Genomic DNA, 47,610 nt, shown 5'->3' with positions numbered 1-47,610 from the left:
CGCTGCCTGGCCGATGCGCCGGTCCTGCTTACCCTGCCGACCGACCGGCCGCGCCCGGCCACGCCCTCCCATGCCGGCGCCAGCGTGCCGATCGCACTCGATGCCACGCTGACCCGCGCACTCAAACGCCTCGGCCAGCAGCACCACACCACCCTGTTCATGACCCTGGCCGCCGCCTGGGCCGCCGTGCTGGCGCGCCTGGCCGGCCAGCACGAGGTGGTCATCGGCACTCCGTCGGCCAACCGCAGCCGGCAGGAGATCGAGCCGTTGGTCGGCTTCTTCGTCAACACCTTGCCGCTGCGCATCGACCTGTCCGGCGAGCCGACCGTCAGTGGCCTGCTCGAACGCGTGCGCGCCGCCGCCCTGGGCGCCCAGGACCACCAGGACGTTCCCTTCGAGCAGATCGTCGAGCGGATCAATCCGCCACGACAGCTGGAGCACGCCCCGCTGTTCCAGGTCCTGTTCGACTGGCAGAACAACGATCCCGGCACGCTCGACCTGCCCGGCCTGCTGGCCGAACCGCTGGCCACGCCCTTCGACCGGATCAAGTTCGACTTGGAGCTCAGCCTGGGCGAGGTCGGCGACGTCATCCAGGGCCACCTCCACTACGCCACCGACCTGTTCGATGCAGCCACCATCGCGCGCCAGGCCGGCTACCTGCTGACCCTGCTCGCAGCCATGGTCCAGGCCGACGACCAGCCCCTGTCCCGCATCGACCTGCTGGCGCCGCAGGAGCGCCAGCTGTTGCTGGAGACCTGGAACCAGACCGCGGCGCCCTATCCCGACGATCGCTGCCTGCACCAGTTGTTCGAGGCGCAGGTGCAGCGCAGCCCGCACGCCACCGCCCTGGTCCTGGACACGCACACGCTCAGCTACGCCGCGCTCAACGCGCAGGCCAACCAGCTCGCGCACCACCTCATCGCCCAGGGCCTGCGCCCCGATGGCCTGGTCGCCCTGTGCGTGCAGCGCTCCTTCGCCATGGTCGTGGGCCTGCTCGCCATCCTCAAGGCCGGCGGCGCCTACGTGCCGCTGGATCCGGACTATCCCGCCGCTCGCCTGCAGCAGATCCTCGACGATGCCGATCCGGCCCTGCTGCTGGTCGACGCCGCCGGCCGCGTCGCCCTCGGCGCCGAGGCGATGGCGAACCGCCAGGTGCTGGACCTGGACCAGCCGCATCCGGCCTGGCACCAGCAGCCGCACACCGATCCGGATCCGCACGCCCTCGGCCTGCACGCCCGCCATCTGGCCTACGTCATCTACACCTCCGGGTCCACCGGAACGCCCAAGGGGGTGATGATCGAACATGGCTCGGTCTGCAATCAGATCTGGGCACTGAAAAGCCTCTACGGGCTGACCGCGCACGATCGCCTCCTGCAGTTCTCGTCGCCATGCTTCGATGTCTCGGTAGAGGAAATCTTCGGCGCGCTTTGCAGCGGCGCCACCTTGGTCCTGCGGACCGACGCATGGCTTGCCTCCGCGTCCACGTTCAACGAGCTTTGCGCCGCCCACGGCATCACCGCGCTCAGCCTGCCCACCTCGCTCTGGTCGCAATGGGCCGACGCGTGGAGCGAAGCGCGCGCGCCGCGGACACTGCGCCACATCGTCATCGGCGGCGAAGCGACCAGCCGGCACGCCCTGCAGGCCTGGTTCGGTGACGGGGGCGTCAGGCCGACGCTGTTCAACTGCTACGGCCCGACCGAGACGACCGTCAACGCCACCAGCCAGGTAGTACGTGCGCAAGACCCTGCAACGCTCATCGGCCGCCCGGTCGCCAATACCCGCGTCTACATCCTCGACGCGCATGGTCAACTGGTGCCGCCAGGCGCGGTGGGAGAACTGTGTATCGGCGGCGTCGGCGTCGCCCGCGGCTACCTGAATCGTCCGGCGCTCAGCGCCGAACGCTTCCTGCCGGATCCCTTCGTCGCCGATCCCGCTGCCCGCCTGTACCGCTCCGGCGACCTGGCGCGCCACCTGCCCGACGGCAGCATCGAATTTCTCGGCCGCAACGACCACCAGGTCAAGCTGCGTGGCTTCCGCATCGAATTGGGCGAGATCGAGACCCGTCTGGCTGCGTACCCCAACGTGCGCGACAACGTCGTGCTTGCGCGTGGCGAGGGTACCGACAAGCGCCTTGTGGCCTACGTCGTCCCCCGCACGCACAGCGAAGCCGGCAGCAACGACGGCCCCTCCGGACTGATCGCGCAGCTGCGTACCCATCTGGCCGCCGGCCTACCCGACTACATGGTGCCAGCCGCGTTCGTCATCCTGGACACATTGCCGCTGACCCCTGGCGGCAAACTCGACCGCACCGCATTGCCGGCGCCGGACGACGGCGCCTTCTCGCGCCACGACTACGTCCCGCCCCGAAGTCAGGTCGAAACGCTGCTGGCCGGCATCTGGCAGGAACTGCTCACGCTCGATCGCGTCGGCATGTCCGACAACTTCTTCGATGTCGGCGGCACCTCGCTGCACATCATCGCGCTGCGGCAGAAGATCCACGACAACATCGGCATCGACGTCTCCATCACCGATCTGTTCGCGCATCCAACGATCGCCAGACTGTCCGAGCACCTGTCGGTGGGCACACAGCAACCGGCGGCAGCCGACCCGGCACCGGAACAGTCCGCCCCCGCCGACCCTGGATGCGCGATCGCGGTGATCGGCATGGCCGGCCGTTTTCCCGGCGCCAGCGACATCGCCACCCTGTGGGCCAACATCGCCAACGGCGTGGAATCGCTGCACCGCTTCAGCCGGGAAGAGCTGCTGGACGCCGCAGTGGAACCTGCCTTGCTCGACCATCCCGGCTTCGTGCCGGTGCGAAGCCTGCTGGACAACGTGACCGACTTCGACGCCGACTATTTCGGCTTCACGCCGCGCGAGGCGGAAGTGACCGATCCGCAGCAGCGCATCCTGCTGGAATGCGCGCATGACGCATTGGAGGCCGCAGGCTACGGCGATGCCAGAAGCGAACGGCCGGTGGGCGTCTTCGTCGGCGTCGGCGAAAACCAGTACGTGCTGCAACACCTGCTGCCGCAGTTGGATGCCTTTTCGGCGCTGGGCACCAGCATCGTGCACGCCAACAGCAAGGACTTCGCCGCCACGCGCATCTCCTACAAGCTGAACCTGTCGGGTCCTGCCGTCAACGTCAACACCGCCTGCTCGACCTCACTGGTGGCCGTGCATCTTGCCTGCCGCAGCGTGGCGCAGGGCGAGAGCCGGATGGCGCTCGCCGGTGCGGCCGGCATCGCCGAGTTCGGTCCTGGCGGCTATCGCTACGAGGAAGGCAACATCAACTCGCCGGATGGCCATTGCCGTGCGTTCGACCACGACGCTCGGGGAACGCGGGCCGGCAACGGGGCGGGCGTGGTACTGCTCAAGCGGCTGGACCATGCTGTGGCCGATGGCGACACCATCCACGCCGTGATCAAAGGGTCGGCGGTCAACAACGATGGCGCCGACAAGGTCGGCTACACCGCACCGAGCGTGGTCGGACAGGCACGGGTCATCCAGCAAGCGCAGCGCAATGCGGGCGTGTCGCCGGCGAGCATCGGCTATGTGGAAGCGCATGGGACCGGCACCGTGTTGGGCGATCCGATCGAAATTCGCGCGCTCAGCCACGCATTCGCGGGCGAGCCGGCGCAACGCTGCGCGATCGGCTCGGTCAAACCCAACATCGGCCACCTGGATACCGCGGCCGGCATGGCCGGGCTGATCAAGACGGTGGAGGCACTCAAACACGGGCAGTTGCCGCCGAACATCAACTACCTCCATCCCAACCCCGAGATCGACTTCGCAGCCAGCCCGTTCTATGTGAATACCGAACTGCGCCCCTGGCCCACGCAAGACGGGCCGCGCCGCGCCGGCGTCAGCGCGTTCGGTATCGGCGGCACCAACGCGCACGTCGTCCTGGAGGAAGCGCCGGCGGCGGCGAGCGGCCCGGCGACGCGGCCGGCGCAGTTGCTGCTGCTGTCGGCACGCAGCGAAGAAGCCCTGCAGACGGCAAGTATGCAGCTTGCGGACTATCTGCGTAGCGACCAGGCGGCGCCGCTGGCAGACGTGGCCTACACGCTGCAAACCGGCCGCACGACGCACGCCTGGCGCCGCGCGGTGGTCTGCACGACGGCCGCGGACGCCATGGCAGCGCTGACCTCGGCCAACGCCGAGGCGACCAAGTCGTCGGGTCTGCACGCTTCGCTGATCTGGATGTTCCCCGGCCAGGGAGCGCAGCACGTTGGCATGGCCGGCGCGTTGTACAAGACCGAACCGGTCTTCCGCGAACAACTGGATGCCTGTGCGGAAGGATTGCGCACCGCGCTCGGCTTGGACCTGCGCGCACTGCTGTATCCATCGCCTGACGCACGCGAAGATGCCAACCGGCAACTGGTCCAGACCAGGCTTGCACAGCCTGCACTGTTCGCCGTGGAGTACAGCATGGCCCGGCTGCTGCAGTCCTACGGGCTCGCTCCGGATGCGATGATCGGCCACAGCCTGGGCGAATACGTCGCCGCGTGTCTGGCGGGCGTGTTTTCCCTGGAAGATGGATTGATGCTTGTCGCGGCGCGTGGCCGGCTGATGCAGGCAATGGCACCGGGGCGGATGCTGTCCGTGCACGAGGACGAGGAGCGCCTGAGGGCGAGGCTGTCCGGCCACGCCGTGGACATCGCCGCAGTCAACGCGAAGGGCAAATGCACGGTTTCCGGTACACCCGCCGCCATTGCCGCGTTGCGCGAACAGTTGGTCGCAGAAGGCATCGACTGCCGGGAACTGGAAACATCCCATGCCTTCCATTCGGCGATGATGGAACCGATGCTCGCCGCATGGCGCGAGACGCTGAGCAGCGTGTCGCTGCATGCGCCGCGGCTCGCTTACGTGTCGAACCTGAGCGGCGATTTCATCTCCGCCGAGGAAGCGACCGACGTGGAGTACTGGGTGCGGCACCTGCGCGGCACGGTCCGCTTCGCCGAAGGCATGGACGCCCTGCTGTCGCCGACCTCGCCACTGAGGAGCCGATGCGTGTTCGTCGAGGTGGGCCCCGGGCAGGCACTGAGCGGTTTCGTTCGGCAGCGCGTGCATGCAAGCGCGCATGCCGTGCTGCCGGTCCTCGGCCACGCCACCACGTCGGATGATGACGCCCGATCGCTGCAGCGCTGCCTCGGCCAGCTCTGGGTGCATGGCGTCGGTGTCACCAACTGGGCCGCCTATCACGCTCCCGCGCACAGGCAACGCGTGCCGCTGCCGACCTATCCGTTCCAGCGCCGCCGGTTCTGGGTGGATGCCCCCCGTCACGTTGCGCAGTCAGCAGCGACCGCCGCCGCGCGCCTTCCGCATCAGCAAGACTGGTTCTATGCCCCGTTGTGGCGGTTGCGCGGCAGCAAGGCCAGGCCCAGTGGCGCTCACGCCATCCACCCGCTGACCTGGCTGGTGATGGCCGATCGCGGCGGAATCGGCGAGCGCCTGGCGCAACAACTGCGTCATGTCGGGCAGCGGACGATCGTGGTGCACACTGGCGATCTGTTCGCCCGTCTTGGCCCGGACGACTACACGATCGTTGCCGACGACGCGCGCCACTATGGCGAACTCGCCGACAACCTGGAACGCGATGGTCTGCGCATCGATCGCCTGGTACACCTCTGGTCGTTGGACCGGTGTCAGGCGCAGGACGAACTGCACGGATTCGATCTGTTCCTGGCGCAGCAGCGCAACGGCTACTGCAGCCTGGCGTTCGCCATCGCCATTCTGATGGCGCGGCTGCAGGCCGACGACGCGACGATGCACGTGGTGACTCACGATCTGTTCCGGGTGACCGGCGCAGAACTGCTGGCGCCACATCATGCGCCGGTCGTCGGCTTGTGCAAGGTGGCTCCGCAGGAATATCCGAACCTGCGCTCGCGGCTCATCGATCTCAGCGACCCGTACACGGAACACCGCGGCGAGGACGCCCTGTCCGCGGCAAGCGCCAGCCTCTTCGGCGAGCTGATGATCGAACGCAACGACGGCGTGGTCGCCTTTCGCAACGGAGCGCGCTGGACCCAGACATACGAGCACCGCAAGGTGCCGGACGAAGATCTGCAGCCGCGCATCAAACGCGGCGGCGTCTACGTGATCACCGGCGGTCTCGGCAAGGTCGGGTACGCGCTCGCCGACCATCTGGCGGCGATGTCGGCCAAGCTGGTGCTGATCGTGCGCGACGAACTGCCGCCGCGTTCGCTATGGGCCAACTGGATCGCCGAGCGCAGCCCGAGCGACCCTGTGGTTCCCAAGCTCGGACGGCTGCTCGCGCTCGAGTCCAGGGGCGCGCAGGTCCTCGTCTGCCAGGCCGACGTTGCCGATGAGGCACAGATGATCGATGCCTTCGAGCAGGCCGAGATCCGTTTCGGCGACATCGACGGCGTGATCCATTGTGCGGGCCAGGTCCGCGACTCGATGCACTCCTTAGCCGACACGACGCTCGAGCGCAGCCGCGCCCAATTTCTCCCCAAGGTCAAGGGCACGATGGTGCTGCAGCGCGTGCTGAAACACCGCCGGGTGGACTTCTGTGTCCTGATGTCATCGCTGTCGAGCGTACTGGGCGGCCTGGGCTTTTCGGCATACGCCGCCGCGAACGCCTACATGGACGCCGTTGCCAGCGCACGGCATGCGCAAGGCGACGAGGCGTGGCTCAGCATCAACTGGGACGGCTGGCATTTCGCCGGCGAGCCGGCCAAGGAAACCACCCATGGCGTCGATGGCACCGAAGGTGCGCACGCGTTGGCATACGCACTGTCCTGGTCGGATGTACCGCAGCTCGTGCATTCGACCGTGGATCTGCAGGCGCGTATGGAGAAGTGGATCGACAAGTCGCCACAGGATCCGGCGAGCATGCAGCTCTATGTCCGTGGCGGCGGCACGACCTGCGTCGCGCCGAGCACCACCATCGAGTTCCAGCTCCTGGAGATCTGGCAGCAACTACTGGGTATTGAGGACATCGGGGTGCGCGACGCGTTCTTCGACCTCGGCGGCGACTCGCTGCTCGCCACGTTGTTGGTGGCGCGGGTCAACAAGGCATTCAACGTGAATCTACCGATCCGCATCGTCTTCGAGGAGGAGACCATCGAACGCATCGCGCTGAAGATCGACGATCTCACCAAGCGCCCGCCGCAGGGCAAGCCGCTGGCACTCAAGCGCAGCGGTGAGCGTGCCCCGCTGTTCTGCATCCATCCCGGCAGCGGATTCGGGCGCCCGTACATGGCGCTGCTGCGACACCTTCCCGTGGATCTGCCTGTCTATGCGCTGGAGGCACGCGGGTTGAACGACGACGACACGTTGCCGGAGACGATCACCGACATGTGCGCCGACTACATCGAGCAGATCCAGGTCATCCAGCCCACGGGGCCCTATCACCTGCTCGGCTGGTCGTTCGGCGCCATCGTCGCCCACGCCATGTCCGCCGAAATGCAGAAGCGCGGCCTAGCGGTGGCCAAGCTGATCATGATCGATGGCGCACCGCTCTACGACGAGGAGTGGCCACAGCAGGCCGTCGAAGAACATCGCCTCGACCTCGAATCGCGCCTTTCCAGCTACAGGGACTACCAGACGGCGTCGGATGACCTGAAGCAGACCATGATCGCGCGGATGAGCGCCATCCAGAGCAACAACATCCGCCTGGCCTACTACCGCGATCCATCGCCCTTCCATGGACGCGTACTGATGATCATCGCCAAGGACTCCGATCGCCCCGAGAAATACGAATTCTTCAAGGAATACATCCGCGGGGACGTGACCGAACTGAAGGTTCCATATCACCACAACATCCTGCTGACCAGCGAAGCCCTGGAAAGCTACGCGCCGGACATCTGCAGATTCCTCGACGCCAACACACTGCGGCGCGAGACCCGGGTGGCGACAGAGGCATAGGACGACGGGACGAATTCCTGGCGCCCGCGAACGGCGCCTCGGTCGGCAATTCATGAAGGAGCGACGATGTTTGGCTACTACTTCCACCTTGGGTTGCGCAGCCTGATGCGCAATCCCGTATTGACCGGCTTGATGGTGCTGTCGATCGCCGTTGGCGTGGCCGCATCGATGACCACCTATGCAGTATTCCGCGCCACCTCGAGCAACCCGATTCCCGAGAAATCCGCACAGCTGTTCGTGGCGCAGATCGACAACTGGGGACCCACCGAAACCATCGAGAACGGTGGCGAACCACCGCGCGCCCTGAGCTACAAGGACACCATCGCCCTGATGCGCGACCGTCGCGCGACGCGGCAGACAGCGCTCTACCCGATCAAGGCATCGATCGTGCCTGCCGACATGGCGCTGCTGCCGTTCCAGGTAAACAGCTACGCGACGTACGCGGACGCCTTCCCGATGTTCGACGTTCCGTTCCTCTACGGCGGGGGATGGTCGGCGGCCGAGGACGAGTCGCGCGCGGCGGTGGCGGTGATCAGCCGCTCGCTCAACGATAGCCTCTTCAAGGGCGCCAACAGTGTCGGCAAGGAGATCAATATCGATGGCCGAAGCTATCGCATCCGCGGGGTGATGGACCGCTGGAATCCCCAGCCGCTGTTCTACGACGCGGCCAATACCGGAGGATTCGACAAACCCGCGCAGCTGTTCATCCCGTTCACCCATGCCATCGACCTACAGTTGCCGACCAATGGCAACCGCAGCTGCTACAAGACCCCCGGCGCGGGATGGGAGGCATGGCTGCAGTCCGAATGCGCATGGATCGCCTATTGGGTCCAACTGCCCGACAAGGCGAGCGCCGAGTCCTATCTGAACTACCTGCGCAACTATTCGGCGCAACAGCAGCAGTCCGGGCGCTTCAACTGGCCGCCCAACGCGCGCCTGCGCGATGTCGCGCAATGGCTCGACTACCTAAAGATCGTGCCACCGGAATCGAAGATCTCCGCGCTGCTGGGCCTGGGCTTCCTGTTGATCTGCCTGGTCAACACCATTGGTCTGTTGCTTGCCAAGTTCATGCGCCGCGCGGCGGAAATCGGCATACGCCGTGCGCTGGGCGCACCGCGCAGCGCCATCTACATGCAGTTCCTCGTGGAAGCCGGCACCGTCGGCCTGGCCGGCGGCGTGCTCGGCTTGCTGCTGACCGGCCTGGGAATGCTCGGCACCGACTTGGTATTCGAGCCGGAAATAGCGCGCTTGGCCGAGTTGAACGTATCCCTGGCAGTACTGACCCTGGTGGTGGCGACGCTCGCCACTGTCATCGCGGCCCTCTACCCGATCTGGCGTGCGGCGCAGGTGCAACCGGCCTGGCAACTGAAAGCGAACTGAGACGACAACCATGCGACAACTCGCTCCCATTCTTTCCGCGCTCAAGAAGCACAAGGCCGGCACCATCCTGATCGCCTTGCAGATCGCCCTTACGCTGGCGGTCGTCTGCAACGCGCTGTGTATCATCCAGCACCGGATCGAACGTATCTACCGGCCCACCGGCCTGGCGGAACACGAGCTGCTGACGATCCAGAGCGACCGGGTGGGCGTTGCGCCCAAGGACATCCCGCCGTTGATCGACGCTGATCTGATGGCGTTGCGCCGCCTGCCGGGTGTGGAGGACGCCACCGAAAGCAATTCGTTTCCCTTGGGCGGAGACAGCTGGCCAGAGGGCGTCCGTCTGGATCCGAATGCACGGGAGCGCATGGCCCGCACCGAGCTGTACTTCATCGACGACCACGGTCTGTCCACGATGGGCGCCAGGTTGATCGCCGGACGCAACTTCCACCCGAGCGAGATCCAGACCGGCGACGAGCACGATTTCGCCTGGCCCGGTCAGGTAATCATTACCAAGGCACTCGCCGACAAGGTCTTCCCGGACGGCGCTGCACTGGGCAAGGCGATTTACCTGGGCAACACGGATCCAACGCCGAGCACCGTGATCGGCATCGTCGATCATCTACAGGCCTCCTGGTCCGGCGCCGACAGCTATGGCTACATGGACAACGCCACGCTGCTACCGATGCGGCTGACGCGCAGCAACAGCACCTATCTGGTGCGCGCCAAACCGGGGCAGCTGGATGCGGTAATGCGTTCGGCGCCCGCGGCCTTGGTCAAGCTCGATCGCATGCGTGTCTTCCCGGCCGAGCGAGGTATTCGCACCTTCACGACCGTGCGCCAGCAGGTCTACAAAAGCGATCGCGGAACGGCTTACCTGATGGGGACCATCTCCCTGGTGCTGTTGGGCGTCACCGCGGCGGGGATCGTCGGGTTGACCAGCTTCTGGGTCGGCCAGCGACGGAAACAAATCGGCGTACGCCGCGCCCTGGGGGCGACGCAGCGCGACATCGTCAACTACTTTCTGACCGAAAACCTGTTGATCGGCACGATCGGCGTGGTGGTCGGCAGCGTGCTTGCGATCGGACTGAATGTCTGGCTGATGAGTTCCTTCGAACTGACCAGGCTCTCGCCGCTCTACATCCTCGTCGGCGTGGTCGTACTGCTGCTGCTCGGCCAGGGTGCGGTCCTCGCGCCTGCATTGCGCGCCGCGCGCGTACCGCCGGCAGAAGCAACCCGCTCGGCATGAAAGGCTTGCTTCAGCCATCCGGCAGCGCGTCTCGTCTCAGCGGCAATGCCCGTCCCCATTGCTGCAACAGCAGGGAGCTTATTACGACCATGAGCAACTCACGCATCCCCTCAAACGTCGCCGACTGGCGTCAGCGCATCGGTGCCGCACACAATGATCGCTGCGATCTCGACATCCTTCTGAAGGATGCATGGCGCCACAAGATCGTGGTCAGGGACGACGGCCGCGACTTCGGCTCGGCGCATCGCGTGTCTGCGGTGATAGGCCACGCCGACTATGCCGACCTGATGGATTTCATCACCGGCAATCCGGACACCTCGGTCGCGGCGATGGCGCTGGTGAGCCTGCACAGGGTGCTGGAAGCTTATGGCAACGGGACGCAGACGGTGGTTGGCTATGTCCGTGGCAGCCGAGACCCAAGCGGCGACGCGACTGCGCGATTGCAACCGTCCATCGTCGATCATCGGCTGCAATCGTCACTGCGTTGTCTGCAGGCAATCCAGGAGATCGAGCATGATCTGCGCCAGGATGCCGGGTTCGTCCCGGCGGAAGCGCTGCTCGGTCAGAGCTGCTTCGATGCCATCGTGGTCGACGCTGCCGATCGCCTTCCATTGTCCGCAATGACCTTGCCGCTCACGTTGCTCGTGCACGACGACCGGGCCGACCGCTGCCTGCAATTGCACATGAGCTACGCACCCGATCTGTTCGAAGAGCAGACCATGCGAGGCGTTCTCGACATCGTTGTGGAAGTGATGCACCAGATCGTGGCGCGACCGCACGGCACGATGATCGACCTGGAGCTGATATCCGAAGACCACAAGCAACAGCTGCAGCACTGGAACGCCACCGACGGCGACTTCCCGGAAGCTTCGCGCCTGGACGAGTTGTTCGAGCAAGCGGTCAGCGCGTCGCGCGAGCGCTGCGCGGTGGTGTGCGGCCAGGATCGTCTTTCCTACGGCGAGCTGAACGAGCGATGCAATCGGATGGCGCACTGGTTGCTGCGGGAGGGCGTGAAACCCGGCGAGATCGTCGGGCTGTATCTCGACAAGAACTACAGGATCGTCGTCGCGACACTTGCGCTGTGGAAGGCGGGCGCGGCCTACACGCCCTTCGATCCGAGCTACCCGCCCGAGCGCATCCGGTTCACGATGCAGGACACCGGTTCGCGGCGAATCCTGACGCATCGCCACTATTTCGATCGCCTTCAGGAGATGCTGTCCGACGCCGGCCTCGATGTCGAACTCGTCGACATCGAGCAGGCGTTGCAGGACGGCAGCGTCGCCGCTACAGATCCGAATCTCGGCCTCGGCTCCGACCAAGTCGCCTACGTCACCTACACCTCCGGGACCACTGGCATTCCCAAAGGGGTGGCCAAGCTTCATCGCAGCGTCGTCAACAGCATCACCGACCTCTCCGAACGCTACCAGATGCGTCATGCGGGCACCGAGCACGTCGCCTTGTTCGCTGCGCTGGTATTCGAGCCATTCATGCGACAGACCTTGATCGCCCTGATCAACTCGCACACCCTGGTCGTGGTTCCGGATGACGTAAGGCTGGATCCGCTGCGCTTTCCCCGCTTCGTCGCCGACCACCACATCAGCTACCTCAACGGGACGCGGTCTGTACTCCAGCATTTCGACCTCAGCCACTGCAGTTCGCTGAAGCGGCTGCTGCTGGTCGGTGAGGAACTGACGCCCTCCGGCCTGCGGACCCTGCGCGAGAAGTTCCAGGGCAGGATCATCAACGAATACGCATTCACCGAAACCGCATTCGTTACTGCCATCAAGGAGTACCCGCCGGGAGACGCCACCCGCACCGACCGCAGCATCGGCCGGCCGCTGCGCAACGTGAAGTGCTACATCCTCAGCCAGAACATGAAGCAGGTGCCGATCGGTGCCATCGGCGAGTTGTACATCGGCGGCGCCGGTGTGGCGAACGGGTATTTGAACCGGCCGGAGCTGACCGCCGAGCGCTTCCTGGCCAATCCTTTCCAGACCGGGCAGGAGCGGGTCTCTGGCCGCAACGCCCGCATCTACAAGACCGGTGACCTGGCGAAGTTCCTGCCCGATGGCCAGATCGAATTCATGGGGCGCAGCGATTTCCAGCTGAAGCTCAACGGGGTGCGTGTCGAACCCGGCGAAATCGAGGCGCGGGCGCTGGAATTTCCCGGCGTTCGCCAATGCGTGGTGGTCGCGCGCGGGGACTCGATCGAAACCGGGAACTGGCGTCTGATCGGCTACTACGTCGCCGACACCGATCGACCGGTCTCCGAAGCCGACCTGCTGGCCTTCCTCGAATCGCGCCTGATCCGCGTGATGGTCCCTGCGCGCATGGTGCGCATGGACGTCTTGCCGGTGAACGTCAATGGCAAGGTCGACCGGCATGCCCTGCCTGACGTCGGGTTGCATGCCCTGCCCACATCTGGCGTGGAACAGGACAGCGCCGCGTTGGCCGAAGATGGCATCGTTGGCGTGTTGAAGGCCGAGTGGGGCGAAGTGCTTGGCATCCGCGCCGGCGAGATTGGCGAAGAAGACGATTTCTTCCGCCAGGGCGGCCAGAGCATCCGTTGCCTGCAGCTGATCATGCGGATATGGCAGCGGCTGCGCATCGCAATCAGCGTCGAGGACGTATATCGGCTGAAGACGTTCGGTCAGTTGTCCCATCACCTGACCCTCAAAGTCGCACAGGAGGCCGAAGCGCCGGTTGTCCCGCGCAGCGACGACGGCGGCGGCGACTGCGTCTCGATGCTGGCCACCGGACTTCAGCAAGGCATGCTCTACCAGTGGATGAAGAGCGCGACCACCAATGACGCCTACGTCATGCAATCGCTTCACCACTACCACCGCGCCATCGATGCCGATGCCATGCGCCAGGCATGGCGTCTTGCGCAACGCAAGTATCCAAGCCTGTCCCTGCGCTTCGAATGGCGGGAAGAGGCCCTGCAGCGGATCGACCGCAACGATGCCTCACTGGCGTGGCGCTACATCGACCTGAGCCAGATGCACGACCGCGGCGAGCGCGACGCCTACCTGGCCGCCCTGCAGCGACACGACCGGATGGAACCTTACAAGCTCGATCAAGGCCAACTGTTCCGGGTCTATCTGATCAAGCAGGAAGAGCAGTTGTACTCGCTGCTGTTCAGCTGCCACCACATCATCCTGGACGGCTGGAGCCTTCCGCTACTGCACGACAACGTTCACCGGTTCTACATCCAGCTGCGGCGGGGCGAGTCGATCGAATTGCAGGAGGACGCCGCCTACATTGCCGCCCAACGCTACCTGGAATCGCATCGGCACGAGCACTTGCAGTACTGGCAGGAGCAGTTCGAACGGCTGAGCGACAGAGGCGATTTTGCCGGCATCGTCAATGCGCAGCACCGCTACAAAGCCGATTTCGGCGAATACGACAGGATCCTCGAACACCGCACAAAGACATTGTCCGTGGATGCGCGCTGCGTAGACGCCATCAAGGGCTGGTGCGCGCAGAACCGGGTGACCATGCATTCCGTACTGCAGTTCGCTTGGCACAAGGTGCTGTTCGCGCTCGGCGGCCACCCGATCACCGCAGTAGGCACGGTGGTCTCCGGTCGCGGCTTGCCGGTCGACGGCATCGAGGATTCGGTCGGCCTCTACATCAACACCCTCCCCGCGATCGTCGATCATGCCGAGCAGGCGAGCAAGACGATCGCCGCAGCATTGATCGACATCCAGGAAGCCATCAACCGAATGAACAGCCGCAGTGCGGTAGAGCTGTTCATGGTCCAGACCACAGGCAGCAAGCGGCGCCTGTTCGAGACCCTGCTGGTGCTGGAAAACTATCCGCGGCTGCTTGGCGAAGACGAGGCTGCGCTGCACCACGAATACCTGTGTTTCGAAAAGTCGTACGACGCAGACAAAGTCGACTACCCGATCGCCGTGGTTGCACGGGAACACGGCGACGCGCTCGAAGTCGATCTGTGGTATGCCGGCGAACTGTTTGAGGACGACACCATCGACAACTTGCTGGGAACGCTAAACGCCGTGTTCCAGCAGATTCCGAAGGACTTCGAATGCCCCGTACAGGCGCTGGAACTGGTCAGCGACGGCGATCGTCGCCGGTTCGAAGCGTGGAACCGGACTTGGACCGACTTTCCCGCCGAGCGCACCTTGCACGCGGCATTCGAAATCGCGGTGGAGCGCTGGCCGGACGCCATTGCAGTGGTGGCGGGCGAGCAGCAACTGAGCTACCGCGAACTGAACCGACGCGCAAATCAGCTCGCGCGCTTGCTGATCGCACACGTCGCGCTGAGGCCCGACGATCTGATCGGCTTGGTGGTCGACAAGAGCGAGTGGATGATCACGGCGATTCTCGCCGTGTGGAAGACCGGTGCCGCGTACGTCCCGATCGACCCGTCCTATCCGGACGAGCGCATCCGCTTCGTCCTCGAGGACACCAAGGCGCAACTGGTCCTGACCGACGTTCCACACGCAGCGCGGCTTGGCCAGCTCGTGGACGAGCTTGCCTGCCAGGTGCTTGGCCTCCAGGACCTGCCTCTGGATCGCCATGCAGCGGACAATCTGGAGATCTCCGTCGCCAGTATCGATCTGGCCTATGCGATCTACACGTCCGGCACGACCGGCCGGCCGAAGGCGGTACTGATCGAGCACCGGGGCGTGGTGAACCTGCATGCATCGCTCGAGCAGTTGTTCGGGCTGCGCAAGGATCAGGGCGACGAAGCCATTCTGTCCTTCTCCAACTATGTCTTCGACCATTTCGTCGAGCAGATGACCGATGCCCTGTTGTCCGGGCAGACCCTGGTGATGCTCGACGATGCGATGCGCAGCGACACGTCGCGGCTGTATGCCTACATGAACCTGCACAGGGTCACCTACCTGTCAGGCACCCCATCGGTGCTGTCGCTGTACGAGTACAGCAGCATTCCCTCGCTGAAGCGGATCGATGCCATCGGCGAGGACTTCACCACGCCGGTCTTCGACAAGATCCGCTCGACCTTCGATGGCCTGATCATCAATGGCTACGGACCGACCGAGATCTCCATCACCAGCCACAAGCGTCTATATCCCAGACACGTGCCGCGCCTGGACAAGAGCATCGGCCATCCGGTCGCCAATACCGCCTGCTACGTCCTGAACCCGAGCATGCAGCGCGTGCCGGTCGGCGGCATCGGCGAACTCTACATCGGCGGCATCGGCGTGGCGCGCGGGTATCTGAATCGCCCCGAGTTGACCGCAGAGCGCTTCGTCTCCAATCCGTTCCAGACGGCGGAAGAAGGGGCGCGGGGTGTCAATGCACGCCTCTACAAGACCGGCGACCTGGTGCGTTGGCTGCCTAACGGCGAGCTTGAGTATCTCGGCCGCAACGACATGCAGGTGAAGATCCGCGGCCAACGCGTGGAGCTGGGCGAGATCGAGGCGACCCTGTCGTCCTACCCGGGCATCGCACGCGCGATCGTGCTGGCGCGCGAGTATGCGGGCTCCACCGCCGGCGCTTCGCAGAAGTACCTGGTCGCCTTCTACCTCAGCGCCGGCGAGTTGCAGGAAACCGAGCTCCTGCAATGGATGAGGGCCAGGTTGCCGCAGGCCATCGTCCCGGTGCGCATCATCCGGATTCCCGAGATTCCAGTGACCGGCAGTGGCAAGCTGGATGTCAAGCGCCTGCCGCCCACCGAGTTCGCGATTGCCAGCGACACCGACTACGCTCCCCCCGCGAACGAAATGGAGCGGGAACTCTGCCGACTTTGGTCACATGTCATCGGCCTGGCCCCGGACCGGATCGGCAGCCGCGACGACTTCTTTGGCGTCGGCGGCGACAGCCTGCGCGCCATCAAGCTGGCGCAGGCCATTACCCAGCATTTCGCGCAGAACTTCAATGTCGCCGCGGTGTTCGCGCATCCGAACATCGCCGCGCAGGCCCGCTTCCTCAAAGCCAACGCAGATGCCACCGACTCCGATCGTGCCTCGCCCGCCGGTCTGGCCGAGGCGTACGGCGCAATGCCGCCGGCGTCCTTGGCACAGGAACGCCTGCTGTTCATCGACGACCTGGTCGATGGCACTGCCGCCTACAATATCCCCTTCGCCTTGGCGATCGATCTGGACCGCCCCACTGCGCAGGACGACGTCGCCGCAGCGCTTCGCGTCCTGCTGCGACGCCATGCGGCGCTACGTACCCTCCTGCAAGGCACGGACGTGGGCGGCCGTATCCAGCGCATTCTTCCTGCAGAGGAAGCGCTGCTGCGGTTCGAACTGCGACGTTCCGATGTCTCCGACCGCAATGGGCTCGATGCGCTGCTCGTGGCCGAAGCCGGTCATGTGTTCAGGCTGGACGAGGAACTTCCGATTCGCGCCCACCTTCTGACCATCGGCGGCATGCCCCGCCGGATCGTGGCCAGCCTCGTTTTTCATCACAGTTGTTTCGACGGCTGGTCGTGGCGAATCTTCCGCGAGGAGCTGCAGGCGCTCCTGCAAGGGACGGCCTACGACGCATTGCCGCCCCTGAAGGCGACCTATGCGGACTTCGCTCTCTGGCAGCACCAGCAGCTCACCGAGCAGCGCATGGAGGCACTGTTCCACTACTGGGAACGTTCGCTCGCCGACTGGCGGCCGCTCAACCTGCCACTCGATCATCCGCGCCCAGCGCAATTCGACTATCTCGGCCAAGAGATCGTCTTCGACATCGACATCGGCACCTCCGATCAACTGAAGGTCCTGGCGCAGACCACGCGTACCAGTTTCTTCAGCGTCCTGCTCGCTGCCTACTACCTCACGCTCAAGGTCTACAGCGGGCAGCACGATCTGATCGTCGGCACCCCATCGGCCAATCGCAGGCACGTCGATTTCGATGGCGTTGTGGGGTTCTTCGTCAACCTGCTGGTGCTGAGGACCAGCATCGACAGCGGTGACCGACTGCTGGACTACCTGCGGGACGTCGGCGGCGTCGTGCTGCAGGCGCAATTGCACGAGGACCTGCCGTTCGAACAACTGGTCAAGCGCCTGGAAGTCGCCAAGGACACGAGCCGCCACCCCGTCGTCCAGGCGGTCTTCAGCCTGTTGAACAGGGAGTCCGTGGAGGATGGCTGGTCGGCGATGCATGTGCACGTGCCGGAGGACGAAGGCAGAACCACGGCCAAGTTCGACCTATCCGTGACCGTTTCTGAAAAGGCCGACGGGCTTGCGGTCAACTTCACCTATGCCGCGTCGCTATTCGACGCCGCGAGCATCGACGGCATCATCGCCACGTACCGGCATATCCTTCAGGAATTCTGCCGTCTCGCGCCGATGTCCGAGTCCGCAGTGCTGTCCGACATCCGCTATGTCGGCACGGACTTGTGCGCACTGCCGGCGACGCCCCTGGTCCCACTGCGACCGGCCGATACCTTGCACGCCGCCTTCGAACGGATCGCCGCGGACATGGCGCACGATGTCGCCTTGGTGCATGGCGACACGCGGCTGACGTATGCCGACCTCAATGCACGCGCCAACCAACTTGCACACACCCTGTTGAACCGCGTATCGCTGGAACCCGACGATTTCGTCGCGCTAGTGCTGGACAAGACGGAGTGGTCCGTGATCGCCATTCTGGCCGCATGGAAAACCGGCGCGGCCTATGTGCCCATCGATCCCGGTTATCCCGACGAACGCGTCGCATTCATGCTGGAAGACACCCGCGCGCGCATCGTGGTGACGGAAGCCGCCCACGAACAGCGCGTCCAGCGACTGGTACGCCATCACGACATGCCCGTCGTGAGTGTGCAGACGCTGCCACCGGAGGAGGCCACGTTGCCGAACCCGGCAACGACTGCGGGCGGCGACCACCGCGCCTACGCGATCTACACGTCGGGCACCACCGGCAGGCCCAAGGCCGTACTGGTCAGGCACCGCAACGTGCTGAGCTTCCGCGAAGGCCTTGCGCGCCGCTACTTCGGCGATGCCGAGGTCGGATCACCGCGCCAGGGCGTGCTCTTCCTCGCCAACTACGTGTTCGACTTCTCGGTGGAGCAGTTGTTGTTGTCGATCCTGAGCAGCAACACCTTGATCATTCCCGAGTCCACGCTGGTCTTCGACGACGCATTCTATCGACGCATGAATCAGGAACACCTGAGCTACATCAGCGGTACCCCTACCCACCTACAGCTATTCGACCTGTCACGATTCGATCACCTAAACGCAGTGCTTGTCGCGGGCGAAACATTTCGACGCCACCACTTCGAAAAGATCCGCCAGGAGTACCGGGGGCCCTTGTACAACGCCTACGGAACCACCGAAACCAGCGTCTACAACACCATCAGGTACTTCGCGCCCGGCGCGTTGTACCGTAACGACATCGGTCAAACCATCCCGAACAGCGCATTGCTCATCCTTGACGACACACTGCGCGAACTGCCGGTGGGCGGCCTTGGCCAGATCTATCTGGGAGGCGATTGCGTCGGCGCAGGCTATCTCCATCGCGACGCGCTGACGCGCGAACGCTTCATCGCCAATCCCTTCCAGAGCGCAGAGGATCGACAACACGGGCGCAACGGCATCCTGTACAAGACCGGAGACCTAGCCCGCCGTCGCCACAGCGGCGAACTGGAGTTCTTCGGCCGCAACGACCAGCAGGTGAAAATCAACGGCATTCGCATCGAAACCGGCGAGGTCGAGGAGGTGGCCGCATCCTTCCCCGGCATGACGCAATGCGCCGTGATCGCCCACTGTGGCGACGAAGACAGCAACGACCGGCTGATCTGCTACTACGTCGCCGAACCAGGGCTCGACGAAACTGCCCTGTCCCGCCATCTGCGTTCGAAGCTGCCATCGGCAATGCTGCCGTCGAGCCTGATCAGGGTGGAGCATGCTCTGCCGTTGACCGTGAACGGCAAGCTCGATACAGGCGCGCTGGCGCGTCTGCGCCCAACGGAATCCGTCGCGCTCTACGCGGCACCTTCGCAACGGACCGAATCGCGCCTTTGTCGTATCTGGAGCGATGTGCTTCATGGCCGGGCGGTCGGAATCCACGACGACTTCTTCCAGATCGGCGGCGACAGCATCGCCGCCTTGCACCTGACCAGCCAGATCCGCAGAACGTTCGGCCACAAGGTCAGCGTGAAACACGTCTTCGACTTTCCCACCGTCTCCGCGTTCGCCGAACATGTCCTGAAGGATCCGGCAGACACGCTGCCTGCGCAGGTCCATACGGCACCTGCCGGCGAATGTCCGCTGCTGCCCATCCAGGCGTGGTTCTTCGCCAAGGACCTGCACGACCGCGGGCATTGGAACCAGTACCTGACCATCCGCACTCCTGCGCTGGACACGGGCCGACTCCACATCGCCCTCGGCAGGCTGGCACGACACCACGATGCATTCCGGCTCAGGTACAGGGCTACCACGACAACCCCCGCAGGCATCGCTCAGTTCTACGCTCAGGACAGCGACATTCCACTCCACGCCATCGATCTGCGCGTCTCGGGCGAAGACACACTGGCATGGCAACTGGCTGCACTGCAGGGCGGCTTCGACCTGGAACGCGGGCCGCTGTGCAGGGCCGCCGTGGTCCATGGATTCGCCGACGGTTCGGCGCGCATCTGGATGTCCCTGCATCACCTGATCGTGGATTCGGTGAGCTGGGAAATCCTGTGCCGCGATCTGGAAGCCCTCTACCATGGCGCCGAACTGGATCCACCGGCGGGCGACATCCGCCGTTGGTCCCAGGCGTTGCAAGCGTATGTCCCCGCAACCGGAGAAGTGCAGTATTGGCAGCAGATCGCGCAACAGGTCGCGGCGGAACGGTCGGCACTACGCGCGGATCCTTCCAACGTCGCCGGCCACCGCACGCGCTTTGCGCTCAGCGACGAAGACACGACGGTGTTGATGGGCCGGGGTCGTAGAGCCGGCGAGGCGCACACGCTCGACCTGATGTTGGCCGCGCTGGCGCGGGCGCTGCGCGGCATTACTGGCCGGACCCGCCATTTCGTCACCATGGAGAGCCATGGCCGGGAAGTACTGCAGGGTGCTCCGGACGTCCAGGACGTCGTGGGGTGGTTCACCGCCATGTACCCACTCGCCGTCGTCAGCGAGGACGACATGGGGCAAAGCCTGGCGGCGACACGCGCCAATCGCGATTGCGTTCCCTGCAATGGCATCGGCTACGGCGCGCTCCGCGGCGCCTACGGCAGCGGTGCTGCCCCGCTTCCCGAGGTCAGCTTCAACTACTTGGGCAGCTTCGCCGATCCGGGCGCCGCCGACGCAGGCGATGCGCATGATGTCACCGCGCGCTGGCAACTGGATCCGGCGATGTGCGGCATCAGCACGTCCAGCAGCGACCAACACGCGAACGACTGCGTGATAGATATCACCGCACGCTGCATCGGGACGCGGATGGTGGTGGATGTGGACAGCCGCCTGGTCGCCGAACAGGCCGGGCAATTCGCCAAATCGCTGGAGGCGGCACTGCAGGCGTTCTGCGCGCATGTCGGCAAGCACGCAACGCGACGCGCTGAACCTGCAAGGCCTTCTCCCGCGCGCCGCCACACCCTCGATTTCGAGCCCTACTTCGTCATCAACGAAGCCGCTGCGGGCCCCACCCTGTTCGTCCTTCCGCCGGGCGAAGGCGGGGCGGAAAGCTACCTCAACAACCTGGCGAAACAGCTCCCCACCCTACGCCTGGTGCTGTTCAACAACGTGCACCTGCACAGCCCCATGCAGTCCTTCGAGGAAATCGCCAAATACTACATGCACCACGTACGCCAGCTGCAGTCAAGCGGCGCCTACAACTTCTTCGGATGGAGCTTCGGCGGCGTCGTCTCCCTGGAGATGTCGCTGCAATTGCTGCGCGAAGGTGAAGCGGTTTCGAATCTGCTCATGGTCGATTCGTTCTTCAATGTGGAGAAGGCGGTAGACGACCTACGCCTGCCCAAGCATGGAAACTCGCTCGACCCGATCAATCACCGTTACAGACCAAACCAGAAGGCGCTGGCAACGCTGGCGGAAACCGCCGACAACATCGTGCTCTTCAAGGCCGTAGAGCCGATTTCCGACCACCGCAGCGACGAGCAGCGCAAGGTCTTCGAGTACTACGCGAGTTCACCCTTCAACAATCTCGATACGTTGCTGCCGCCTTCGTCCTTCACTCTGCAGACCCTCGGAGACAACAGCCACTTCTCCTGGATCCACGAGAAAGCGACCGTGGGCAAGGTGTGCTCGACGACGGCATCCCTGATCCAGGAAAGGGTCACCGTTTAGACCCGAGCGCACTACACATCCGCCTGACGCATCGACAACTTCCCTTAGCGACAGAGATGACCATGAACAGCCATGCAGACGTACCGGTGATCGACATTTCCAGGCTCGCGGGCAGGGACCCGGCCGCCAAGCGCGATGCCGCCGCCGAAATAGACCGCGCTTGCCGCAGTTCCGGATTCTTCTATGCAGCCAATCACGGCGTCGATCTGGCAGCGCTGCAGAAAGTAACCACGGACTGGCACATGGCCATGTCCGACGCGGAGAAATGGGCCTTGGCGATCAATGCCTACAATCCCGCCAATCCGAGGAACCGCAACGGCTACTACATGGCGGTGAAGGGCAGGAAAGCCAACGAATCGTTTTGCTATCTGAATCCATCATTCAACGCGGAACATGCGTTGATCAGGGAGGGGCTGCCTTCCCACGAAGTCAACATCTGGCCCGATGAGGAAAGGCATCCCGGCTTTCGCCCATTCTACGAGCGCTACTACACGGACGTGTTCGACGTCGCCTCCCTGATCTTGCGTGGATTCGCCATCGCCCTTGGAAAGAACGAAACGTTCTTCGATTCCCACTTCACTGCACAAGACACCTTGTCAGCGGTGTCACTGATCCGCTATCCGTACCTTGAAGACTATCCGCCAGTCAAAATCGCAGCCGACGGAACGAAACTCAGCTTCGAGCATCATCAGGACGTGTCGCTGATCACCGTCCTGTATCAGACAGCCGTTCCCAACCTGCAGGTCGAGACTGCAGAAGGCTATGTGGACATCCCCGCATCCGAAGAGCACTTCCTGGTCAATTGCGGGACTTACATGGCGCATATCACGCATGACTACTACCCAGCACCGGTGCACCGGGTCAAGTTCATCAACGCCGAGCGCCTTTCCATTCCCTTCTTTGCCAACCTCTCCTACAAAAGCACCATCGCCCCGTTCGCCCCTGCTCAACATCTTCCCGCCAGCACCAACCGAACTCTTTCCTATGGCGACTATCTGCAGCACGGGCTTCTCGATCTGATCAAGGCCAACGGCCAGACCTGACCCGCTTGACCTGAGCCGTACACGACATCTGCACATTCCCTTCCAGCGCCGAGGCGACAGAAATGACCGATACAGGAATCCATGTCTTTGAACTGGATGAGCTCAAGCAGCGCATTCACAACGATTCTTTACGCAAGTCGCTATTCGGTACCGGCGTTTTCTACATCCGGGAGGACGAAGACCTGAAACGGCAGCATCGGAACGCGATGGAGGCCGTCATGGACCTGTTCGAGAACGGCAGTGCGGAACAAAAGAACGCGCTACGCAATCTCACCCCCAACATCCGCCGGGGATTTTCCGACCTCGAAGCGGAAAGTACCGCAAAGATCACCAAGGGCGGCCAGTACACGGATTACTCGATGGTCTATTCGATCGGGGTTTCGCAAAACCTGTTCCCCTCCAAACCCTTCGAGGACACTTGGACCGCCTACTTCGATCGCTTTTACGGCGTAACCAAGGACATCGCGCGGTGCGTGCTGCAGGCTGCCGACGTGGACCCCGAGGAGGGACTGGATGCGTTCCTGGAGTGCGATCCATTGCTGCGTTTCCGCTACTTCCCAGAAGTTCCGGAAAACCGATGCGCGGAACAGGAACCACGCCGCATGGCCCCGCACTACGATCTCTCCATCATTACCACCATCCAGCAGACGCCCTGCGCCAACGGCTTCGTCAGCTTGCAGTGCGCCGTGGACGGCCGCTATGTCGATGTTCCACCCCTGCCCGGTTGCATGGTGGTGTTCTGCGGCGCAGTCGCCCCGCTCGTATCGAACGGAAAGATAAAGGCGCCGCGGCATCAGGTCGCTTCGCCGTCGATCAGCCAGCGCAGCGGCAGCGCGCGTACTTCCAGCGTGTTTTTCCTGCGTCCGAAGCTAGATTTTCGATTCCCGGTCGCGCTCGCCAAGGCTGTCGGCCTGGACGTCGATTTCACCGGCGACACCGCCACGTTCGGAGACTGGATCGGCGGAAATTACGTCAATCTCCGCTCCACGGCCACCGATTCTCGCGCCGCGACCATGGCCTGACCGCTGAAGCGGTCCATCATAGAAGGAGTGCAAGCGCATGAACGAACGGACCGTTCCGACTTTCGCGCTGGAAAACATCATGCGTGGCGAGCAGATGAGAGAACTGCGCCGCTGCGTGAGCGAGCTAGGCGTCTTCTATCTCGAGGTGAACGGCCCACTGAACGATGCGCACGTCCAGGCGGGAAACGCCGCGATGACGTTCTTCGCCAACGCCGACGACTCCGCGAAGCAGGCTGTCACCAACACTAGACCGAACATGCGCCGTGGTTTTTCTCCGCTAGGCTCCGAAAGCACTGCGCGCTGCACCAATACCGGCGAGTATTCCGATTACGCGATGGTCTACTCCATGGGAATCTCCGGCAACCTCTTTCCCACACAGGACTTCCAACGGCTGTGGAGCAATTACTTCGACATCTACTACGCCATTTCGCAGCAGACGGCGAACGCGGTGCTCCGAAGCATGGATGTCCATCTCCACACCGATATCGACGCCCTGCTCGATTGCGATCCAGTGCTGCGATTCCGCTACTTCCCCGACGTCCCCGAAGACCGTTGCGCCGAACAGCAGCCCAATCGCATGGCGCCTCACTACGACCTGTCAATCGTCTCCCTGATCTTGCAGACCCCATGCCCGAACGGATTCGTCAGCCTGCAGGTGGAAATCGACGGACACTTCATCGAGTTGGGGCCACGTCCAGGATGCGTGGTGGTCTTCTGCGGGTCCATCGCACCCCTGGTCTCTGATGGAAAGATCAAGGCACCGCAGCACCGGGTGGTTTCACCGAGCGTGACGCAACGGATCGGCAGCAACCGCACATCAAGCGTGCTTTTCCTGCGGCCCCGTTCGGAATTCACTTTCTCCGTGCCGCTCGCCAAGGCGCTCGGCATGGGCGACGACCTGAGCGGCGAGCACGCCACCTTCGGAGAGTGGTGCGGCGCCAATTACATGGAGATGCACGTCATGACGCCGCAATCCTAGAGCGTACAGCGCGCGCCACGCCGACGGTGCGCGCCAGCGCGCTCATCATCCCTGTGGGAAAATTTGTTCATGATTTCGCATATCGACGCGAAGAGCGTGCGTGAGCGCATGCTGTTGCCACCCCCCGTCGTCTATCTGAACGCGGGTTCATTCGGCCCGCTCCCCCGCACGGTGTTCGAGGCGACGGCGGCGCTTCGGCACCGGCTTGCGGAGGAACCCACGGACTTCCTGTTGCGTCAGGCGCCCGATCTGCTCTGGCGCGCACGCGAGGAGTTGGCCGAATTCCTGGGCTGCCCTCCCAACCGCCTTGTTTTCACCGCGAGCGTCAGTGCCGCGGTGAACCTCGTTGCTTCGTCGCTGACGCTTCCCGCTCCCGGCGAGATCCTGCTCAGCGACCAGGAATACCTGACCATGCGGTGGTGTTGGGAACGCGTGGCGGACCGGCACGGCCTGGCGATTCGTACCTTCCGGACCCCGCCCATGCCGTCGGACCCCGAGGAAATCGTGCAAATGGCCGTTCACGCCATGGGACCGCAGACTCGCCTGATCTTCTTCAGTCACATCGCCTCGGCCACCGGGCTGGTGCTGCCCGCCCGGCGAATCTGCGAAGAAGCGCGGCAGCGCGGCATCATCAGCGTGGTCGACGGCGCGCATGCCGTGGCAGCCAGCGCGCTGCGACTGCGGCAGATCCCCTGCGACTTCTACGTCGGCAGTTGCCACAAGTGGCTGCTTGCGCCCAGCGGTGCGAGCTTTCTCTATCTCGGGCGCGAACGGGAAGAGCGACTGCAACCACTGACGATCAGTTGGGGGCACCACAGCGCACAGGCCACCTCGGCGCCGGACGAACGCGATCGATTCGGCAGTACACCTCGGCTGCGGCGGCTCGAATGCGAGGGAACACGCGACATCTGCCCATGGCTCGCCCTGCCCGACGCCATCGCCTTCCACCGTTCCTTCGCACCGGACCGGGCCCGCGCCCACATGTGCATGCTGGCGGAGCATGCGCGCGTACGCCTCACAGCGCTGGGCCTGATCGCGGCGACGCCCTCCGATCCTTTGTTAAGCGGGCCAATGATCGCCTTCGAGTTGCCCACTGCAGCAATGCCGGCGCAACTGCAAGGCGTGCTTTGGGACCGGTTTCGTCTGGAGGTCTCCGTCGTCGAGCGCCAGGACCTGGCGCTGCTTCGGCTGTCGCCTCACGTCTACAACACCTCTTCGGACATCGACTATCTGGCCGAATGCCTGGCGACCCTCATGCGCAGACCATCGTCAAGCCCACGATCGGCGGCCATTTAGCCGGCAACGGAACGCCCGTGACCGAGCCGCTTCCTTCGCGTCGCCTTTTTGTCCATCCTGTCGAACGCGAAAGCGGCACGATCCGCGGAAAGCACGCGATCGCCACTCTCCTCGGCACTTAGAAAGAAGGAAGGGTAAAGACGATGAAGAGGCTTTTGGCCCTCTGTTTGCTTTTCGTTGCCGCCATCGGCAGCGCGAAGGACGCGCCCACTTCGCGGGCAGACGCGGAAAAGCAGCTACAGCGCACCGTGCAGGCGTTCATGACGCAGTACGACGTGCCCGGAGTGGCCATCGCCGTGACGGTCGATGGAACCGACTACTACGCCACCTATGGCGTCTCCTCGCGAACGACGCAGGCAAGGGTCGGCAAGGACACCTTGTTCGAGATCGGCTCGATCAGCAAGACGTTCACCGCCACCTTGGCCGCCTATGCGCAGGTCAACCACAAGCTGTCCCTGATGGATCACCCGAGCAAGTATCTGCCGGAGATGAAGGGTCACGACATCGACAAGGTCACCCTGCTCAACCTCGGAACGCACACGGCAGGCGGCTTCCCGATGCAGATGCCGGAGGACGTCAAAAGCGACGCCCAGGCAACTGCCTACTTCCAGGCATGGAAGCCTCAGTACCCGGCCGGCACGAAGCGCACCTACGCAAACCCGAGCATTGGCATGTTGGGGCTGATCACGGCAAAAAGCATGCATGTCCCGTTTCGCAAGGCGATGGAAGGCATTCTGCTTCCCAGGCTTGCGCTGCCCAGCACCTACCTTTACGTTCCGCCCGAAAAACAGGCGCTGTACGCACAGGGCTACGATGAGAACAATGTACCTGTGAGGATGAAGCCCGGCGCACTCTGGGAGCCGACCTATGGCATCAAGACCAGCGCCAAGGATCTGCTGCGGTTTGTCGAAATCAATCTCGGCCTGATCGAGGTACAGCCTGCGCTGAGGCAAGCCATCGAAGACACCCACACCGGTTACTTCAAGCTAGGCGACATGACCCAGGACCTGGTCTGGGAGCAGATTCCTTATCCCACCACCCAGAACGGGCTGTTGACGAACAGTTCCCAGAAAGTCATCTACGAAAGCAACGCCGTGGAAGCACTGACGCCCCCCTTGCAGCCACAGCAAAACGTCCTGATCAACAAGACCGGCTCGACCCGTGGCTTTGGCGCTTACGTCGCATTCAATCCATCGGACAGGATCGGCATCGTCTTGTTGATCAACCGGAACATCTCCATGGAAGCACGATTGCGTCTGGCCAGTGCCGTGCTGGACATCGCACGCGGACTGCCGAAGGCGCCGTCACGCTAAAGCGCGTTTTCCTTTTCCGCTCCGCAGAGTGCATGCTCGACACGACAGCGCCTGCGGGTTGGCCCCCATTCCAGCTCGCTCCGAAGGCCGACACGTCCTCAGGCACACGGATCTTCTGAAAGATGAACTGACGGACGCTCTTGCCATGTAGACACCTGTCGCGGACCGGCAAGGATCGGGTCAACGAGGCACGCTAGCTGAGCGGCTCGATGGACTCAGCGACCATACTGCGCATAACGGCACCGAGTGCCGCACAGTGCAGTTGTTGAAAGAGCGACGTGCCGCTTTCCTGATCTGCACCCGCCGCAATGAAGCGCCGCAAGCAGTCTCGTACACTTGTGGCGACGACCTACCCACCAAGCGCCCCTCAAGCGCTCTAGCCATCTGATCACCGGCTGCCGCTCCTAGTGGGCGGCGAAGGCGTGAGCGACGCGCTGTGACAGCAGCAAGCAGCAGCGCACCGCTAGGCGCGGCACGACCGCATGTCGTGCCAATGCAGCACTTGATGACTCTATGTCCGCAATGCCCTTGTAGGTCAGCAGGACCGGCAAACGAACATTATAGCGGCCGACCTCCCGCGCACGGGAGAGTGCGCGACGCGCATGAAAGTGCAAAGGTCGCCCGAAAAAAAACGCCCGCAAATCGTCGATTTGCGGGCGTTTCCTTGACACTGGCGGAGTGAGAGGGATTCGAACCCTCGATAGAGCTTTTGACCCTATACTCCCTTAGCAGGGGAGCCCCTTCAGCCACTCGGGCATCACTCCGGATTTCTGCGCTGCGGATATTTCCGCGACCGGGCGCGAAGAATACCGGGTTGTGGGGTCTCAGGTAAACCCTTTCGACGCATCAATCGGCAGATTGATCGCCGTGACCGCCGCCATGGGAGTTCGGCTCGTCGCCGCGCTGGATGCGCTGGTAGATCTCTTCGCGATGCACCGCCACGTCCTTGGGCGCGGTGATGCCGATACGCACTTGATTGCCCTTGACCCCAAGCACCGTCACGGTGACCGAATCGCCGATCATCAAGGTTTCGCCTACCCGGCGAGTCAGGATCAACATTTTTAAAATTCTCCAGGGAACCGGTGGGTCTCACCGGCACGGCGCCCGCGCTGCGGCACGCCCCATAATGAAAGTGAAAAGAGGGGTGATGTTACGGGAAGCCGCGCCCTGCCAGCAAGGCGCGCCGCTCGTATGTTCAGGGGAGATGTTGCTTGACCCAGGCGGGGACGCCGGCGAGTGCAGGGGCAAGGGCGGGCCCGTCCTCGCCACCACCCTGGGCGAGGTCCGGGCGGCCGCCGCCCTTGCCCGAGATCTGACCGGCGATGTGGCTCAACAGTTCCCCGGCCTTGACCCGTCCCATTGGGCTGCCGTTCACGCCAGCGACCAGGGCGACCTTGCCCTCGCTGGCACCGGCCAGCACGATCACGCTGTCGCCCAACTGCTGCTTCAGGCGATCCATCGCCTCGCGCAGGGCCTTGGCATCGAAGCCTTCCAGCCGCACGGCGAGGACCTTCACGCCGGCGACGTCGACGGCCGATCCGGCCAGGTCGGCGGTGGCGCCGGACGCCAGCTTGGCCTTCAGCGCTTCCAACTCGCGCTCCATGCGCTTGTAGCGCTCGCCGAGCTGGCGAATCTTGTCGACCACGTCATGGCTGTTGCCGCCGACCAGGTCGGCCGCCTCGCGCAGCCGGGCCTCCTCGGACGCAACATAGTCCAGCGCGCCCTGCCCGGTCACCGCCTCGATGCGGCGCACGCCGGCGGAGACGCCGCCTTCGCTGGTGATCTTGAACAGGCCGATGTCGCCGGTCCGGCCGACGTGCGTGCCGCCGCACAGTTCGGTGGAGTAGTCGCCCATCTTCAGCACGCGCACGCGCTCGCCGTACTTCTCGCCGAACAGCGCCATCGCACCGAAATCCAGCGCTTCCTGCATGCCCATCTGATGCACTTCGGCCGCGTTGTTGGCGCGGACCTGCTGGTTGACCTTGCGCTCGATCAGCGCCAGTTCCTCGGCCCCGATCGGCTGGAAGTGCGAGAAGTCGAAGCGCAGGCGGTCCGGCGCCACCAAGGAGCCCTTCTGCTGGACATGGGTGCCCAACACTTCGCGCAGGGCCGCGTGCAGGAGGTGTGTCGCGGAATGGTTGAGGATGGTGGCGCTGCGGCGCTCGACATCGACCTGGCCGGCGAGCACATCGCCAAGCTTCAGGCTGCCTTCTTCCAAGGTGCCGACGTGGCCATGGAACTGGCCGGCAAACTTCTGCGTGTCGGTGACCGTCAGGCGGGTACCCGCGGCGGTCAATATGCCGAGATCACCGACTTGGCCGCCGGATTCGGCATAGAACGGCGTTCTGTCGGTCAGCACGATCACCGCATCGCCGGCCTGGGCCGACTGCACCGGGCGGCCGTCCTTGAGCAGCGCGACCACGCGCAGGTCGTCGGCCTGCAGACTGTCGTAACCCAGGAACACGGTCGGGGCGAGGGTCGCCACCAGATCGGCCGGCAACTGCACGCCGCCACCGAACTTGCCGGCTTCACGCGCACGCCGGCGCTGCTCGTCCATCGCCGTCTCGAAGCCCTGCTCATCCACGCGCAGGTCGCGCTCGCGGGCGATGTCCTGGGTCAGGTCCAGCGGGAAACCGTAGGTGTCGTACAGGCGGAAAGCATCCTCGCCGGCGATCACCCCGCCCTGCGCCTTGGCGGCGACGTCCTCGAAGATCTTCATGCCGGCATCGAGCGTCTCGGCGAAGCGCTCCTCCTCGGCCTGCAGGGCACGCAGCACGGTGTCCTGGGCTGCGGCCAGTTCCGGATAGGCCTCGCCCATCAGCTCCACCAGGGTCGGCACCAGCTTGCTGAAGAACGGCTGGCGCACGCCGAGCATCCAGCCATGGCGCAGGGCGCGGCGGATGATCCGGCGCAGCACGTAGCCGCGGCCTTCGTTGGACGGCAGCACGCCGTCGACGATCAGGAACGCGCAGGCACGGATGTGATCGGCGATCACGCGCAGCGACTTGTTCTCGAGGTCGGCGGTGCCGGTCAGCTCGGACGCCTTGCGGATCAGCGTCTGGAACAGGTCGATCTCGTAGTTGGTGTGCACGTGCTGCAGGATCGCGGCCAGACGCTCCAGGCCCATGCCGGTGTCCACACAGGGGGCCGGCAGCGGCACCAGGGTGCCGTCGGGCTGGCGGTCGAACTGCATGAACACCAGATTCCAGATCTCGATGAAGCGGTCGCCATCCTCGTCGGGCGACCCCGGCGGACCGCCGGCGATGTGCGCGCCGTGGTCGTAGAAGATCTCGGTGCACGGGCCGCAGGGGCCGGTGTCGGCCATCTGCCAGAAGTTGTCGGAGGCATACGGCGCGCCCTTGTTGTCGCCGATGCGCACGATGCGCTCGGCAGGCACGCCGATCATGTCGCGCCACAGGCCGTAGGCCTCGTCGTCGGTGTGGTAGACGGTGACCAGCAGGCGCTCGGCCGGCAACTTCCAGACCTGGGTCAGCAGCTCCCAGGCCCAGGCGATGGCGTCCTTCTTGAAGTAGTCGCCGAACGACCAATTGCCGAGCATTTCGAAGAAGGTGTGATGGCGCGCGGTGTAGCCGACCGAATCGAGGTCGTTGTGCTTGCCGCCGGCGCGCAGGCAGCGCTGCACGTCCGCCGCGCGCACGTAGCTGCGCTTCTCGGCGCCCAGGAACACGTCCTTGAACTGCACCATGCCGGAATTGGTGAACAGCAGCGTCGGGTCGTTGCCGGGCACCAGCGGCGCGGACGGCACGATGGTGTGACCCTTGCCCTTGAAGAAGTCGAGGAAGTCGCTGCGGATCTGGGAGGTGGAGAATTTGGCGGGTGCGTTCATGGGCTGGCTATAGACGAGCGGACGGGCTTCCGGCAACTCCCTCCTAGATGAGGGCGCCACGGAAACCGGACAAGACAACTCGCCAAGGGTAGCAGGCCCGGCCCGCTCAGTCCTCCGCAGCGTCGCGCACGGCAGCGCGGATGCTGTCCCCATCGAAACCGCGCCGCGCCAGCAGATCGGCGGCCTTGCGTTGCTGCGGCAAGTCCATCGCCCCGGTAGCGCCGAAGCGGCGCCTGACCAGATCGCGGGCGTTTTCGGTCCAGTCGCCCTCGAAGACAGCCATCGCGGTGGCGACGGCCTCGCTGTCCAGGCCGTGGGTGCCAAGCTCGGCACGGATATGCAGCGGGCCATACCCTGCCCCGGCGCGGCTGCGCACCAGCAGCTCGGCGAAGCGGCCATCGTCCTGCCAGCCCTCGCCGCTCAGGCGTTCCACCGCTTCCGCGGCAGCGTCCGCTTCCACCCCACGCGCACGCAGCTTGCGGGTCAGCTCCTTGCGCGAATGCTCGCGCCGCACCAGCAGACTCAGCGCCTTCTGCAGCGGCGTCTGCTCCGGTTGCCGGCGACGCCGACGTGGTGCTTCGTGTGCCTGTTCGTCGCTCATGGGCGATGTCACCCCGATTCGAAATGCGCCGTCCCTGGCGCGCGCCCTCCTGGCTTGCTCAAGACTGCCGAGGGAGACGAGCGGCACTGACTCCACCGCTCCCCCGGCAGAAAACCATTACGCGTCGTCGTCTTCCGCCTCGGCCTCGCTCGGGGCGATTTCCGTGGGCTGGAACTTCTCGCGCAGCTCGCTTTCCAGCTTGGCCGCAACCTGCGGGTTGTCGCGCAGGTAACCGCGGGCGTTGTCCTTGCCCTGGCCGATGCGCTCGCTGCCGTAGCTGTACCAGGCGCCGGCCTTCTCGACCAGCTTGGCTTCCACGCCCATGTCGATCAGTTCGCCCTCGCGGCTGATGCCTTCGCCGTAGAGGATTTCGGTGATGACCTGCTTGAACGGAGGCGCCAGCTTGTTCTTGACGACCTTGATCTTGGTCTGGTTGCCGATGATCTCGTCGCCCTTCTTGATCGCGCCGATGCGGCGGATGTCCAGGCGCACCGAGGCGTAGAACTTCAGCGCATTGCCGCCGGTGGTGGTTTCCGGGCTCTGGCCCGGCATCATCACGCCGATCTTCATGCGCAACTGGTTGATGAACACCACCAGGGTGTTGGAGCGCTTGATGTTGCCGGTGAGCTTGCGCAGCGCCTGGCTCATCAGGCGAGCCTGCAGACCCGGCAGCTGATCGCCCATCTCGCCTTCGATTTCGGCCTTCGGGGTCAGCGCGGCGACCGAGTCGACCACCACGATGTCCACCGACCCCGAGCGCACCAGCATGTCGGCGATTTCCAGCGCCTGCTCGCCAGTATCCGGCTGCGACAGCAGCAGTTCGTCGACGTTGACGCCCAGCTTGGCGGCGTAGATCGGGTCCAGCGCGTGCTCGGCGTCGATGAACGCGGCGGTGCCGCCGTTCTTCTGGCACTGCGCGATGGCCTGCAGGGTCAGGGTGGTCTTGCCCGAGGATTCCGGACCGTAGATCTCGACCACGCGGCCCTTCGGCAGGCCGCCGATGCCCAGCGCGATGTCCAGCATCAGCGAACCGGTCGGAATCACTTCCACCGCTTCGATGACGCGATCGCCCATCCGCATCACCGAACCCTTGCCGAACTGCTTCTCGATCTGGCTCAGGGCGGCGGCGAGCGCGCGCTTTTTGTTCTCGTCCATTGTGGTGTCCTTGGAAGGTGAGGAGGATTTGCGGAGTGAGGTCAATGTAAGGGCCTGGTATCGCACGGACTGAGACAGTGCGTGGCGAGATGAAAATAATTCGTCCGGACCGGGTTGCGGCAGCGGCGAATGGCGATGTCTGGGGTCGGGAAAGTCCGGCCGGCGCTGTCGTACATGCCCTGCTCCCGACGCAGGATCAGCGGTTGGGGCGCAGCAGGCCGCAATACAGGCCTTCGATGGCGAACTCCTGGTCCGGCAGCACCTCGATCGGCGCGTAGTCCGGGTTGCGCGGCAGCAGGCGGATGCGGTCCTTGCCGATCTTGAGCAGCTTGACCGTGATCTCCTCGTCGATGCGCGCCACCACGATCTGCCCGGAGCGTGCATCGCGGGTGCGGTGCACGCCGATCAGGTCGCCGTCGAAGATGCCTTCGTCGCGCATGGAGTCGCCCTGCACCTTCAGCAGGTAGTCCGGCGCGGGCGAGAAGAACACCCGGTCCAGCACCACGAAGTCGTCGGAGCCGATGTCCGCGCCGATCGGCAGGCCGGCCGCGACGCGCCCCAGTACCGGCAGCCGCAGCACGTCGGCGCTGTCCACCTGCGGCGCGGGCGCCGGGGCGGCCGCCCCACCGAGGAGGCGGATGCCGCGCGCCTGCCCGGGCACGCGGCGGATCGCCCCGGCCTGTTCCAGTGCTTCCAGGTGGTACTGGGCCGCGCGTACGCCTTTGAAGCCGAAGGCGCGGGCAATCTCGGTCTGCGACGGCGGCACGCCGTCGTGTTCGATGCGCTCGGCGATCAGGTCGAGGATCGCCTGCTGGGTTTCGGTCAGGTCCATGGTTAGTAGTAATACTACTAAATCGATTGGCGAGCAACTGGCGCGTGCGATGCATGGGGCCGCCAAGCGCATCCGCGTCTGCCGCATTGGCTGGTCGGCACGACGGCTGTTGCGGGAATGCGGCCTATTGGCAGGCACGTCGCAGCCTCTACTTCTCGGGTCCTACGTCCCTCCCGACGTCAAGGCCATGTGCGCCGAGCGATCGGGTGCATCGCGTCGGGGCTGAAGCCCCTCCCACAAGGGGAGGACGTGCGCACCGGCAATCCTGTGGAAGCGGTTCGATTGGAAGCGGCGCGATGCTTGGCCAGCAGCCTCGACGCCTGCGGACCGTGCTCAAAAGCGCGCCGCGCTCAGCGCCCGCTGCGCCAGATCGAGAACAGGATCCACACGCCCGATAGCGCCGCGCCCACGAAGCCACAGACGCCGATCGCCAGAAGCCAGCGGCTGGAAATGCCGCCGACGCTGTTCATCACGATCGACGAGCCAATGATCAGCGCGGCGGTGACGATGCCCATGGTCAGGCGGTTGGCGGCACGGTTGACCTGGTCGCCGAAGCCCTTCAGCGAGCCGGTCTCCACGTTCAACTGCAGGCGCCCGCGCCGCGCCGCCTGCAGCAGCCGGCGGGTATCGCGCGGCAGGTCGCCGAGCAGTTCCAGCGCGCCCAGCACGGTGCGGCGGCCGCGCCTGGCCATCGCCCGCGGCGCGAACCGCTGCAGCATCACCCGCTCCAGGTACGGGGCGGCGGCGCCGGCCATGTCGAAGTCCGGATCGAGCTGGCGCCCCACCCCTTCCAGGGTCAGGAAGGTCTTGATCATCAATGCCAGGTCGGCAGGCAGTGCCAGCGCGTGCTGGCGCAGCAGCGCGGTGACGTCGCCGAGCATGGCGCCGACCCGCAGGTCCTTCAGCGGCACGCCGCGGTACTGGTCGACGAAGGCGGCGATCTCCAGCTGCAGGCGCGCCTCGTCGACCTCGACCTCGCCGTCGGTCCACTCCAACAGGATGTCGGCCACCGCCTCGGCGTCCTGCGTGACCAACCCGTGCAGCAGCTGCACGACCTGGTAGCGGCGCTGCTCGGAAATGCGCCCGACCATGCCGAAGTCGATCACCGCGATACGCTCGCCGGGCAGGTAGAAGATGTTGCCCGGATGCGGATCGGCGTGGAAACAGCCGTCCTCCAGCACCATCTTCAGCACGATGTCGGCGCCGGTGCGCGCCAGCCGGCGCCGGTCCAGGCCGGCGGCCTCGACGCCGGCCAGGTCGCGCCCGCCGATGCCGGCGACGAAGTCCTGCACGTTCAGCGTCTCGCAGGTCCACTGCCAGTGCACCCGCGGAATCACGATCTCGTCGTGTCCCTGGAAGTTGGCGGCGATGCGCTCGGCGTTGCGGCATTCGCCGGCGAAATCCAGCTCGCGGCGCAGCGACAGGGTGAACTGGTGCACCACCGCGGCCGGGTGGTAGCGCTTCAGGTCCGGCGCGCGCGCTTCGACGATCTCGGCCAGCCGCGCCAGCAGCCGCAGGTCGGCCTCGATCACCTCGCGGATGCCGGGACGGCGCACCTTGATCACCACCGCGGTGCCGTCGTGCAGCCACGCGCGATGGGTCTGCGCCAGCGAGGCGGCGGCCAGCGGGGTTTCCTCGAGCCTGGCAAAGATCGCCGTCGGTTCCTCGCCGAGCGCCTCGATCAGTTGCGGCAGGATCTGCACGTAGTCCAGCGCCGGCGCGGCGTTCTGCAGTTCGCCCAGTTCGTCGGTCCACTCCGGCGGCAGCAGGTCCACGCGCGTGGCCAGCACCTGGCCGAGCTTGACGAAGGTCGGGCCGAGGTCCTGCAGTGCGCGCCGTACCCGCTGCGGCGCCGACATGCGCAGCATCTCCTCGGCGTTGTGCCAGTGCAGCAGGCGCCCGGCACGTTCCAGCACGTCGGCCATGCCGATGCGCCGGACCACGTCGCCGAAGCCGTAACGGATCAGGACCGAGGCGATTTCCTGCAGGCGTCCCAGGTCGCGGACGGTGCTCAACGCCTCCCACATCGCGCTCATCCTCGGAGCAGGCGCGCGACCGCAGTCACAGCAGCGCGTCCAAACCGCGCAAGGCCGCCGCCACGGTCTGCCGGCGCACCGCGTCGCGGTCGCCCGGGAAGTGGAACAACTGCGCGCTGGCGTAGCCGCCGCGGCGCTTCCAGCCCAGCCACACGCTGCCGACCGGCTTGTCCGGGGAACCGCCGCCGGGGCCGGCGATGCCGGTCACCGCGACCGCGACGCTGGCGCCGGAATTGACCAGCGCGCCGGACACCATTTCGATCACCGTCTCGCGGCTGACCGCGCCGTGATGCTCCAGCGTCTGCGGGCGCACGCCCAGCAACGCCTGCTTGGCCTCGTAGCTGTAGGCGACGATGCCGCAGTCGAACCAGGCCGAGGAACCGGCCACGTCGGTCATCACCTTGGCGATCCAGCCGCCGCTGCAGCTTTCGGCGGTGACCAGGCGCTCGCGCGCGGTGCGCAAGCGGTCGCTGAGCGCGGTGGCCTGTTGCAACAACTCCGAATCGGTGGGAAGCGTCATGGCACAGCTCGGGAAACCAGTGCGCTTTGTAGCCCAATTCGCCGTGGCTGTCGCGCCTGCGCGCGCCGGCGGATGGCCGGCCGTCAGCCAACGTGGCGCATGTGTCGCTGCCACGCGGCCAGACAATCGGCATCGACCTTGTCGACGCCGAGGCGCTGCTCAGCGCTGTTGCCACTCCTCCTGCTCGCGCGGCGGCAGCAGCGCGCGGATCGGCGCGCCGTCGGCCGCGGCGGCCAGGCGCTCGGCCTCGGTGATCGGGATGTCCACCTGCAGCAGCCAGCCCTCCTCGTCGGCCTGCTCGCTGCGGATCACCTGCAACTGGTGCAGCTGTGAACGCAGGCGGCCGGCGCTCGGCGGCAGGCGCAGGCTGCCCTGCACGTGGCGCAGGCCCAGGCGCTGGCCGAGCACGTGCTGCAGCAGCTCCAGGCCGCGGCCGTCGCGCGCGGAGATCCACACCCGCTCGCGCCGCGCCGTGTCCGGCACCCCGTCCTGCGCGTCGTGGCGCACCTCGGCGCCGTCGATGCGGTCGATCTTGTTGAACACCAGCAACTGCGGCAGTTCGCCGGCACCGACCGCCTGTAGTACCTCGTCGACCTGGGCGATGCGCTCCTCGCGCAGCGGATCGGCGGCGTCGACCACGTGCAGCAGCAGATCGGCCTCGCGCGCCTCGGACAGGGTCGAGCGGAACGCCGCCACCAGTTCGTGCGGCAGGTTGCGCACGAAACCGACGGTGTCGGCCAGCATGGCGTTGCCGCCGGGCAGCGCGATGCGGCGCACGGTCGGGTCCAGGGTCGCGAACAACTGGTCGGCGGCGTAGGCCTCGGCCCCGGTCAGCGCGTTGAACAGGGTCGACTTGCCGGCGTTGGTGTAGCCCACCACCGCGATCCGCGGCAGTTCGCTGCGCACCCGCGCACGGCGCATCTGGGTGTGCTGCACCTCGACCTTCTCCAGCCGCTTCTGCAGCTGCTCCACCCGCTTCTGCAGCAGGCGGCGATCGGTTTCCAACTGGGTTTCGCCGGGCCCGCGCAGGCCGATCGAACCGCCGCGCTGGCGCTCCAGATGGGTCCAGCCGCGCACCAGCCGCGTGGCCATGTGCCGCAACTGGGCCAGTTCCACCTGCAGCTTGCCCTCGTGGCTGCGCGCACGCTGGGCGAAGATGTCCAGGATCAGCCCGGTGCGGTCGATCACCCGCCGCTCCAGGTACTTCTCCAGGTTGCGCTCCTGACCGGGGCTGAGCGCGTGGTTGACCAGGACCAGATCGGCGCCGCTGGCGTCGGCGGCGGCCTTGACCTCCTCCAGCTTGCCGCTGCCGATGAAGGTCGACGGACTCGGCTTGTCGATGCGCGCAGTGACGGTGGCGGCGATGCTGGCGCCGGCCGAGCGCGCCAGGTCGGCAAACTCCTCCAGCACATCGTCTTCCAATGGGCCGCCCGCGTAGGGCTGGATCAGCAGTGCGTGTTCGCCGCGGCGGGACCGATCAAACACCCGCCGCTCCGCTCTTGGCCACCGAACTACTCGATTTCATCATCACCCGCACTGCCACCTTCGTTCTGCTGCACATAGCCGCCGCCCGGCCCCACGCGCACGTTGCGCGCCGGCACCACGGTGGAAATGGCGTGTTTGTAGACCATCTGGCTGACGGTATTGCGCAGCAGGACCACGAACTGATCGAACGACTCGATCGTGCCCTGCAGCTTGATGCCGTTGACCAGATACACCGAGACAGGGACCCGTTCGCGACGCAACGCGTTGAGGAAAGGATCCTGCAAGGATTGCCCCTTGGACATGCTTGACTCCCAGATTATTGTTTTTATGGTCCGGAACGGCACTGCAGCTCCCCTGCCGTGGTCCGGAACGTCGATGGTACACAACCGCGGGCGCCAGCACAGCGCGGCCGCCGGCCGGATCAGCCGAGGAAGGCGTCCAGGGCCGTCTGCAGGCGCCCGGCGTCGCGCGCGGGGTCGAACCAGCGCGCATCCTGCTCGCCGCGCAGCCAGGTGAGCTGGCGCTTGGCCAGTTGCCGGGTGGCGGCGACGGCGCGGGCGCGGAAGTCGGCCGCATCGCCGACACCGTCCAGGTACTCCCAGGCCTGGCGGTAGCCGACCGCGCGCACCGCCGGCAACGCCAGCGGCTCCGCCACCGCCTGCATCTGCGGCAACGCGCGCAAGGCGCGCACTTCGTCGAGCAAGCCCTGCCCCAGCATCGCGTCGAAGCGGGCCTCGATGCGTCCGTGCAGCACGCTGCGCTCGGCCGGCGCCAGCACCAGTTTCAGCACCCGCAGCGGCAGCCGCGGCGGCCCCGGATCCGCCTGCCATGCACTGATCGGCCGGCCGCTGAGCCGGTACACCTCCAGCGCACGCTGGATGCGCTGCGCGTCGCCAGGCCGGATCCGCTGCGCGGCCAACGGATCGATCCGCTGCAGTTCCGCGTGCAACGCCGCCCAGCCCTCGGCCTGCGCCTGCGCCTGCGCGGCCAGCGCCGCACGCAGTTGCGGGTCGGCCGCCGGCATCGGCGCCAATCCTTCCAGCAGCGCCTGAAAGTACAGGCCGGTGCCGCCGGCCAGGATCGGCAGCCGGCCGCGGGCGACGATCGCCTCCAGCGCGACACGCGCGTCGGCGGCGAACTCGGCCGCCGAATACGTCTGCCAGGGATCGCGCAGGTCCAACAGATGGTGCGGCACCCGCGCGCGCTCGGCCGCATCGGGTTTGGCCGCGCCGATGTCCAGGCCACGGTAGACCAGCGCCGAATCGACGCTGACGATCTCGCCACCGCAGCGCTCGGCCAAGGCGATCGCCGCGGCAGTCTTGCCCGAGGCGGTCGGGCCCATCAGCGCGATCGCGCGCGGGCGCCGGTCGGCTGCCATCAGTCCTCGTCCGGCCAGCGGATCGTCGCCGCGGCCGACGATGTGGAAGCGCGCGGCAACGGCACAGCCTGCAGTGCCTGCCAGACCTTGAGCGCGTCGACGGTGGCGGCGACGTCGTGCACGCGCAGCAGCGTGGCACCGCGTTGCGCGGCCAGCAGGTGCGCGGCGACCGAGCCGGCCACCCGCTGCTCCGGCACCTCGCGCCCGGTCAGTTCGCCGATGCTGCGCTTGCGCGACAAGCCGGCCAGCACCGGCACGCCCAGCTCGACCAGACGCGCCAACTGCGCCAGCAACTGCAGGTTGTCGGCGGTGCTCTTGCCGAAGCCGAAGCCCGGATCGACCAGAATGCGCCGCTTGTCGATGCCGGCCATCTCCGCGGCGAAGATGCGCTCGGCCAGGAACCGGTGCACCTCGCCGACCACGTCGTCGTAGCCGGGCGCGCTGCCGGCGGCGTAGGCGTCGGCGGGCATGTGCATCAGCACCACCGGCACCCCCAGTTCCGCGGCGGCGTCCAGCGCGCCGGGCTGCCGCAGGGCCTGCACGTCGTTGATCATGCCAGCGCCCGCCGCGACGGCAGCGCGCATCACCTCCGGCTTGAAGGTATCCACGCTCAGCGGCAGCGCGGTCTGCGCGGCCAGCCGCTCGATCACCGGAATCACCCGCCGCAGTTCTTCCTCCACCGGCACCGGCGTCGCACCCGGGCGGGTGGACTCGCCGCCGATGTCCAGCACATCGGCGCCCTCCGCGGCCAGGCGCAGGCCGTGCGCCACCGCCGCGTCCACGCTGGCGTGCGCACCGCCGTCGGAGAACGAATCCGGGGTGACGTTGACGATCCCCATCACCCGCGGGCGATCGAGCACGAGCCGGTGGGCGCCGCACTGCAGGCTTGGCGAGGTGTCGAACATCGGTGAGTCTCCTGGTGGTGGCCGTGGCAGGCGCGGGACGGCGGCACGGCGCTGGGCAGCGCCATGCGGCATCCACCGCACGCGCATGGCGGCAGCGGCGTGCGCGACGTTTCCGCGACACATCGCATCGACGCGGCAACGTGCGGCCAGCGCAGTGCCATTGTCGCCCACGCGCGCGCAGGCGGCGAGTCGGCATCGAACGATGCGACCGGCCCCGCACCGCCGCCAACAAAAAAGCCAGGGATCGCTCCCTGGCTTTTCGGCGCCTGAAGGGCGCTCCTTCGCTTACACCTGCTCGGCAGGCCCGGCGATCGGCGGCAGCGGCCGCGAATTGCCCTTGTCGTTGCCGCCGTCCTTGCCGGACCGGTTCCAGCCCATCGGCGGCGGCGGATCGCGGCCCTCCATGATCGCGTCGATCTGCGGCGCGTCGATGGTCTCGTACTGCAGCAGCAACTGCGACATGGTATGCAGCTTGTCCAGATTCTCGGTGAGGATCTGGGTGGTCTTCGCATACGCCTTGTCGAGGATCGACCGCACGACTTCGTCGATGCGACGCGCGGTGTCGTCGGAGACGCTCTTGTGCTGGGTCACCGAACGGCCCAGGAACACCTCGTCGTCCTCCTCGCCATAGGCGATCGGGCCGAGCTCGTCGGACAGGCCCCACTTGGTGACCATGTTGCGCGCCATCTTGGTCGCGCGCTCGATGTCGTTGGACGCGCCGGTGGTGACCTTGTCGGTTCCGAAGATCAATTCCTCGGCGACGCGGCCGCCGTACAGCGAGCACAACTGCGACTCGATCGCCACGCGGTTCATCGAGTACTTGTCGCCTTCGGGCAGGTACATGGTCACGCCCAGCGCGCGGCCGCGCGGGATGATCGTGACCTTGTAGACCGGGTCGTGCTCGGGCACCAGGCGGCCGACGATGGCGTGGCCGGCCTCGTGGTAGGCGGTGAGCGTCTTCTCGTCCTCGCTCATCGCCATCGAGCGGCGTTCGGCGCCCATCAGGATCTTGTCGCGAGCGCGGTCGAAGTGATCCATGCGCACTTCCTTGACCGACTCGCGCGCGGCGAACAGCGCCGCTTCGTTGCACAGGTTGGCCAGGTCGGCACCGGAGAAACCCGGCGTGCCGCGCGCGATCACCATCGGCTCGATGTCGTCGGCCAGCGGCAGCTTGCGCATGTGCACCTTGAGGATCTGCTCGCGGCCGCGCACGTCCGGCAGGCCCACCACGACCTGGCGGTCGAAACGGCCCGGGCGCAACAGCGCCGGATCCAGCACGTCCGGCCGGTTGGTCGCGGCGATCACGATCACGCCCTCGCCACCCTCGAAGCCGTCCATCTCCACCAGCAGCTGGTTGAGGGTCTGCTCGCGCTCGTCATGACCGCCACCCAGGCCGGCGCCACGGTGACGGCCGACCGCATCGATTTCGTCGATGAAGATGATGCATGGCGCGTGCTTCTTGGCCTGCTCGAACATGTCGCGCACGCGGCTGGCGCCGACGCCCACGAACATTTCCACGAAGTCCGAACCGGAGATGCTGAAGAACGGCACCTTGGCCTCGCCGGCGATGGCCTTGGCCAGCAGGGTCTTGCCGGTGCCCGGCGGGCCGACCATCAGCACGCCGCGCGGGATCTTGCCGCCTAGCTTGGTGAACTTGGTGGGGTCGCGCAGGAAGTCGACCAGTTCGCCGACCTCCTCCTTGGCCTCGTCGCAGCCGGCGACGTCGGCGAAGGTGATCTTGATCTGGTCCTCGCCCTGCAGCTTGGCCCGCGACTTGCCGAAGGACATGGCGCCCTTGGCGCCACCGCCACCGCCCTGCATCTGGCGCATGATGAACAGCCAGAAGCCGATGATCAGGATGACCGGCAGGAAGTTCAGTACCAACGACCAGAAGCTCGGGCCGTTGTCGGGCTTCTGCCGGGTGATGTCCACGTTCTTGCTGTACAGCACATCGATCAGCTTGTCGTCGCTCGGGCCATAGACCGAACCCTCGCTGCCGTCGGCGCGCTTGAAGCGGATCGCGTTGACCGACAGGTTGGTGGCGTCGGTGAAATCGACCGACTTCACCCGTCCAGCATCCACGTCCTTCAGGAACTGGGAGTAGGTGACGTTGTCGCTGCCCGGGCCGCCCGCGAGGCGCGGCGAAAAGCTATTGAACACCACCATCAGCACGACGGCGACGACTACCCACAACAGCAAATTCTTGGTCAAGTCGTTCATCCTCATTGGCTCCGGTGTCCCTTCAACTCTGTCTCGATGCGTGGCATTTCGGGTTCAGCCTTGCGTTCAGCTTACTTGATCTGGGCGCGCTTGCCCTGTCCAAGGGCGTAGACCTCCGGCGAGCGCTTGCGCGACGCGGCCGGCTTGCGGATGGTCACCTTCTCATAGCGGCGGCGCATGTCGCGGATGTAGTCGTCGAACCCCACGCCCTGGAACAGCTTGATCAGGAACGCGCCGTTCGGCTTCAGGTGGCTGTCGGCGAACGCCATCGCCAGTTCCGCCAGATGCATCATCCGCGGCTGGTCGACCGCATCCATTCCGCTCTTATTGGGGGCCATATCCGACAGCACAAGGTCCACCGGGGTCTCCCCCAGCATGGCCTCGAATTGCGATAGCACCGCGTCCTCCCTGAAGTCACCGTGAAGGAACTCCACGCCGGCCAACGGCGGCATCTCCAGGATGTCCAGGGCCAGTACCCGGCCGCGGTCGCCCATCGACTTGCGCACCTGCTGCGACCAGCCGCCCGGGGCGGCGCCGAGATCGACCACCACCATGTCCGGCTTTAGCAGCCTGTCGCGCTGCAGCAACTCCTCCAGCTTGTAGGCCGCGCGCGAGCGCATGCCCTCGGCCTGGGCCTTCTTCACGAAGGGATCGGCGAAATGTTCGCGGAGCCAGCGTTGGCTGCTTTTGCTGCGGGTGGCCATGGACGCACGGTCGGAAGGGGCGGCCATGATACCCTGATCGCCCTTGCCAACCCTGCTCCCACCTGCATGTCGATCAGCCTGACCTCGGCCCAGAACCGCTTCCTGCGCGGCCTGGCCCACGACCTCAAACCCCTGTTGCAGATTGGCAGCAAGGGCGTCACCCCGGCCTTCCTGGCCGAACTGGACGAGGTACTGGAGCGCCACGAACTGGTCAAGGTGAAGGTCGGCGGCGACGACCGCGAGGCCCGCGACGCCGCCATCGGCAGTCTGGTGGAACAGTCGCACAGCGTGCTGGTGCAGCGGATCGGCCATACCGCGATCCTGTATCGCCCGGCCAAGGAAGACCGGCAAATCGTGCTGCCGCGCGCCTGAGCGCGCCTCCGGTGACCCCATGCAACTGACCCAGGACCTGCCCGACTACGCCTATGCCCTGCGCATGGCCGACGGCCGCCAGGCCAAGGTGAACGACCGGCTGCTGACCCGCAGCTTCATCCTCGCGCCGGACACCCTGGTCGAGGACTGGGAAACGCCGCCGGCCGGCGACCTGCAGCCGCAGCACCTGCAGCCGCTGCTGGAGCTCAACCCGGCCCTGGTGATCCTTGGCACCGGCGAGCGCCAGGTGTTTCCCGCCGCGGCGGTGATGGCGCTGTTCCTGACCCGCGGCATCGGCATCGAGGTGATGAACAACGCTGCCGCGGCGCGCACCTACAACGTGCTGGCCGCCGAAGGCCGGCGCGTGGCGGTCGGGTTCCTGCTCGAAGGTTGAGCCAGGGCGGCGTCTCTGCGGACACGTTCCACGCACTCCGCAGACATTCACTCCCGCAGGAGCGGCTTCAGCCGCGACCTGTGACATTCCCTGGGAAACCCGGCCGCGGCTGAAGCCGCTCCTAGAAAAGCCGTAGATGGAGACCGGCTACACGCTGCGTCAGGGCGGCAGCCCATTGGTCGCGCCGGCTTTACTTCGGCGGCAGGTACAGCAGCGGGTCGACCGGCTTGCCGTTGTAGCGGGTGAGCCGGCGGCGTTTGCGGCCCACTGGGCCGCGCCGACGGCGAACGCCCGGCGCGCTGCGCCGGGCCGGGGATCCGCCCACGCAGCGACGCGACCGGTTACTTCGGCGGCAGGTACAGCAGCGGATCGACCGGCTTGCCGTTGTAGTGGGTGAGCCGGCGGCGCTTGCGGCCCATTGGGCCGCGCCGATGGCGAACGCCCGGCGCGCTGCGCCGGGCCGGGGATCCGCCCACGCAGCGACGCGACCGGTTACTTCGGCGGCAGGTACAGCAGCGGGTCGACCGGCTTGCCGTTGTAGCGGATCTCGAAGTGCAGCATGTCGCGGGCCGCGCCGCTGTGGCCCATCTCGGCGATCTGCTGGCCGGCCTTGACGTTCTGGCCCTCGTTGACCAGGCGCTTGCGGTTGTGGCCGTAGGCCGACAGCCACTGTTCGTTGTGCTTGACGATGATCAGCTCGCCATAGCCGACCAGGCCGGCGCCGGAATAGACCACCACACCGTCCGCCGCGGCACGCACCGCTTCGCCGTTGCTGCCACCGATGTCGATGCCCTGCTTGGTCGCCTCACCGCCGACGAAACGGCTGACCACCACGCCATCGGCCGGCCAACGCCAGGGGAAGCCGCTGCTGACCGGGGCCGGTGCCGGGAGGGCCGGCGGCCGTGCGGCGGCGCCAGCGCCGGATGCCGGCGGCGGCGTCACCGGACCGCTACCGGGCCGCGCGGCGACCGCCCCACCCGGCGGATACAGCTTCAGCGACTGCCCTGGATAGATGGTGTACGGCGGCTGCAAGCCGTTCCAGCCGGCCAGGTCCTGCGGCGTGATGTTGTTGGCGCGGGCGATCGCGTACAGCGTGTCGCCGCGGCGCACGGTCGCGCTGACACCAGGCTTGGGGACGGACACCCGCGGTGCCGAGGCCGTGGCGGTGCCGCGCACGGGCGCACCGCCGGGCGTGCGGACCACCGTGGCGCTGCTGCAGGCGCCGAGCGCCACCGCCACCAGCACACCCAGGCCGCAACGCAGGCCGTTCCGCACCACCCGATCGACGCTCATCCGACCTTCGCTCTCCATATGACCCACACCACCAGCAGCGCCAGGATCGCCGAGGCGACCCAGCCGAGCGGCTCGATCCAGCGGCGCAACGCGGCTTCCGCGCGCGGCCCGCCGAGGCGGATCGCCCCGGCCACCAGGTACACGCGCTTGCCGCGCCCCACCAGCATGCTCGCCAGGAACGGTAGCAGCGGCACTCCCACGATGCCTGAGGCCCAGGTGAATATCTTCAGCGGGATCGGGGTGAAGCCGGCCAGTACCAACAGCCAGAATGCGCGCCATGGCGACTCGGCGATCACCTCGCGCAAGTGGTGTACCTGCGCATCGATCTTCTGCGTCCACCCCAGCCATTCGATCAGCGGCTGCACCGCGGCGAAGGCGAAATGGCCGAGCAGGTAGCCGATCACCGCACCGGCCAGCGAACCGAGCAGGCTCAACGTGGCAAACCACAGCGCGCGCCGCGGCTGCGCCAGCGACATCGGCGCCAGCATCACCTCCGGCGGCACCGGGAACACGATGGCCTCGGCGAAACTGAGTCCGGTCAGCAGGGCCGGCGCACGCCGATGCTGCGACCAACGGATGGCGCGTTCGTACAACGGCCCGAAAATCTTCATCCAGTGCGGCTCCGAGAGGTCAATCCAGCATGCCCGACAGCAACGGGACGAAGGTCACCGGCGCCAGGACGTCTTGTTCGATCTGGCCATCGGCAGCGCGGCGCAGGCGGATCAGCGATTGCGCGGACGGACCGCCGACCGGCGCCACCAGGCAGCCGCCGGGGGCCAGCTGCTCGATCAGGGCATCGACCAGTGCGGGCGCCGCGGCGGTGACCACGATCGCATCGAAGGGGCCATGCTCGGGCCAGCCGATGCGGCCGTCGTCGTGCTTGCTGCGCACGTTCATGCCGAGCTGGCGGAAGCGCTTGCGCGCCTGCCGTAGCAGGTCGCCGATGCGCTCGACGGTATGCACCTCCAGGCCCAGCGCGGCCAGGATCGCCGCCTGGTAGCCGGAGCCGGTGCCGACTTCCAGCACCTTCTTCGGCGCGGCTTCGAGCACCGTCTCGGTCATGCGCGCCACCACCCAGGGTTGCGAGATGGTCTGGCCGTGGCCGATCGGCAGCGCGGTGTCCTCGTAGGCGCGCGAGGCCAGCGCCTCGTCGATGAACAGATGCCGCGGCACGGTGCGCACCGCGTTGAGCACGCTCTCGTCGCGGATGCCGGCTTCGCGCAGGCGCTCCACCAGGCGGTCACGCACGCGCTGCGAGGTCATGCCGATGCCGATCGCTTCCGGCTGCAGGCGCAACCGCGGGGTCATGCCGGGCGGTCCAGCGCGGCGGTCAGGCCGCCGACCCAACTGGCGACCTTTTCCAACGCCTGGTAGCGGGTCAGGTCGACCTGGATCGGGGTGATCGAGATGAAACCGGTGCGCACCGCGTGGAAGTCGGTGCCGGGACCGGCATCCTGCTCGCGCCCGGCCGGGCCGATCCAGTAGACGGTGCCGCCGCGCGGGTCGGTCTGCGGCAGGCACGGTTCGGAGCGATGGCGATTGCCGAGCCGGGTGACCTCGAAGCCTTTGAGCTCCTGCCATGGCAGGTCGGGCACGTTGACGTTGAGGATGGTGTCGGCCGGCAGCGGATCGGCCTTGAGCCGCGCCACGATCTCCACCGCCGCACGCGCGGCGGTCTGGAAATGCCTGGGTTCGTGGTTATGGGTGACCAGCGACACCGCCACCGCAGGCAGGCCGAGGAAGCGGCCTTCCATCGCCGCCGACACGGTGCCGGAATAGATCACGTCGTCGCCGAGATTGGCCGAATTGTTGATGCCGGAGACGACGATGTCCGGATCGAACTCCAGCATGCCGGTGAGCGCCAGATGCACGCAGTCGGTCGGCGTGCCGGCGACGCTGCAGGTGTAATGGTCGATGCGCTTGAGCCGGATCGGCAGATCCAGGGTCAGCGAATTGCTGGCGCCGGACCGGTCGCGATCGGGTGCGACCACCGTCACTTCATGGCCGGCGCCGCGCAGCTGCTCGGCCAGCATGCGAATGCCGGGGGCGTCGACGCCATCGTCGTTGCTCACTAATACGCGCATGGTGCTCCTCGAAAACCGGGTGCATGATACCGGATGCGTCCGGCCAGGTCGCTGACAGCGGGCCGACGATCGTGGTGGTGGCCTCTGCGCGGGACGCCGCACCGGCGTTGCGCCTGGCGATCGCGACCGCCCCGCTCCGCCGTCAACACCGTGCCCCATCGCGGAACGTTACAGCCGATGCCGCACCCGCCCTCACCTCAAACCACGCAGCACGCTCTAAGCTGTGCGCATGGCGCATTCCGACGACGAAGATCCCGCCGCGCTGTTCCGCGCGGCCATCGGCAAGGTGGCCCCGCTCAACGCGACGCCACCGGCCAATGCCAAGCCGCGCCCCAAGCCACGCGCACGCATGGCCGAACGCGACGACGCCGAGGCGCAAGGCGAGTTCCAGCAACT

General features: G+C 65.9%; 30 protein-coding genes, 1 tRNA gene and 1 pseudogene (1 of these 32 running past the window's edge). 13 read left to right on the top strand and 19 right to left on the bottom strand.

The genetic code is table 11. The features are described 5' to 3' along the window. Nucleotides 1–84: 84 nt before the first annotated feature. The 10 genes and pseudogenes from GGR71_RS21040 to ampC all read left to right on the top strand — a co-directional run. Nucleotides 85–690, top strand: a pseudogene (locus GGR71_RS21040) (condensation domain-containing protein); the annotation flags it as partial. A 54-nt stretch (nucleotides 691–744) separates the two neighbouring features. Beyond that, nucleotides 745–7,893: an amino acid adenylation domain-containing protein gene (locus tag GGR71_RS08880; protein WP_456362602.1), complete on the top strand. Its 7,149-nt coding sequence runs from the start codon at nucleotides 745–747 to the stop codon at nucleotides 7,891–7,893. A 66-nt stretch (nucleotides 7,894–7,959) separates the two neighbouring features. Continuing rightward, nucleotides 7,960–9,273, top strand: a complete 1,314-nt coding sequence (locus GGR71_RS08875; protein WP_160958799.1) for an ABC transporter permease — start codon at nucleotides 7,960–7,962, stop codon at nucleotides 9,271–9,273. A 10-nt stretch (nucleotides 9,274–9,283) separates the two neighbouring features. After that, nucleotides 9,284–10,519 (top strand): ABC transporter permease, encoded by a 1,236-nt coding sequence (locus tag GGR71_RS08870; protein WP_160958802.1) that lies wholly within the window; start codon nucleotides 9,284–9,286, stop codon nucleotides 10,517–10,519. A gap of 89 nt (nucleotides 10,520–10,608) precedes the next feature. Then, nucleotides 10,609–21,735, top strand: a complete 11,127-nt coding sequence (locus tag GGR71_RS08865; RefSeq protein WP_160959063.1) for a non-ribosomal peptide synthetase — start codon at nucleotides 10,609–10,611, stop codon at nucleotides 21,733–21,735. A 62-nt stretch (nucleotides 21,736–21,797) separates the two neighbouring features. Beyond that, nucleotides 21,798–22,778 carry a 2OG-Fe(II) oxygenase family protein gene (locus tag GGR71_RS08860; protein ID WP_237474299.1) on the top strand — a complete coding sequence of 327 codons (981 nt, stop codon included), beginning with the start codon at nucleotides 21,798–21,800 and terminating at the stop codon, nucleotides 22,776–22,778. 62 nt (nucleotides 22,779–22,840) lie between these two features. After that, nucleotides 22,841–23,800, top strand: a complete 960-nt coding sequence (locus GGR71_RS08855) for a 2OG-Fe(II) oxygenase family protein (RefSeq protein WP_160958807.1) — start codon at nucleotides 22,841–22,843, stop codon at nucleotides 23,798–23,800. Between the two features lie 37 nt (nucleotides 23,801–23,837). Next, the gene (locus GGR71_RS08850; protein WP_237474300.1) at nucleotides 23,838–24,779 is read left to right on the top strand and encodes a 2OG-Fe(II) oxygenase family protein; all 942 of its coding nucleotides are present in this window, start codon (nucleotides 23,838–23,840) and stop codon (nucleotides 24,777–24,779) included. A 69-nt stretch (nucleotides 24,780–24,848) separates the two neighbouring features. After that, the gene (locus tag GGR71_RS08845) at nucleotides 24,849–26,075 is read left to right on the top strand and encodes an aminotransferase class V-fold PLP-dependent enzyme (protein ID WP_184451829.1); all 1,227 of its coding nucleotides are present in this window, start codon (nucleotides 24,849–24,851) and stop codon (nucleotides 26,073–26,075) included. Nucleotides 26,076–26,218: 143 nt separating this feature from the next. After that, on the top strand, nucleotides 26,219–27,388 hold the full coding sequence (ampC, locus tag GGR71_RS08840; RefSeq protein WP_160958810.1) for a class C beta-lactamase: 1,170 nt from the start codon (nucleotides 26,219–26,221) through the stop codon (nucleotides 27,386–27,388). 671 nt (nucleotides 27,389–28,059) lie between these two features. On the opposite strand, the gene GGR71_RS08835 is transcribed toward ampC, so the two are convergent. The 14 genes from GGR71_RS08835 to rlmE form a co-directional block, all read right to left on the bottom strand. Next, nucleotides 28,060–28,152 (bottom strand) — tRNA-Ser (locus GGR71_RS08835). 82 nt (nucleotides 28,153–28,234) lie between these two features. After that, nucleotides 28,235–28,447, bottom strand: a complete 213-nt coding sequence (gene csrA / locus GGR71_RS08830) for a carbon storage regulator CsrA (protein ID WP_010341308.1) — start codon at nucleotides 28,445–28,447, stop codon at nucleotides 28,235–28,237. 136 nt (nucleotides 28,448–28,583) lie between these two features. After that, entirely contained in the window at nucleotides 28,584–31,235 is a 2,652-nt protein-coding gene (alaS, locus tag GGR71_RS08825; RefSeq protein WP_160958812.1) for an alanine--tRNA ligase, read from the bottom strand. Nucleotides 31,236–31,341: 106 nt separating this feature from the next. Beyond that, nucleotides 31,342–31,836: a recombination regulator RecX gene (gene recX, locus GGR71_RS08820; RefSeq protein ID WP_160958814.1), complete on the bottom strand. Its 495-nt coding sequence runs from the start codon at nucleotides 31,834–31,836 to the stop codon at nucleotides 31,342–31,344. 117 nt (nucleotides 31,837–31,953) lie between these two features. Continuing rightward, the gene (gene recA / locus GGR71_RS08815) at nucleotides 31,954–32,991 is read right to left on the bottom strand and encodes a recombinase RecA (protein ID WP_048489003.1); all 1,038 of its coding nucleotides are present in this window, start codon (nucleotides 32,989–32,991) and stop codon (nucleotides 31,954–31,956) included. Between the two features lie 196 nt (nucleotides 32,992–33,187). Next, nucleotides 33,188–33,823, bottom strand: a complete 636-nt coding sequence (gene lexA / locus GGR71_RS08810) for a transcriptional repressor LexA (protein ID WP_017910626.1) — start codon at nucleotides 33,821–33,823, stop codon at nucleotides 33,188–33,190. Nucleotides 33,824–34,173: 350 nt separating this feature from the next. Continuing rightward, nucleotides 34,174–35,850 carry an AarF/UbiB family protein gene (locus GGR71_RS08805; RefSeq protein WP_184451872.1) on the bottom strand — a complete coding sequence of 559 codons (1,677 nt, stop codon included), beginning with the start codon at nucleotides 35,848–35,850 and terminating at the stop codon, nucleotides 34,174–34,176. Nucleotides 35,851–35,884: 34 nt separating this feature from the next. After that, nucleotides 35,885–36,379: a CinA family protein gene (locus tag GGR71_RS08800; RefSeq protein WP_048489001.1), complete on the bottom strand. Its 495-nt coding sequence runs from the start codon at nucleotides 36,377–36,379 to the stop codon at nucleotides 35,885–35,887. Between the two features lie 159 nt (nucleotides 36,380–36,538). Continuing rightward, a complete protein-coding gene (gene hflX / locus GGR71_RS08795) occupies nucleotides 36,539–37,864 on the bottom strand; it encodes a ribosome rescue GTPase HflX (protein WP_160958820.1) in 1,326 nt (441 codons plus the stop codon). A gap of 26 nt (nucleotides 37,865–37,890) precedes the next feature. After that, entirely contained in the window at nucleotides 37,891–38,166 is a 276-nt protein-coding gene (hfq, locus tag GGR71_RS08790) for an RNA chaperone Hfq (protein WP_160958823.1), read from the bottom strand. A 119-nt stretch (nucleotides 38,167–38,285) separates the two neighbouring features. Continuing rightward, nucleotides 38,286–39,242, bottom strand: coding sequence for a tRNA (adenosine(37)-N6)-dimethylallyltransferase MiaA (miaA, locus tag GGR71_RS08785; RefSeq protein ID WP_160958826.1), 957 nt, complete (start codon nucleotides 39,240–39,242; stop codon nucleotides 38,286–38,288). Further along, nucleotides 39,242–40,147 (bottom strand): dihydropteroate synthase, encoded by a 906-nt coding sequence (gene folP, locus GGR71_RS08780; RefSeq protein WP_160958828.1) that lies wholly within the window; start codon nucleotides 40,145–40,147, stop codon nucleotides 39,242–39,244. The genes miaA and folP overlap by 1 nt, the downstream gene beginning before the upstream one ends. Nucleotides 40,148–40,432: 285 nt before the next feature. Further along, nucleotides 40,433–42,367, bottom strand: coding sequence for an ATP-dependent zinc metalloprotease FtsH (gene ftsH, locus GGR71_RS08775; RefSeq protein WP_048488997.1), 1,935 nt, complete (start codon nucleotides 42,365–42,367; stop codon nucleotides 40,433–40,435). 71 nt (nucleotides 42,368–42,438) lie between these two features. Continuing rightward, nucleotides 42,439–43,071, bottom strand: coding sequence for a 23S rRNA (uridine(2552)-2'-O)-methyltransferase RlmE (rlmE, locus tag GGR71_RS08770; protein WP_048488996.1), 633 nt, complete (start codon nucleotides 43,069–43,071; stop codon nucleotides 42,439–42,441). Between the two features lie 66 nt (nucleotides 43,072–43,137). Here rlmE and yhbY point away from each other — a divergent pair, with 66 nt between their 5' ends. Next, complete coding sequence (gene yhbY / locus GGR71_RS08765; RefSeq protein WP_010341321.1) at nucleotides 43,138–43,443, top strand: ribosome assembly RNA-binding protein YhbY; 306 nt, start codon at nucleotides 43,138–43,140, stop codon at nucleotides 43,441–43,443. A 19-nt stretch (nucleotides 43,444–43,462) separates the two neighbouring features. Next, the gene (locus GGR71_RS08760; RefSeq protein WP_160958830.1) at nucleotides 43,463–43,837 is read left to right on the top strand and encodes an Mth938-like domain-containing protein; all 375 of its coding nucleotides are present in this window, start codon (nucleotides 43,463–43,465) and stop codon (nucleotides 43,835–43,837) included. 341 nt (nucleotides 43,838–44,178) lie between these two features. Here GGR71_RS08760 and GGR71_RS21035 read toward each other — a convergent pair whose 3' ends face one another. From GGR71_RS21035 to surE, 5 genes are read right to left on the bottom strand one after another with little or no spacing between them, the layout of a single operon-like run. Beyond that, complete coding sequence (locus tag GGR71_RS21035) at nucleotides 44,179–44,313, bottom strand: hypothetical protein (RefSeq protein WP_255347919.1); 135 nt, start codon at nucleotides 44,311–44,313, stop codon at nucleotides 44,179–44,181. A 16-nt stretch (nucleotides 44,314–44,329) separates the two neighbouring features. Further along, on the bottom strand, nucleotides 44,330–45,130 hold the full coding sequence (locus tag GGR71_RS08755; RefSeq protein ID WP_160958833.1) for a peptidoglycan DD-metalloendopeptidase family protein: 801 nt from the start codon (nucleotides 45,128–45,130) through the stop codon (nucleotides 44,330–44,332). Continuing rightward, nucleotides 45,127–45,741: a YqaA family protein gene (locus GGR71_RS08750; RefSeq protein ID WP_160958835.1), complete on the bottom strand. Its 615-nt coding sequence runs from the start codon at nucleotides 45,739–45,741 to the stop codon at nucleotides 45,127–45,129. Before GGR71_RS08750 ends, GGR71_RS08755 begins: the two co-directional genes overlap by 4 nt. A gap of 19 nt (nucleotides 45,742–45,760) precedes the next feature. After that, nucleotides 45,761–46,438 carry a protein-L-isoaspartate(D-aspartate) O-methyltransferase gene (locus GGR71_RS08745; RefSeq protein WP_026143980.1) on the bottom strand — a complete coding sequence of 226 codons (678 nt, stop codon included), beginning with the start codon at nucleotides 46,436–46,438 and terminating at the stop codon, nucleotides 45,761–45,763. Further along, entirely contained in the window at nucleotides 46,435–47,214 is a 780-nt protein-coding gene (surE, locus tag GGR71_RS08740) for a 5'/3'-nucleotidase SurE (RefSeq protein WP_160958838.1), read from the bottom strand. The genes GGR71_RS08745 and surE overlap by 4 nt, the downstream gene beginning before the upstream one ends. Nucleotides 47,215–47,443: 229 nt before the next feature. On the opposite strand from surE, the gene GGR71_RS08735 reads away from it, so the two are divergent. Further along, nucleotides 47,444–47,610, top strand: the 5' portion of a protein-coding gene (locus GGR71_RS08735; protein ID WP_048488990.1) for a Smr/MutS family protein. Its footprint extends 367 nt past the window's final position; the window shows 167 of its 534 coding nt (coding positions 1–167); the start codon lies at nucleotides 47,444–47,446; the stop codon falls past the right edge of the window.

Source organism: Xanthomonas sp. F1 (genome assembly GCF_014199855.1).
The sequence above is the reverse complement of the archived record's forward strand: the minus strand, read 5'-3'. Positions and strand labels throughout refer to the sequence as shown.

Excerpts from the sequence above, each read along its gene's own strand:
- GGR71_RS08805 (WP_184451872.1), bottom strand. The coding sequence starts at position 35,850 with ATGTGGGAGGCGTTGAGCACCGTCCGCGACCTGGGACGCCTGCAGGAA.
- GGR71_RS08760 (WP_160958830.1), top strand. The coding sequence starts at position 43,463 with ATGCAACTGACCCAGGACCTGCCCGACTACGCCTATGCCCTGCGCATG.
- GGR71_RS08800 (WP_048489001.1), bottom strand. The coding sequence starts at position 36,379 with ATGACGCTTCCCACCGATTCGGAGTTGTTGCAACAGGCCACCGCGCTC.
- yhbY (WP_010341321.1), top strand. The coding sequence starts at position 43,138 with ATGTCGATCAGCCTGACCTCGGCCCAGAACCGCTTCCTGCGCGGCCTG.
- GGR71_RS08870 (WP_160958802.1), top strand. The coding sequence starts at position 9,284 with ATGCGACAACTCGCTCCCATTCTTTCCGCGCTCAAGAAGCACAAGGCC.
- GGR71_RS08755 (WP_160958833.1), bottom strand. The coding sequence starts at position 45,130 with ATGAGCGTCGATCGGGTGGTGCGGAACGGCCTGCGTTGCGGCCTGGGT.
- GGR71_RS08845 (WP_184451829.1), top strand. The coding sequence starts at position 24,849 with ATGATTTCGCATATCGACGCGAAGAGCGTGCGTGAGCGCATGCTGTTG.
- GGR71_RS08750 (WP_160958835.1), bottom strand. The coding sequence starts at position 45,741 with ATGAAGATTTTCGGGCCGTTGTACGAACGCGCCATCCGTTGGTCGCAG.
- ftsH (WP_048488997.1), bottom strand. The coding sequence starts at position 42,367 with ATGAACGACTTGACCAAGAATTTGCTGTTGTGGGTAGTCGTCGCCGTC.
- GGR71_RS08745 (WP_026143980.1), bottom strand. The coding sequence starts at position 46,438 with ATGACCCCGCGGTTGCGCCTGCAGCCGGAAGCGATCGGCATCGGCATG.
- recX (WP_160958814.1), bottom strand. The coding sequence starts at position 31,836 with ATGAGCGACGAACAGGCACACGAAGCACCACGTCGGCGTCGCCGGCAA.
- miaA (WP_160958826.1), bottom strand. The coding sequence starts at position 39,242 with ATGGCAGCCGACCGGCGCCCGCGCGCGATCGCGCTGATGGGCCCGACC.
- GGR71_RS08860 (WP_237474299.1), top strand. The coding sequence starts at position 21,798 with ATGAACAGCCATGCAGACGTACCGGTGATCGACATTTCCAGGCTCGCG.
- folP (WP_160958828.1), bottom strand. The coding sequence starts at position 40,147 with ATGTTCGACACCTCGCCAAGCCTGCAGTGCGGCGCCCACCGGCTCGTG.
- GGR71_RS08850 (WP_237474300.1), top strand. The coding sequence starts at position 23,838 with ATGAACGAACGGACCGTTCCGACTTTCGCGCTGGAAAACATCATGCGT.
- rlmE (WP_048488996.1), bottom strand. The coding sequence starts at position 43,071 with ATGGCCACCCGCAGCAAAAGCAGCCAACGCTGGCTCCGCGAACATTTC.
- csrA (WP_010341308.1), bottom strand. The coding sequence starts at position 28,447 with ATGTTGATCCTGACTCGCCGGGTAGGCGAAACCTTGATGATCGGCGAT.
- GGR71_RS08875 (WP_160958799.1), top strand. The coding sequence starts at position 7,960 with ATGTTTGGCTACTACTTCCACCTTGGGTTGCGCAGCCTGATGCGCAAT.
- recA (WP_048489003.1), bottom strand. The coding sequence starts at position 32,991 with ATGGACGAGAACAAAAAGCGCGCGCTCGCCGCCGCCCTGAGCCAGATC.
- ampC (WP_160958810.1), top strand. The coding sequence starts at position 26,219 with ATGAAGAGGCTTTTGGCCCTCTGTTTGCTTTTCGTTGCCGCCATCGGC.
- surE (WP_160958838.1), bottom strand. The coding sequence starts at position 47,214 with ATGCGCGTATTAGTGAGCAACGACGATGGCGTCGACGCCCCCGGCATT.
- GGR71_RS08865 (WP_160959063.1), top strand. The coding sequence starts at position 10,609 with ATGAGCAACTCACGCATCCCCTCAAACGTCGCCGACTGGCGTCAGCGC.
- lexA (WP_017910626.1), bottom strand. The coding sequence starts at position 33,823 with ATGGACCTGACCGAAACCCAGCAGGCGATCCTCGACCTGATCGCCGAG.
- GGR71_RS08855 (WP_160958807.1), top strand. The coding sequence starts at position 22,841 with ATGACCGATACAGGAATCCATGTCTTTGAACTGGATGAGCTCAAGCAG.
- alaS (WP_160958812.1), bottom strand. The coding sequence starts at position 31,235 with ATGAACGCACCCGCCAAATTCTCCACCTCCCAGATCCGCAGCGACTTC.
- hfq (WP_160958823.1), bottom strand. The coding sequence starts at position 38,166 with ATGTCCAAGGGGCAATCCTTGCAGGATCCTTTCCTCAACGCGTTGCGT.